Source organism: Sphingomonas fuzhouensis (assembly GCF_034659795.1).
GTDB lineage: Bacteria > Pseudomonadota > Alphaproteobacteria > Sphingomonadales > Sphingomonadaceae > Sphingomonas > Sphingomonas fuzhouensis.
The window spans coordinates 1-57,671 of sequence record NZ_JAXSQY010000012.1 but is presented as its reverse complement, the minus strand read 5'-3'; the positions used below and the strand labels follow the sequence as shown (position 1 = coordinate 57,671).

Here is a 57,671-nt window from a genome sequence, read left to right as displayed (position 1 = left end):
ATGCCCGGCATCGGGATAGATGACGAGGCTGGTCGGCACGTTCTGGCTCTTCAGCGCATTCCACCATTCGACCGACTGGGTGGGCGGCACCTCGATATCGCGTTCGCCGACATAGATGAAGGTGGGGGTATGGGCGGTCTTGACGTGATAGACCGCCGAGACATCCACATAGGGCTTATAGTCGTCGTAGACGGATTTGCCGAAGAACGGGATCATCCAGGTATTGATGCCGTTGGTGCCGTAATAGCTGACCCAATCGGACAGCCCTGCCCCCGCCACGATCGCCTTGAAGCGGTTCGTCTGGGTGTTTGCCCACATCGCCATGAACCCGCCATAGGAACAGCCGGTCATGCCCAGCCGCGCCTCGTCGACCGGGGCCAGCTTTTCGACCGCATCGATACCCGCCAGAATATCGCGCAGGTCGCCGCCACCGAAGTCGCGCTTGTTGGCGGCGGTGAACGCCTCGCCCTGGCCATAGGAGCCGCGCGGGTTGGGCAGGAACCGGTAATAGCCCGCATCCTCGAACGCGCTGGCCAACCCCTTTTCGATAAAGCGCGGCGTGCTGGCCGCAGAGGGGCCGCCATGGACCTGCACGATCATCGGCGCTTTCGCATCGGGCCTGGCGGTCAGCGGCGACAACAGCCACCCCTGCACGGTGAAGCCTTCGTTCGTCCACGTCACGCTGCGCGCCTGGACGGCGGGCTGGGCGGCATCATTGTCATGCGTGATCTGCTGCAACGCCGTCGGGCGCCCAGCATAGACGGCGGGCGCGTGGGTGAAGTCCTCGACGACGCTTGCCGCCATATCGCCCTTCGCGTTCCAGGCGATCCGACCGTCTCCCGCGGACAGCCCCACCGGTCGCGCGAACAGCGGACGCGGGGCGCGGCCGGGCTCGATGGCGACCGCACCCATCTGGTCGCCCTGAAGCGTCGCCGCCCGCAAGCCGCCCTTGGTCCAGGCCAGCGAGGTGAAGGTGATCGGCTGCCCCTTGGTCTGGTCGGTGGGAATGCCTCCGGCCAGCGGCACGGTCCACACATCGCCGCCGATCGACCCGAAATCGCTCATCAATCCGCCGATATAGGCGACGGTCTTTCCATCGGGTGAGACACGCGGCATGTTGAGCTGGGTCGATGGCCTGGCGATGTTGGTCACCGTGCCGGTCGTTGCATCCACCCGGTCGAGCGTCGCCACCCACCAGTTCGCATCGCCATTGCCCAGCGCCGAGGTCACGACCAGCGCCGATCCATCGGGCGTCCAGTCATATTCGTAGATATAGCGTCCCTTGGGCGACAGCGGCGTCGCCTTGGTCGGGGCCCCCTCCCCGACCGGTACGATTGCCAGACGCTGTTCGTCATTCTCTACGCCGATCTCCCCGATCTGCCGCGCGCCCGCCTGGGTCGCACCGGCATCCTTCGTCGCGCCCAGCGTGATGAGCATCGCAACCCGCTTGCCATCGGGCGAAAAACGCGGGGTCTGGGCGAGCCCATCCACAGTCGCGACCGGGCGCACCGTATCGCCGCGCGCGATCATCAGGGTCGCGACACCCTTGTCGCGTGCCAGAAACGCAAGGGCGTCACCCTGTGGCGCGAAGGTCAAGCCCGAATAGCTGCATGTGGCGCAGGGATCGATCCGGCGCACCACCCGCCCGTCGCGGGCGTCGCGGACCACGATACCTGGATGCTTGCCCTCGCCCATTTCGATCGCGGCGACTTCGCCCCCCGACGGCGCCAGCGTCAGTCCGATATAGCGATGCACCGCCGCCTCAGCCGGAAACACGGTGGCCGAAGCAAGCAGAAGGGCGAGAGGAAGACGCATCGGATATCCTTGAGAGGAAATGGCGAGAAGCAGACACCGTGCGGCGCACGGCATCCGGGCGATACGGCGCAAGGCATAATCGACATTAGGACCGGTCGCCAGCGCTTGGATGACGCTGATGCCGTGTCCGGAGCGAGAGCCGACCGGTCCAACGCGTGGCCATGTTGAATCACGCTATTGACAATCACTCTCATTATTATCTTAAGGGCGACAAGTAAGCCAAAGGGGATTTTCGACGTGACGCCCATCTTCACGATACTCGCCGCCGTCACGGCCGCGCCTGACACCGTTCCGCAGTCGACCGCACCGGGCGACATCGTCGTCACGGCGCAGCAAACCAAGGGCGTCGATGAATATACCGTCCCGGCGCAGACCTCGGCCTATCGCCTGCCGATCAGCCTGCGTGATACGCCACAAGCAGTGAGCGTCGTCACACGGCAGCAGATCGACGACTTCCAGCTCAACGACATCAATGCGTTGCTGGCCACCGTACCGGGCTTCAACGTCCAGCCCCAGGAAACCGACCGCTTCTATTATTCGGCGCGCGGCTTCGACGTTCAGAACTTTCAGGTCGACGGCCTCGGCCTGCCGCCCGCCTTTGCGGTGCAGGTCGGATCGATCGACACCGCCATCTACGACCATGTCGAGGTGTTGAAGGGCGCGCCCGGCCTGCTCTCCCCCGTCGGCAATCCGTCTGCCGTGGTCAATTTCGTCCGCAAGCGCCCGACGCGGGACTTCCAGGCGACCGGATCGGCACAATATGGCTCGTTCAACAGCCTTCGCCTTCAGGGCGATGTCTCGACGCCGCTCGACAAGGATGGGCATATCCGGGCGCTCGCCGTCGGTGTGTATTCGGATGCCGACAGCTATCTCGACCGCTATCACCTGCGTCGCTGGACCGGCTATGGTATCGTCGAGGCCGATCTCGGCCCGAATACCGTCGCGAGCATGGGTTATGGTTACCAGAACCATCACAGCTCGGCGGCACAATGGGGCGCGATCCCACTCTATTATACCGACGGCACCCGTATCCCGCTGGCACGGTCATCCAATACCGCGCCCGATTGGGCGGGGTTCAATGTCACCGATCGCCAGATATTCGGCGACATCACGCATCATTTCAATGACAAGTGGCTGATCAAGGCCAGCGCCTTCCGCCGGGCGACGAACGAGCAGGACGACCTGTTCTATGTCTATGGCAATCCCGATCGTTCGACCGGTCTGGGCGTCTTCTCCTATCCGGGATCGTTCAAGGCCTCCAGCCGCGACTTCACCTTCGACGTCCATGCCAGCGGGAGCTTCCAGGCGCTGGGACAGGAGCAAATGATCGTCTTCGGCTTCCTGCGCGGCGCACTCGAATATCGGCAGTTGTCACGCTACGACAATGCCGCGATCGGGGTATCCATCCCGCTGGACCAGTTGTTCAGCGGCAGCTTCCCGCGTCCGAACTTCCCGGCGACCTATAGCGACAATCCGGCCTCGTCCAACCTGACGCATCAGCGGCGGACCTCCGCCTATGCGACGATGCGCCTGCGCCCCGTCGATCCGCTCAAGATCATCCTGGGCGCCAACTATACATGGGCGCGCAGCGAGGGTTATTCCTATGGTTCGCCGAGCAATTACCGCGACAATCGCTTCCTGCCCTTTGTCGGTGCCACGCTCGACCTCACGCGTCATGTCAGCGCCTATGCCAGCTATGCGACGATCTTTAATCCGCAGAATGTGTTTGGCGCCGGTGGCACGCTGCTCGCCCCGATCAAGGGAAACAGCCTCGAAGGCGGATTCAAGGGCGAATGGTATGAGGGACGGTTAAACGCCGCCCTGTCCGTGTTCCGCGTCCGACAGGATAATTTCGCCGAAGCGGCCGGGTTCGATCCGACCATCGGCCAGACCATCTATCGCGGTGTGAATTCGAAGTCCGAGGGCGTCGAACTGGAATTCGGCGGCCAGCTCCTGCCGGGCGTCCAGGCCACCGGCGGCTACACGATCATGCGCATTCGCGGCGATGACGGCCAGCCGACCCGCACCTTCGTCCCGCGTCAGACCGCCAAGCTGAACCTGACCTACACCCCACCGGTCCTGCCCGCCCTGAAGCTGGGCGCGTCGCTTCAGTATCAGACGAAGATCTATGTCGTCGGATCGACCACCTCGACCATCACCGGCCAACCGATCCGCGTCACCCAGGACAAATATGCGACGCTCGACCTGCTCGGCAGTTATAAGATCACGAAGAATCTCCAGTTGGCGGTGAACGTGCGCAACGTGACGAACACGAAGGCGATCAATGCGCTCACCTATGATCAGGGCTATTACAACGCGCCGAGAAGCGTGTTGGGGACCGTCACCATCAGCTACTGATCCTGGCAAAGGGGACTGCCCCTCAACGATCGGGTCGGCACCCGCCGTCCCGATCGTCATTATCACGGGGAATGTGTCAGACTCGGCATGAAGGACGGACAAAGGCCGACCGGCAAGCATGCCACCTAACGCGCCGATTCGATCATCCAAAACGCCGCGAATCTGGGATTTTTGGAAATGGTCGGGGAGACAGGAACCCGGCAGGATCGCACTGATATGGACGGTAAGTATCTAAGATGCTTAGTCGTAACGGTTTTTCCTGACGCAGTGCTGCGGTGCTGCTACGGGCATATGCTACGTAATCGAACCGGAGGGAGCGCCCGATGACCAGCGCTTGCGCACGGCCATGCCCGCTCCCTGCATTACACCAAAGCGACACAGCCATGATAGGAACCGTTAAGGAACACGAGCGGCCGTTCTTCCTCCGATCGGGACATTCGCTCCACGGCACCGATGACCAGATAATGATCTCCGATCTCCTTGATTTCGGTAATTCGGCATTCGACCCAAGCTACGGCCCCGTCGATCAAGGGCATGCCCGACACGCTCGAGCGATGGGCGATGTCGACGAATTTGTCGGCGCTCTTGCCGGCAAAATGCCTGCAGATTTCAACCTGATCGGCGCCCAGGACATTGACGCAGAACCGCCCCGATTCAGCGATCTTAGGCCAACTGCTCGAGCTCTTCCCAGGGAAAAAACCGACGAGCGGCGGATCGAGCGAAATGGAGGTGAAGGAGCCGACCACGAAGCCGAAGCGCTCGTCATTGTTGATCGACGTGATTACCGCGACGCCGGTCGGGTAACAGCCGAGCACCTTGCGGAACGTCGTGGGGTCAATTGCAAACTCATCAAGCACGGTCATGCACTGGGTTCCTGTACTGACGTAGGATTGGGCGCCGGCCGATCCGACCGGGCGAGCGTTTGAAGCGCTGGTGACGGGGTGCGGCCGAGCGCGGCCAGCTTTCCTTCGATGTCGGCCAGGCCGATTTCCCGTCCATGGTACATCGGGCCGCCGGTCCGACGCGGCCAGCCATAGCCGTTGATCCAGACGACATCGATATCGCTTTCCCGTTGCGCGACCCCCTCTGCCAAGAGCTGCGCGCCCTCGTCGATCATCGGGAGCAGCATGCGGTCGAGGATCGCCTCGTCGGTCCAGGCTCGGGGCTGGTGCCCCCGATCACGCGCGAACCCCGCGATGATCTCAAGCGCTTCGGCAGAAGGCCGTGGCCGCCGATCGTCGCCATAATCGTAAAAGCCGGCCCTCGTCTTCTCGCCCCGGCGACCGGCATCGCAAAGCCGCTCACGAATGGTCGAGCCGGTCGAGGTTTCGGCCGACCAGCCGAGATCAAGCCCCGCCAGATCCCCGATACGAAACGGCCCCATCCGAAAGCCGAAGCCTTCGACGATCAGGTCGATCCGCTCGGGCGAGACGCCGTCGAGCAGCAGCCCCTCGGCCTCCTGTCGGCGGACCGCAAGCATCCGGTTGCCGATAAAGCCATAGGCGTTGCCCGCGACCACCGGACGCTTGCCCAGACGCCTGGCGACGGCCAGCCCGGTCGCGATGACATCCATGGCGGTCGCGGGAGTCCGGACGATCTCGATCAGCTTCATGATGTGGGCGGGTGAGAAGAAATGCAGCCCCAGCACGTCCGCAGGTCGATCGGTCACCGCCGCGATCGCCGCGATGTCGAGATAGGAGGTATTGCTGGCAAGGACCGCGCCCGGCCGCAACACGCGATCGAGTTCGCGGAAGATCGCCTGCTTCACGGCCATCGTCTCGAACGCCGCTTCGATGGCGAGGTCGACGTGGCCGAGCGCCGCGATGTCGGTCGAGAAACGCAGCGCAGCGCTCGCCTTGGCCGCCGCGTCCGGGCCGATCCGACCGGAGGCGGCATTGTCGCCGATCGTCCGCTCGATGCCATCCACGGCACGCCCCACGGCGGCGGGATTCCGATCGACGATCGTCACCGAATAGCCCGAGGACAGCAGCGCGATGGCGATCCCGACCCCCATCGTACCGCCCCCGACGACGCCGATCGCACGGACGGGGCGCGGTGCCACATCCTCGATGCCCGGATAGCGTTCGGCCTCGGCTTCAGCCCATCCGATATAGTGTTCTGCGGCGATCGCGTCGGTCATGTCGTCTGCTTCACGGCCCATGTTCTTGCGGTGTCGCCATAATCATACGCGCCAGTCGGCCGGGTCCAGCGCAAAGCGGGTCACAGGACGGACAGCCCGAAATTGGCAGGGCCGTTCACTGTGGGAGCAGGCCTATCCTCAGTGCGTACCCACCACCGACGTTCGACACGCAAGCGAGAGCAATTTCCGATGGCCGAAGCCTTTATCTGTGACGCCGTGCGAACGCCGATCGGACGATATGGCGGGGCATTGTCCGCCGTGCGTGCGGACGACCTCGCCGCCGTCGTTCTCAAGGCGCTGGCCGAGCGCAATCAGGGGCTGGATTGGACGGCGGTGGACGATGTCATCTTCGGATGCGCCAATCAGGCCGGAGAGGATAATCGCAACGTCGCCCGCATGGCTACCTTGCTCGCAGGGCTGGACGAGGGAATAGGCGGGACCACCGTCAACCGGCTGTGCGGATCGGGGCTCGATGCCGTGGCGGTGGCCGCCCGATCGATCCGCGCTGGCGAGGCCGACCTGATCGTCGCCGGCGGCGTCGAGAGCATGAGCCGCGCGCCCTTCGTGATGCCCAAGGCACAGACCGCATTCGCCCGCGCCACCGAGATCCATGACACGACGATCGGGTGGCGGTTCGTCAATCCCAGGATGGCGGCGCTCTACGGCGTGGATTCGATGCCCCAGACGGCGGAGAACGTCGCCGACCAGTTCGGCATAGCGCGCGACGATCAGGACGCATTCGCGCTACGCAGCCAGACCAAGGCCGCCAGCGCGCAAGCCAATGGCCGCTTCGCGCGAGAGATCGTGCCGGTCAGCGTCGCACAGCGGAAAGGTGGAAACAGCCTCGTCGAGATCGACGAGCATCCGCGTGCCACGGACCTGGAGACGCTAGCCAAGCTGAAGCCCGTGGTTCGGCCCGACGGCACCGTCACTGCGGGCAATGCGAGCGGAGTCAATGACGGCGCGGCGGCGCTGATCGTCGCGTCGGAGGCGGCGGTGAAGCGCCATGGGCTCACCCCCCGCGCTCGCATCATCGGGTCGGCCGCCGCTGGCGTCGCGCCCCGGATCATGGGGGTCGGCCCGGTGCCCGCCGTGTCCAGGCTTCTGACGCGCACAGGGATTGCGCTCGAACGGTTCGACGTGATCGAGTTGAACGAGGCCTTCGCCAGCCAGGCGCTCGCCGTCTTGCGCGGGCTGAAGATCGCCGACGACGATACCCGCGTCAATCCGAACGGCGGCGCGATCGCGCTCGGCCACCCATTGGGAATGTCGGGCGCGCGGCTCGCCATGACGGTCACCGAAGAGCTGGTCCTGACGGGCGGGTCCCATGGCCTGGTGACCATGTGCGTGGGCGTTGGTCAGGGCATCGCGATGGCGCTGGCGCGCGTGTGATGGCCCCGCCTCCCCTGTCCCGCCCGGCGGTAACGCGCCATCCGTCCATGACGCCCCTCAAGAGGTAAACCGATGGGAGAACGCCCGCTTCACCTCTCGGTCCTGGATCAGAGCCCCATTGCGCAATCGGGCACGGCGGTTTCGGCCGTGCGGGAGACCATCGAACTGGCCCGGCTGGCGGATCAGCTCGGCTATCGACGGTTCTGGGTTGCAGAGCATCATGCCTCCGAAACCTTTGCCGGCGCCGCACCCGAGGTGCTGATTGCGGCCATCGCGATGGCGACCGCGCGAATCCGCGTCGGCTCGGGTGGCGTGCTCCTGCCGCACTATTCCCCCTATAAGGTCGCCGAAACCTTCGGCGTCATCGCCGCAATCGCGCCCGGCCGGATTGACCTCGGGATCGGCCGTGCCTCGGGATGCGATCCGATCGCGACCCAGGCGCTGCGGCGGCATCGCCATATCGCGTCCGTCAGCAGCGACTTTCCAGGTCAACTCGCCGAGCTGATCGCCTATCATAGGCCGGAGGACGATGCCGCGGGCGGCACCGCACTGTCACGGCTGCGCGCCACGCTGCCGCACGGCGGATCGCCCGCCGATATCCTGCTGCTGGGAAGCTCACCCGAAAGCGCCCGTCTCGCCGCACGGCTCGGGCTGCCCTATGTCATCGCCGATTTCATCAATCCTCAGGCCAGTGGCCTCGCCGACCTGTACCGCGCCAACTTCCAGCCATCACGCACGCTGGGCACCCCGAAGGTCATCGTGGCGACCGCCGCGATCTGCGCGGAGGACCATGATCGTGCCTCGGACTTGCGCTATCCGTTCATCATGGTGATGGCCCTGATGTTCGAGGGCCATATCATCCCCGTGCCCTCGGTCGCGGACGCCAAGCGATGGGCCAGCGCCAACCCCGACATGGCGCAGCCGATCATGCACGTCACCTGGGGCACACCCGATGCCGTTGCGACCGGACTTCGCCGCATCGCCGACCGATATGGCAGCGACGAGATCATGATCTGCAACATCGTGCCCGAGTTCGATGCGCGTCTGGACAGCTATCGCCTGATCGCAGCCGCGCTGAAACCGGAAGAACGCCGCAGCCTTACCGAAGAAGGAGCCGTCGCATGACCGTCATCAAAGCGCAGGACATCGCCTATGTCCGCATCGCCGCGCCCGACGTCGAGGTGCAGGCGGGGTTCCTCCGCGACTTCGGGCTGACGGATCTGGGCACCCATGACGGCGAGCGATTGTTCCGGACCGAGGCGGGTGCCCCCTTCTGCTACGCCGTCACGCAGGGCGAGACGGGCCTTCTGGGCTTCGGCATGTGGTTGCCTAACGAGGCCGCGCTCGAGCGCTTGGCGCAGGCGGAGGGCGTGCCGATCCAAACCCATTCTGGGCCTGGCGGAGGCACATTCATCCGGCTGACCGATCCGAACGGATTCGAGGTCGACGGCTTTGTCGGGCAGCCGCGGAACGCGGTACAGGACGGCGAGGCTCATGCCGCCTGGAACGAGAATGGCCGCGTCGCCCGGATCGATCGCTTCCGGCAAGTCCGCAAGGGACCCAGCCGCGTGCTTCGCCTCGGCCATCTGGCGATCGTGGTGAACGATTTCGCAGAGAGCGACCACTGGTACAAAACGCGGTTCGGAATGCTCACCTCGGACGAATTCCAGATCGAGCCCGGCAAGTCGATCGGCTCCTTCCTCCGTACAGACCGTGGCACGGCGCCTGCCGATCATCACACCCTTGTGATCTTTCAGGCCGGCGGCGCGCCGCGTCTGCGGCACCTCGCCTTCGAGGTCGGCGGCGTGGACGACCTGATGGCCGGTCGCGAACATCTGGTGCAGCGGGGGTACACGCCGCATTGGGGCGTCGGCCGCCATGTACTGGGAAGCCAGATCTTCGACTATTGGTACGATCCGTTCGGCCGCGAACACGAGCATTGGACCGATGGCGACCAGCTCACCGCCGACACGCCCGCCAAGCTGGTGACCATGGAAGAGGTCATGGGCATCCAATGGGGCATGCAGCGCCCCTCCGCCAAATAATCGCACTCCCGACGATAGAGCCGCGCCATGATCTCCCCCGTCGAAGACATTCTCGCCGAAGCCCGCAACGGCCGCATGTTCATCATCGTCGATGATGAGGATCGCGAGAACGAAGGCGACCTGATCATTCCGGCCCAGATGGCGACGCCGGATGCGATCAATTTCATGGCCACTCACGGGCGCGGTCTGATCTGTCTCGCGCTGACGCGGCAGCGGGTCGATGATCTGCGACTGAAACCGCAGACCGAGGCCAATCTCTGTCGCAACGCCACCGCCTTCACCGTGTCGATCGAGGCACGTGAGGGGGTCACGACAGGTATCTCGGCGGCGGACCGATCGCGGACGATCCTGACCGCGATCGACAGCACCCGGCCGGCCACCGACATCGTCAGCCCCGGCCATGTCTTCCCCCTCGCCGCCCGGGACGGCGGCGTGCTCGTCCGCGCAGGGCACACCGAAGCCGCGGTCGACATCAGCCGCATGGCCGGTCTGAATCCATCGGGCGTGATCTGCGAGGTGATGAAGGATGACGGGTCGATGGCGCGCCTGCCGGACCTGATCGAATTCGCCAAACGCCATTCGCTCAAGATAGGCACGATCCGCGACCTGATCGTCTACCGCCTGCGCAACGACCATCTGGTCCAGCAAGTCGATCGCGCCGAATTCGAGTCCGATCATGGCGGCACCTGGGAGTTTCTGAGCTATCTGAACAAGGTGACGGGTGAGTTCAGCTATGTGCTCAAGAAGGGCCGAATCCGTCCGGGTGAGCCGACTCTGGTCAGGGTCCACTCCGCCTCGCTGTTCGCCGACATGCTCGGCCAGACGGGGCCGAGACGCCGCATCCTCCAGCGTACGATGGACCAGATCGGCGCGGCGGGCGCGGGCGTCATCCTGCTCATTCCGCCGCAACTCAATGGCAATATGCAACAGATGCGCGACGGCACGGCGGATGGCATGGACGAGCGCACTTACGGCATCGGCGCGCAGATCCTGGCCGACCTCAATGTCCACGACATGATCCAACTGACCAACAGCCACAGCAAGACGATGATCGGGCTGGAAGCGTTCGGGCTGCATATCGTCGAACAGCGTGAGATCGATATGGGCAGTGACCTCGACTGACGCCGTCGCGCCGTGCACCCGGCGGACAATTTCGACTTACCGATCACCTTCGCGCGCGATCGACCTAGCATGACGGCGCGAAATCCAACGCGGAGCCGCTTCATGTCTGATCACGTGTACAAGATCGTCGAAATCGTCGGCAGTTCGGAGATCGGCGTGGACGATGCCATCCGGACCGCCGTATCGCTCGCGAGCCGTTCGCTGCGCAATCTCGACTGGTTCGAGGTTGTCGAGACACGGGGTCACATCGTCGATGGCCAGGTCGACCACTTTCAGGTCACGCTCAAGGTCGGCTTCAGGCTCGAGACCGAGACGGCGGCGTGACAGCCGCCCATAATCGACACCCGCCTCGACGCATGTCGATGATCGCCATGTTTCGCCACCAGCTTGCCTGCCTGCGCGCGAATGCGCGTGCCCTTTTCGCTGACGGCGACGGATCGACCGGCATGGTCTGTCCGGGTGATCCGAGCGCATGGGGTATCGCGATCGACGCAGCCCGCCGCGCCGAGGCCGACGAAACGGAGCATGCCACCCGATGGTAGACTGGCGAAGCAAGGCCAATGCCCCCGCGCCCGGCACGGTTCTGGGCTCCGTGGCAGAGGTGGGCCGGGGCGGACGCGAATATGTCTTCGGGCGCGGCCTTTCGGCCTTCCGCATGTTCGTCGTGCGGCATGGCGACGCGGTGCGCGGCTATGTGAACATGTGTCCGCATTACTCGCTGCCGCTCAACCACCGCGCCGACCAATTCCTCAGCCGTGACGGCAGCCGGATCATGTGCCGCCAACATCTCGCGCTATTCGCGATTGAGGATGGGCGGTGCCTGGGCGGGGCGTGCGAAGGCGAAGCGCTTCAGCCCGTGCCGTTGAGACTCAACGGCGATCAACTGGTCGTGGAGTGACCATGCCTTATTTTGTCTTCCAAGGCGTCGACGCGCCGGATTCCGCAGCACGCCGCGCCGGACTGCGCGACGCACACCGGGCTTATATCCGCCGCGACGCGATCGATTGCCGGACCGTGCTGGGTGGCCCACTCCTCACCGAGGACGCACAGATGTTCTCCACATTGCTGGTGTTCGAGGCGGAGGACCGGGCGGCGGTTGTCCGGTTCATGCGCGACGACCCCTATATGCGTGGCGGTCTGTTCGCGTCGGTGTCGGTCGACCAGTGGCTGTGGGGCCTTGGTCAACCGACCTGATCGTGCGGATCAACGCTTGTAGAAGGGCGCGATCGGCGCATCGACGTTGATCCACACCGATTTCGGCTGGGTATATTCGCGCATCGCCTCGAACCCCATCTCGCGGCCATAGCCGGACTGGCCGACGCCGCCGAACGGCGAGGCGGGATGGACCCGCTTGTAGGAATTGACCCAGACCATGCCGGCGTGCAGCTTCTTGGCGACGCGGTGGCCGCGGCCGATATTCTGCGTCCACAGCCCCGAGCCGAGGCCATAGGCGGTGCCGTTGGCGATCGCGATCGCCTCCTCCTCGTCGCGGAAGGTGGTGACCGAGACAAACGGTCCGAACACCTCCTCCTGGCTGACGCGATGCGAAGGATCGGCGCGGACGATCGTCGGCTCCACGAAGAAGCCCTTGGCCAGCGCCGGATCGTCGGGCAGCCTGCCCCCGGCCAGCACCTCGCCGCCCTGGTCGCGCGCGACCTGGATATAGGACAGGACGCGCTCGTGATGGATGCGCGAGGTGAGCGGTCCCATCTCCGTCTCGGTATCGAGCGGATCGCCGAGGCGAATCGACTTGGCGAGCTTGACGAAGCCGTCGAGGAACTGCTCGGCGATCGCCTCGTGCAGGATCAGGCGCGACGCGGCGATGCACGCCTGGCCCTGATTGTGGAAGATGCCGAAGGCCGAGCCGCCGATCGCCGCCGGGATCACCGCGTCGTCAAAGACGATGTTCGGCCCCTTGCCGCCCAGTTCGAGTTGGACCTTCTTGAGGTTGCTGGCGGACGAGCGCACGATCGCCCGGCCGACATCGGTCGATCCGGTGAAGCTGACCTTGCCGATGCCGGGATGGTCGGCGATGCGCTGCCCGGCGGTGTGGCCATAGCCCGGCACGATGTTGACCACGCCGTCGGGAATGCCGACATGCTTGACCAGCTCGCCGATCCGCAAGGTGGTGAGCGGCGTGATCTCGGACGGCTTCATCACCACCGTATTGCCCGCCGCCAGCGCCGGACCCAGTTTCCAGCTCACGAACATCAGCGGGAAGTTCCACGGCACGATTTGCCCGACCACGCCGATCGGCTCGCGCTCGACATAGTTGAGGAAGCCGGCATCGACGGGGATCACCGATCCTTCCAGCTTGTCCGCCATGCCGCCGAAATAGCGGAAGCACAACACCGTGCGCGGCACGTCAAGCATCTGGCAGTCGCGGATCGGATGACCGGTATTGGTCGCCTCCAGTCGTGCCAGATAGTCGCTATCCGCCTCGATCGCATCGGCGAGCTTCAGGAGCAAACGGCCGCGCTCATGCGCCGCCAGCGCCGCCCAGCCGGGGGCCGCCGCCTGCGCTGCCTCTACGGCGCGATCGACATCCGCCTCGCCCGCCTCGGCGATGTCGCAGATAATCTCGCCGGTATAGGGATTGACGACCGGAATCGTCTTTCCTTCCACACCGTCGACCCATCGCCCCCCGATCAGCAAGCGAGTCTGCAGGCGCGCGGTGTCGATTGGAGGCAGCTTCATCGTGGGGTAACCTCGAAATTCATGGAAGCAGGCGCGGACCCGGCAGCCCGCGCCCTTCAGGATCAGAAGGTGACGGACACCACAGGCGCTTCACCCCTGGCGATCATCTCGGGGATCTTCGAGGAGGCATTCTCCCATACGAGCAGCATCGCGCGCTTGTCGGCATAGCCCTTGTGGCGGATGTCGGCGGGCATGCACGACACGTCACCCGCCTTGGCGGTCACCTTGGCGCGCGGCTTGCCGCTTTCCTTGTCCTTGATGTCCCAGACGATCTCGTCGGACAGGGTAATGAACCACTCGCACCGGTCGTTGCCATGGTCGACCGGCAGCGTGAACTCCTCCGAGGTCGGGCAAAACAGGCTGTCCCCCACCACCGAACACACGCTGGGGTTCCAGGTCACGTCGGAGCGACCGAGATAATTGAACAGGTTGTAGGCGCTGACCTCGTTCTCGAAGCCGGGCTCGACCTCGACCACCGGCTCGTCCTGCGGTACGTCGGAGAACATGCGGTTGAGCGGGAAGCCGTTCTCGTCAGTGCGGACCGGCGTGTCGCCGGGAAGACCCACCATGCGGCGCGCGGCGACGCGGGTGCGGTTGACCGCCTCGTCGTTATTGCCCTTTTTCGAGCCCCAGGGCACGCCCGTCTCCATCGGCGCTGCGAAGGGATCGTAACCGGCATTGGTCCAGTCGCTGACCATCTGCTTGAACAGCGGCATCAGCGCCTCGCTGGCGAACCGCTCCTCGAAGTCGCGGCCAGCATTGCGATAGGCGTCGTTGAAGCGACCGGCGAATAAGGTCACTTCGCCATAATGGTTGATCGTGCCGACGACGTCGTCGAAATTCACCACACCGTAAAAGAAACCCCAGGCGACGTCGCGCATCAACGCGCGCAGGAACACGTCGATCGGCAGGACGTGGTTGCCGCCGGGCCAGGAGATACGGGCGAAATATTCGTCACGGCGGAAGTTGAAGCTGCCCGCCTGGAAGGTTCGATAGCCGGTGGCGTTCTCGATCGCGCCGATCGAGATCGCGGATTCGTCCAGCGAGTCGGCGGACGCGACGGCGGCGTTCTGCATTGCTTCGGTCATGGCCATGGGATCAACTCCTCGGATCGGGGTATCAGGCTTCGGTCTGGCAGATGGTCGCCCATTTCTGGACGGTCACCAGCCCCTCGATGGTCTGGATCATCAGGCACACGGGCTGGTCGGCGTGGAAGCGATAGGCCGATCCCGCAGGCAGCAGCCCCTGATGGCCCTTGCCCAGGATCAGGCGCCCCATCTTGCGACCGTCGGGCAGGTCGTCGAGCGCGTGCGCGCCCTGCGCCTCTGCGTCGAGCAAAGCCGTTTCCGGTTTCACCAGATGCACCTCGACCTGCCCGTCCATCGACAGGACAAACTCGTCGTGCGCGCAGGTGTACCAGCCGGACGTGCCCTCGGCGCGTGCGACCTCGATGACATATTCGAAGTTCTTGGCGACCGCGACGCGCTCATAGGGGGCGCTGGTCTCGGCGACCTCGAAGATGTTGGAAAAGACGTAGTTCTTCGGGTTGTCGTCGATAATCGTGACGCCGCCCTTGTCATAATCGCTCAAGCTGCCGAAGCGTGTCTGATATTCCATGCTGCGGACCTCTCCTATTCGCCGGTTCGGCGTGATGTCGCACGTGGCGCCGCATTCGGCCGACCTGTGCCGTGACGTTGAGATTGGCTCCGAACCTCGGCGCGATCCTGCAAAAAGCCGCTGTCCGATGTGCAGGAATCGCGCAAAATGCCGGGCGCCTGGCTCATGACCGCGCCGTGCGGCGAAAGACGGCAGGCGTCAGGCCGGTGGCGCGGCGGAACATGCTGGTGAGGTGTTCCTGGTGCGTGAAGCCGCATTCCACCGCGATCTCGGCGATCGGCATCGAGTCCTTCAAAAGCCGCTTCGCCCGCTCGATCCGCAGGCGAATGAGATACTGGTGCGGCGGAACGCCGGTCGTCTGCTTAAAGCGCCGCGCGAAGTGCGACGCACTCATCGCGCAGGACGATGCCATGTCGGCCAGCGACAAGGGCTGGTCGAGCCTAGCTTCCATGAAGTCCACCACCTGCCGCAACTGCCGTTCGCCAAGGCTGCCCGCCGTGCATTCGGGGCCGGTGCATGGCCGCCCGAAACGCCGGAGCAGTCGCGCGGCCAGCGCGGCGGACAGATAATCCGCAAAGGCGCTGGCGCCGCTGTCCCCCTCCAGAAGGGCGCTACGAACCCCCAGAGCAAGCTGCTCGGCGAGGAGATCCGGCTCACCCAGACATGGGGTGATGTTCAGGTCCGTAGACATGCCGAGTTCCGCCGCGACCTCGTTCAACAAGGACCGTCTCAGATAAATATGGAGGCTGTCGAGTTCGCCCTCCAGCCGTACGCCGAAGTCGACGCCGCCGGGCAGAATGAACAGCCCGCCCGCCGGAACCACCCGGCGTTCGCGCTTCGAGCCCAATCGACGCTCGACGCCGACCGGTCCGCCCAGGTGGAGGATGACCAGGCAGTCCTCGACCGCTTCGAACTCCGCTTCATATGGCCGCTCATGCTGAAGCGACGCGTAGAGCGACTGCCATCCGAGCTGGTCGCTCGATACCTGGATCGAGTGTTCCGGACGCAGCAGGATGCCGTGGGTCTCGTGCACTCCGTATCCCGTGGGACAGGTTCCCGCCGACCTGACCGCACCGCCATGTGTCGCGCTATCGGCCAACATGGTCAGCCGCTCACGCCGCGATATGCCAAGGTCACCTCAACGGTCTCCTCTTTGCAGCACGAAGCGATAGTCAAGGCTGCGCCACGCGCCCTGAACCGCGCGACCATCCGGTGCGGGTGCTCGGTGCACACTCAGATCAGCGACGAGCGACGGCTTCACGCCGAATACCGCATCGCTGCCCAGATAGGCGTCGCCCCTGACGAACAGGTGTGTCACCAAAGGGCGATATCCCTCTGCGGCGATCCTGAAATGCACATGCGCGGGACGCCAGGCATGGCGGCCGGTGGCGGCGAGCACCTCTCCCGCCGGACCATCGGACGGAATCTGATATGAGGCCGGGATCACCGACCAGCAGCGAACGCGGCCCTTGTCGTCGGATTGGAAGCGCCCGCGATTGATATGCGCGCCGTCGGGCAGATCGCGCTGCACGTCATATACGCCGTCATCATCGGCCTGCCAGATATCGACCATGGCCCCGGCCAGCGGCGAGCCAGCGGCGTCGGTGACCGCAATGTCGATCCAGAGCGGTTTGCCCTGTGCGCCGCCCGACATATCGGCACCGAGCGGTAGAACCGGTGTGTCCTCGACAAAGAACGGGCCGAGCACGGTGCTTTCAGTCGCGGCCTCGTCTTCGCTGTGGTTGATCGCATCGACCAGCATCGACACGCCGAGCACGTCGGACAAAAGGATCAGTTCCTGGCGTGCGCCATGGGGCGTGTCACCGGTCCGCTTCAGGAAACCGATCGCCGCCGACCATTCCTCCGTCGATGGCCGAACCTCCATCACGAACGCATGGAGGTGCCGCGTCAACGCCGTGACGATCGCCTTCGTCCGCGGGTCGGGCGTGCCGCCGAAGCTGCGTATCACCGCCTCTGTGATCTCGGATGGCGTTACGACGTGCATCGGTCCGGCTCCGTCAGAACTTGATACCGGCCCGAACGCCATAGGTCCGGGGGGCACCGAGATTGCCGAAGAAGTCGGGCAGGACGCCGGGGGCCTTCTGCGCCGCGACCAGATAGGTCTCGTCGGTCAGATTGCGGACATAGGCGCCGATATACCATTTGCCGACGTGTGGCTGGAACGTCAGCAGCGCGTTGCCGGTGAAATAGCTGCCCTGCCGCGTCGCGGAGGTGAACCGGATCTCCAGATTCTGTGCGGACTGGAAATGGCCTTCGCCGCGCGCCACCAGCTCGTAACCGCCGATCGGGAAGACATGCTCATAGTTGCCGTTGAGCGTCCAGCGCGGGGCGGCGACATAGGGATGCCCATTGGGCTCGTTGACTTCGGTGGCCTGTCCCGCCCCGATCACGAAAGGCCCGGTATTGGATTCGAGGTATCCCAGCTCAAGTCCCAGGCTGTCGTTCGGCGTCGGCTTCCACCCCGCCTCGAGGTCCAGGCCGTACATATGGCCGGAGGGGATGTTTTCGATCAGGAGCTTCGTCCCGATCGACGGGATGTTGTAGATCGCCCCTTCCTGGTGATCCTTGTACCACCAGTAGAACAGGTTCGCGTGCAGACGGAACGTCCCGACATGGGCCCGCACGCCGCCCTCCAGCGAGGTCAGCTTCTCCGGCTTATAGACGGTGCTGATATCTGCCGTGGAATAGGTATTGACGCCGCCCGACTTATAGCCCGTCGAGAGGTTGGAATAGAGCATCACCTCGGGGCTCAGATCATATTGGGCACCAATTTTGAAATCGACATGGTTGAACCGCGCCGACTGCGACGAGGTTTGCGTGGTGATGAAGAGATTGTTGGGATCTTGTGCCTGTAACGAGGCCAAGGAGAAGCCCGCCCCCGGCGTACGCGCGATGCCACCGACCTGTTGGATCGGGATGAACGACGACAGGACTGGCGGCGCCAGCGTCGTGTTCAGCACATAGTCGATGTTCGGATCGACCTTCCGGATGTCATGCGAATAGCGCAGGCCGCCGGTGACGCGGAATTGCGGCGTGATCGAATAGGTCACCTGCCCGAACGCAGCCTGCGAATAGGCGGGGGTCTCGGACGAGACGCCGTTCGCGCTGATCGAGGTCGCCGCCGGATCGAAGAAGTTGTTCAGCGGCGACGTCGAGGCGAAGTCGGCGTTCGCGTTATAGAAGAACCCCTGATACGATCGCTGCCCCCACAAGGCATAGAGACCGGCGAGCCATTCGACCTTGTCCGTCTTGTGGCTCAACCTGGCCTCGACGCTGGTTTGGGACATGTCGTTCTGAACGTCGGCCCGATATCCGCTCATATACTGGATTTCGTCGGTCTTGATCTTCCGATAGGACGGCAGGATCGTCAGATCGGCGAAACCAAGATCGGCATTCAGTTCGGCGCGGATACCGTAATAGTTATTGTCGCGCCGGGCATCCGTGCCCTTGGTCGGATAATAGGTCGAGTTGAACGGATTGCCGTCGGGGGTTCCGCGTCCGAGGGGAAGCGCCACGGCACCGCTTCCGATCCCGCCTTCATGGAAATAGTCTCCGGCGAGTAGCAGCGACCATGTCTCGGCGCGGTACAGGAGCTGTCCCCGAACCCCGCCTTCCTTGGCATCCTCATAGGTGTCGGAGATGTAGCCGTCGCGGCGGTTGTAGATGCCCGAAACCCGCGCCGCCAGATTTTCGCCGAGCGGGACGTTGACGTATCCCTCAAGCTGATAATGGCCGTAATTGCCCCCTTCGCCGCTCAGTGAGCCGGACGTTTCGCCGATCCGCGGGCGGGCCGTCACGACGGACACGACGCCGCCGGTCGCGTCGGCGCCGTAGATCGTTCCCTGCGGCCCCTTGAGAACCTCGATCCGATCGACATCGTAGAAGCCGTTGGTGAGGCCGATATTGCCCTGAAGCGGCACACCGTCCTGAACGAAGCCGACCGCCGACCCGCTCAGCGGCGAGAACTGGCTCGAGCCGACGCCGCGAATGTTGAGGTTCACGACCGATCCGAGTTGGGCGGCCTGGAGCCCAGGTATCGCACCAGCGAGCTGTCGGGCGCTCGTAACACCCGCCGATGTCAGGTCATCGCCGCGAATTGCGGTGACGGCCACCGCCGACTTGTCGAGGCTCTGCGCCGTCTTGTAGGCCGTTACGATGATCTCGTTCGCATCCGGGGGCGCGGCACGATCACTGGACATATCTTTGGGAGGATTGGACGTCGACTGGACCGCGGTCGACTGCGCCGATGCAGGTGCGGCCGTCGCCACCACAATGTACGTCAGCGCACTCGCGCACACGAGCAGCTTGGCCACTTTGTTGTCCATCAAATCCTCGCCTATCCTGTGTACTGACGTACTTTTTGGCTGCGGAACGAAATCTGAGACAATCGGGGCTTTGATGGACCTTTAATCGATCTCGAATACTGCCGTCGACTTGACCTCGGAAAAGAGTACACGCTCTCCCCGTTGTATTTGTCTTTCGATTACGCGCCGTGGCATTCCAATTCTTTTGTATGTCGTGAAAGCGGGGACGGGGACTGGCCAGGAGATTATGTCCGCCATGAGTACGCGATGGTTTGCACCCGCTCCTGTCGATCGTCGGTCAGTCCCGCCGCTGCGGCTCGATGACGATTTTCGCTTCCTCGAAGCGGCTGGCCACGGCCAGCGCGTCATAGGCCGCACCCAGGCTGTAACGCCCCTCGATCATCTGGCTGAGATCCAGGCGTCCACCGGTGTGGAGCGCGATCACCGGCTCAAACCCGCCGATATGGCCGATCGAGCCGGTCAGCGTGGCACTCGCCTCCTGATATGGCAGGATGCGAATGGGCATGGGCGCACGCTCGACACCGAGCGAGAGGACACGCGCCCCGCGTCCCAGCGCCTTTTCGACCTCCGGAAAGAAGCTTGCGCCGTCACCGGTCGCTTCGACCGCGAAATCGATGCCGCGACCGTGCGTGAAGTGGCCCAGCGCCTCCCCGGCATCGACTCCGTCGGATTGCAGGTCCCGGCTATCAAGGATCAGATCGGCACCGAGGCGTTCGGCCAGTGCCAGACGCCCGGACGCCCGATCGACCGCGACGATGCCGGCCGCGCCGGCGGCGCGCGCCAGCGCGATCGCCGACAGGCCGATCGGACCGCAGCCGAAAACCGCCACCATCGCCCCCGGCTTGAACCCCCTCGCCTGGCCGAACATCCCGACATAGGCGACCGCCGCAGGCTCGCAGACCACGCCGATATCGAGAGCCGCTTCCTCGCCCACCCGCTCGACGAGCCGTTCAAGCGAGAAGAGATTGCGCGCGGGCGCGACGAGATATTCCGCCATGCCGCCGTCCGTGGTCAGGCCCGCGAAGCTCAGATCCAGACAATTGTTGAAATGGCCTGTCCGACAGTTCCGGCATAGGCCGCAGGGTCTGAGCGCCTGTACCGTGACGAACTCGCCAACCCGTAGATCCCGTACCGCGGGTCCGATCTCGACGACGATCCCGGCGACCTCATGGCCGGGCACGACCGGCAGCCGCATTCGATAGGGCAGGCGGACATAGCCGTCCTCGTCCGTCTCGATCGATTTGCAGTTCGACCTTGCTATCCCCGCGCGCAGGACCATCACCACGACGTCGTCGCGGTCGCGGCATTGCGGAGACGGATGATCGGTCACTCGCCACTCTGGGTTGCGCCACGCCTGCCGGGCATCGTTGGCGCATCGTGCCTCCAGCTCGGTGCTCGACAGATCGGCGCCGGGCCGGGGGGCCCATTCGCCGGTCAATGTCAGGGCCCGCATCGTCATGCGGCGTCGGCCACCCCAAGCGAGATCGCCGCGATGACCGCTGGCGCGTTCGTGCGGTTGTGCCAGGCGTGCCATGTGCCGTTCTGGATGACGACGTCTCCCTGACGAAGCCGTACCGGTTCGCCCGCTTCCAGCTCGAGCCATAGTTCGCCGCTGAGCAGGATGACGTAGTCGACCGATGGCGTCGCGTGAAAGCCGGGTCGCTCCGGATCGAAGGTCTCGGACAAGCCCGGCAAGTGCGCCGCCTGCTCGGCCCCGGCGGCGGCAGGGTCGATCTTCGCCATGTTGGCTTCGGGGGGAAATTGCACGATGAAGAAGGTGCTGCCACCCGGCTCCGGCAGCAGCGTGGACAGGTCCGTCGTCCGGTCACCCGTGGCGTGGCCGCGCGACACACCGGCGGGCGTCGACCAGACCGTCGCGTTCGCAAAGCCGGGGATCGAGGCGAAGGCATGGGATCGAGGCACCGATCCATCGGAGACAATCACGCTCCGGCCGGCATCGTCGGTCCCGGTCACTACTCGACGGATATCCATCTGCTTTCATCCCCGTTGGCTGGCCCATGGGCTGGGTCCGGACGGGCGCGAGGTTTGGCGAATGCGCGCCGCATCGCCACCGCGCAGCGCCAGATGTTCGCTGGGGGAACACGGTGGAATGCTCACATCGTGGACAGCGCGAACACGCCGCACGCATGGCGCGACACGGCTCTCTAGAATGAAAGACCTGTCGGAGAGTGGATATCATGGTGAAGGCGAGCAGCGACCAACCTGTCATTATCGCGGGCGGCGGGCCCGTCGGGGTCGCGCTGGCGATCGATCTGGCACTCAGAAATATCGCATCGGTCATCGTCGAGGAGCGCCGCGACGGCCAGTTCGTGCCCGCCAAGGCCAACATGACGAACATCCGCTCTATGGAGCATTTCCGGCGCTGGGGGATCGCCGACCGCCTTCGCGCAAATGATTGCGTCAGCCCGGAGGTTCATCGCGACGTGACCTTCGTCACGCGGTTGAACGCGCACCTCGTCCACCATTTCCCCAAGACCTATGAGGCGCAGGATGCCCTCGCCTTCGCGGCGGAGACCGGCGAATGGGCGCCGAACCTGTCGATCGAGCGGACGCTGTATCAGCGCGCGGCGGAACTACCCCAGATTGCGCGCCTGTTCGAAAGCCGGCTCGTCGAGGTTGCGCAGGACGCCCATGGCGTGAAGGCCTGGATCGAAACCAATAGCGAACGCCGGCGCATCGACGGCTCCTATCTGGTCCTCGCCACCGGCGCCCGCAGCGCGCTGCGCCGTGACCAGCTCAATATCCGGATGGAGGGCGCGCCCGACCTGGGTCAGGCCTTTTCCTGGCATATCCGCGCGCCCGGCCTGAAGCATCTGTGGAAAGCCGGGCCGATCGCATCGATGGTCTATTTCTACAATGAGGATCGCTCCGACGATCTGCTGATCCCGCAGAATGAGGATGCCACCGAATTCGTCTACTATTCCTGCCCGATGCCCGCCGGTTTCGACGGTGACAAATGGGAGGATGTCCGCGCCCTGCTGTTCGGGGCAGTCGGCGAGGCGTTCGAGGTCGAACCGATCAGCGGTGGCAGCTTCCGCCTCCACTCGCTGATCGCACCGCGTTTCGACTTTGGTCGGGTCCTGCTGGCCGGGGACGCCGCGCATACCGTGTCGCCGCAGGGCGGCTTCGGGATGAATCTGGGCATCGGCGACGCGGCCGATCTGGGATGGAAGCTCCAGGCCGTGATCGAGGGCTGGGGCGGCGACCTCCTGCTTCCCAGCTACACCATCGAACGCCGCGAGGCGGTGTTATTGTGCCAGCGGGGGTCGGAGGAAAACCAGGCCATGCAGGCGCATTCGCTGGTGCTGGAGGGGATCGAACGCCCCGGCCCCGAGGGCGACGCGATCCGGCAGCAGGTGTCGGACCTGATCGTCGACAAGAAAACCCAGCAATTCCGCTCGATGGGCGGCCAGCTCGGCTACAGCTACACCAAGTCGCCGATCATCCTGCGCGACGGTAGCGCGACGGTGGAGCCGCTTTTCCGCACCTTCACCGAGGCCGCAGTGCCCGGCAATCGCGCGCCGCACCGGTTCCTGCGGGACACATCCGCGCTCTACGACCATCTTGGCCAGGGCTTCACGCTACTCGTCCTGGGGGATGTGGATGTCGAAAGCTGGACATCGGCCGCCGCCCGGCGGGGCATTCCGCTGACCATCTTCGCCCCCGAGGACGAGGCGGACCGTGCGATGCTGCTCGACCTTTACAAGACCCCGGCAACGCTCATCCGCTCCGACCATCATATCGCGTGGCATGGCGGGCGGGAGGGTGACGCCGGACGTGTCCTGAAGATCGCCAGCGGCAACGCCCTCGCGGCCTGACGCCAGTTCGGGGGAACCATCCGATGCCGTTCACGGGTCGAGGCGATGATCGCCTCTATTGGCAGCAGTCCGGGCATGACCATCGCCCCGCCCTGCTGCTGATCCATCCCCAGTCGCTCGATCTGACGATCTGGGACCGCCTCGTCCCGTTTCTTATCGATCATTTCCGGGTGATCCGGCCGGATCTGCCGGGCCACGGCGCCTCCCCACCCCCTCCCGGAGGTCTGTCGATCGCGAGAGCCGCCGCCGGAGCATGGTCGGTGCTGGACGAGGCGGGCGTCGAACGGGCGATGCTGTGCGGCGTATCAGGCGGCGGGATGATCGTGGCGGAAATGGCCCGGATACGGCCGACCGCCGTCACCGGTCTGATCCTTGCCGCACAGGATATAGAGCCCGGCGCGCCCTTTCCCCTACCAAAACCGTCGCCATCGTCCGAGGCAGGGAAGTGGCTCGCACCGCTACTGCGCGTGCAGGCCAGAACGGGCGCCCATGGGTTGGCCGAGCAGGACGACAACCGAGCGTTCGACGGGCCGCATCCCGTGTTACTTATCAATCCGGACGATGGCAGGGCGGCACGATATGCCGGGACGAGCATCGCCACCATGCCCGACGCCCATCTCGCCTGCATCCTGCAACCCGGTGCCTTCGCCACTGCGATCGGGCGTTTCCAGGACAGGGTGCAGAACCACGGCGCCGCCCCCGACCCCGCCCGCAATGGCGAGCGCATCCGGCGCGAGGTGCTCGGCGATGCCTGGGTCGATCAGTCGATCGCCGCGCGAACAGCATGGATCGCCGATTATCAGGATTATGCCACCGAGGTCGCGTGGCACCGGATCTGGGGTCGGCTGGGGTTGGATTACCGCACCCGGCGACTTCTCGTCCTCGCCCTCACCGCATCGCTCGGCCGGTGGGAGGAGTTTCGCCTCCACGTCCGGTCAGGGCTGGAGCGCGGGTCGCTGACGCCGCAGGACGTGAAGGACGCCAGCCTCCACGCCGGTCTCTATGCTGGGGTTCCCGTCGCCAATACGGCATTCGCTGAATGCCGGACCATCTTCGATGCCATGGGGATCGATCCCTCCGAGTGCTGAAGTCGGCTTCGCCCGTACACATGACAGACGTACGCGCGACCGGCAAAGACTTGGCGACAGCGGCCACGTAGTTCGCCGACATCATCATGCGAAAGTCGGATCACGCGATGTCGTCGAAAATCTATACCGATCCAAAGGCTGCCCTTGACGGGCTTCTCTTCGATGGCATGACCATCATGTCCGGCGGCTTCGGACTGGTCGGCAACCCCGAGAGCCTCATCCCGGAAATCAAGCAGGCCGGGGTGACCGGGCTGACCATCATCTCAAACAATTGCGGGGCCGATGGTTTCGGACTGTGGGTGCTGCTGGCCAATGGCCAGATCAGGAAGATGATCTCTTCCTATGTCGGGGAGAACAAGCTGTTCGAGCAGCTCTATCTCTCCGGCAAGCTCGAGCTGGAACTGACCCCGCAAGGCACGCTGGCGGAGCGCATTCGTGCCGGTGGCGCGGGCATACCGGCCTTCTACACCCGCACCGGGGTCGGCACGGTGGTCGAGGAAGGCAAGCCCGTCGAGGAGTTCGACGGCGAGCTCTATCTACGCGAGCGCTGGCTGCGCGCCGACCTGTCGATCATCAAGGCGTGGCGGGCCGACAGCGAGGGGAATCTGATGTTCCGCAAGACCGCGCGCAACTTCAACGCGCCGATGGCCACCGCCGGAAAGATCACCGTGGTGGAAGTGGACGAGATCGTCGCGGACGGCGAGCTGGAGGGCGATTCGATCCACCTTCCCGGAATTTATGTCGACCGGATCGTCAAAAGCACCATCGCCGAGCGAAGGGTGGAAAAGCTGACGACCCGCGAGCGTTTGGAGGTTCAGTAACATGGCTTGGTCGCGCGATCAGATGGCCGCACGGGCGGCGCTCGAACTCAAGGATGGCTATTATGTCAATCTCGGCATCGGTATCCCGACGCTCGTGGCGAACCATCTGCCAACGGGTGTGAAGGTCACGCTCCAATCCGAAAACGGGATGCTGGGCATGGGCCCCTTCCCCTATCCCGACGAGGTCGATCCGGAGCTGATCAACGCCGGCAAGCAGACGATCACGCAGCTATCGACCTCCAGCTATTTCGACAGTGCGCAGAGCTTCGCGATGATCCGCGGCGGGCATATCGATGTGGCCGTGCTCGGCGCGATGGAAGTATCGCGCGACGGCGACATCGCCAACTGGATGATCCCCGGCAAGATGGTCAAGGGCATGGGCGGCGCGATGGACCTCGTATCCGGCGTCCGGCGCGTCATCGTCGTCATGGACCACACCAGCAAGGACGGCAGCCCCAAGCTTCTCGACCGTTGCTCGCTGCCGCTGACCGGCGTGCGCTGCGTCGACATGATCGTCACGGACAAGGCCGTCTTCGACGTCGACCGCGTTCGCGGCGGCCTGACGCTGGTCCAGCGGGCCCCCGGCATATCCATCGAGGATCTGCGGATCATAACGGGCACCGACTTCGCTATACCGACAAGCCTTGCGGCCTAGGAGGGGGCGGTGATCCCCACCGGATCGACCAAATCCTCCTCGACCCGAATATCCGCCTTGATCGCCTTCGCCATGCGTTCGAGCATGGGAAGGTAGCGCTGGACGAGCCGTTCTTCGGTATCGCTACCAACCTGCCACATAATGCTCAGACAGCCGATCAGGCCCAGCCCGCGTCCGATCGGCACCGACAGCCCGATCAGCCGCGAATCCTTGTCGCGTTCCTCGGCATAGCCGCGCTCGCGGATCGTCTGGATCGCTTCGGACGGATCGCCCTGATGATCGGCAAGCAGTGTCGCCCGCTCGGCCGGCGCTGCGAAGGCGACATGGGCCCGTCCGGGGGCAACCTCCCAGATCGGCGCCTCGGCCCCTACCCAACCCAGTTCGGTCCAGAAGATGCTGGACCCGCGCGTCGTCTCCCGGATCACGACGCCATCCCTCGAGCATGTCGACAGAAAGACCGGCCAGGGCACGCTGTCCGGAAGGGTCTCGAGCACGCGCCGTGCGGCGGCCGTGAGCGGCTCGACAGAGCCGGAGCGCAGGCTCAGCTTGTCGACCGCCTCCGTCAGCCGGTAGACTTTGTGCGCTGACGGGCTTCGATAGATCAACCCGCCTTCGAGAAGCGTGTCCAGGATGCGATAGACGGTCGGCCGGGGAAGGCCGGTGTCCCGCGAAATTTCACCCGCGGTCGCCGACCCGACGTGATTGAGATGCTGCAGGATGGCGACGCCGCGTTCCAGGGATCGAATACGTTTGTAGCTCATGCATCAACGCACTTTTTGAAAGGGTTAGAAGCCGAAGCGTACATCACGCGGACTGGCCCCGGAACACGCTTACGCAGAATGTCCGAAACTCTATGATTGCACGCTCTAAGCACTGTGCGGCGCGCCTCCCCGAGCGTCGCGTGGCGTAATGCGGCACCATCGGTATCGCGGCAGAGACTTCGGGGCGCGACCAGTCTGAAGAGACTCCAGTGACCAACCTGACACTCAAAAAAGCGCCTGTCGAGATCGGCACCCTGGACACGATCGACACCCCCGAGGACATCGTCGCGCGAGCGGTCGCGATGCGGAGCGAGTTGGCCGCGGAATGCGAGGAGAATAATCGCAACGGCGCGTTCAGCCGCGAACGGTTCGAGGCGTTCAAGCGCGCCGGTTTCTATCGCATCCTGTCGCCCCGCCGCTATGGCGGCCTCGAAATGGGCCTCGACACCTTTCTTCGGGTCGTGGTCGAAATCGGTCGCGCTGATCCGGGCTCGGCCTGGGCGATGGGTCTTTCCGCCGGCCACGCGCTTCATCTTGCCGCCTATTTTCCGGAGCAGGCGCAGGCCGAGGGGTTTGCCGACAACGGCAACTTCATCTGTCCGCAGCGTGCCCTGCCCTCGGGTCGGGCGGAAAAGGTCGATGGCGGCTTCCGGCTCAGCGGCGAATGGTCCTACGCGTCCGGCGTTCCTCATGCCAACTGGTTCATGGGCGCGGCCAATGCCTTTGCCGAGGACGGCACGCCGCTGCCCCCGATCGGTTTCATCATTCCGCGCGAACAAATCGAGGTGCTGAGCGATTGGGGCGGCGATCTGGTCTTCGGCTTGCAGGCGACCGGGTCCAATACGATCCGCATCGACGACAAGATCATCCCCGATCGCTGGACCTCGCTGTTCGACTGGCCGCGTCGCGAGCTTGGCGAAGACGGCACGCCAGGTTTCCAGATCCACGGCAATCCGCTGTATCTGGGTCGGATCATGACCTATTTCGGTTGCGAGCTGTCGGCCCCGATCGTCGGCGCTGCCAAGGGTGCGCTCGACGAATATCGCCGGTTGATCGATACGCAGAAGACCAGCTTCCCGCCGCCCCAACCGCGCAGCGAGTCGCACTTCTTCCAGCAATGGTATGGCGAGGCGATGGGCATGGTCGACGCCGCCGAGACGCTGTTGCTCGGCGCAGCCCAGCGCTACACCGAAGCCTGCGAAGCCTGGGCGCGCGATCGCACCCCCTTCACCTTCGTCGAGGATGCCCGGATGCGCCAGACCGCGCTGCTGGCCGGGCGCATGGCATGTGACGCCGTCCAACTGATGTTCACCTCGTCGGGCACCACCGCGGCGCGGACGAATTCCCGGATACTTCGGTTCTTCCGCGACACCGCCACCTATCGGACCCATGTGACCTCGCAATGGCCAGTCATGTCGCACTCCGCCGGCAAGGCGAGCCTGGGGCTTGGCCTGACCCTCTGAAAAACGAAAAGGGGCGGCGGTTCGTCTGGAACCGCCGCCCCTTTTTTACCCGCCGGGATCGGATCAGGCGGCGTGGCCGATCTGATCGAGCGCGGTCCCGCCATCGGCGACCATGTTCTGCAGCAAGCGGGTTTCGACGGTCCGACATGCGGCCTGCAGCGATGGCAGGAATGTCGCGACGGCTTTGTCGAACGACAGGGCCGACGAAATCCAGCTTACATCCATGCACGCCAGCACACGACCGCCAAGCCGGATCGGCAATGCGATGCTGGACGTCTTCTGATTGACGTCCCGCTGACGCGATCCGAAGCCGTCCTTGCGCGTCTTGTTCACCATGAACTCGATCTGGGCCGGCGTTTCGAAGAAGGATTGGCCGCCCGAGCATCGCGACAGGAAATGCTCCAATATCTGGTCGCGCTCGCTTTCCGGGCAAAAGGCCAGATAGGCGCGGCCAAGCGAGCCGAGCAGCATCGGGTGGCGGCTACCGACCATGCCGCTCTCGATCGAATAGGGGCTGACCGGGTGGGTCGACTCGTGAATGACCATCTCGCCATTTTCATGCACCGCCAGATCGGTCGGCCAGATCAGCTCGGCCTGCAATTCGTACAGCACCGGGGTGGCGACGCACATCACGCGGTTGCGGTCGTTGAGACCGCTGCTGAGCGTCCGCACGGGCCAGGCCAGCGTGTAGCGGTTGGTTTCACGGTTGAAGCGCACCAGGCCGCAGGTCGCGAGCGTTTCAAGCAGGCGATAGGTCGAAGGGCGCGACAGGCCGAGCTGGGCCGCGATGGCGCTGCCGCTGGCATTGCCCACGACATTCAGGTGGGCCAAGAGATCGATGCCGCGAGCGATCGTTCGTACGTTATCCACTGCCTCTCCTTCCAAAGCCAATTCGGGATGCGCTCCCGATACCGCTTCAGACCTCGAAGATACCATAATTTGCAGCGATCCGAAAAGCTTCGCTGACGTACACCAGGCGAACGCCTCGACAACTTCGCCCCGCGTATGCGGCCCGCCACCTAGAGTTCAGTTCGCATGTCTTACGCCGCCACGAACCAATCGGCGGCCGGTTTCTTGGTGAGGGGCGAACCGATGAAGGACTTTATTTACAACAGCTTCCCAGGAAGGGTAATCTTTGGGAGCGGTACCTTGGTACGCGTCAGGGACGAACTCGAACAGCTCGGCGCCACAAAGGCGCTCATTCTCTCGACGCTCGAGCAGACACGGGAAGCGGAACTGCTGCGTGACCGGATCGGCGACAAGGCTGTAGGAATCTTCAACGGGGCGCGGATGCACACGCCGACCGACATCACGGAGGCTGCGATGACGGTCGTCGCGGAAACCGGCGCCGACTCGGTCATCGCACTCGGCGGCGGTTCGACGATCGGCCTCGGCAAGGCGATCGCCTGGCGGACCGACCTGCCGCAGATCGTCATCCCGACGACCTATGCGGGATCGGAGGCGACCCCCATTCTCGGCGAAACGGCCAATGGCGTGAAGACGACCCGCTCCTCGCCAAAGATCCTGCCCGAGGTCATCATCTACGATGTCGACCTGACGAAGACGCTGCCGTTGGGGATGACGGTGACATCGGGGATCAACGCGATCGCGCACGCCGTCGAAGGGCTTTATTCCCAACAGGCCAACCCGGTCATCTCGCTGATCGCGCAGGAGGGCGTACGCGCCCTCATATCCTCTCTGCCGCGGCTGAAATCCGACTCACGGGACACGCGCGCACGGGCCGACGCCCTGTACGGGGCCTGGCTGTGCGGAACGACGCTGGGGGCGGTGGGCATGGCGTTGCATCACAAGCTGTGCCACACATTGGGGGGCACGTTCGACCTGCCGCATGCGCAGACCCACACCGTGATCCTGCCGCACGCGCTCGCCTATAACGCACCCTATGCGAAGAATGCCGTGTCGCGCCTGTCGGTCGCCATGGGCTGCGACGATCCGGCCCTGGCACTGTTCGACCTGGCGAAATCGCTCGACGCCCCGACCGCGTTGCGGGATCTGGGGATGCCGCGCGAAGGGCTCGAGCGGGTGATCGAACTTACCTTCGCGAACCCATACTGGAACCCGGCTCCGCTCGACCGAAATCGTCTTCGGGGCTGTCTCGACCGTGCGTGGGAGGGGCTGCCGCCACGTCCCGACTGAGGCGGCTCGGCGGTTCAATGTCCGGGCGCGCCGATCCCCCAATCCCATTTGTCGAGTTCGTAGCGCTCGAAGACCCCTGCCCGCAGATAGGGGTCCAGATCGATAAAGCGTACCACCGCTTCACGCGTCTCCCCGGACAGGATCAGGAGAGACCCCGTCACCGCATCCTCGTCACCGGACAGCGTCATACCGCCGGCCACGACGCTCACGCCGAACGCGCCGGAGCCCAGATGGTCGCGATGGCGCTGACGCTCGACCGCGCGGAGCCGGTCGGCACCCGCGCGGTCGTAACCGTGAAAGATAAAATAGGGCACCGGCCGTGGGCTAGGACTGTACCGCCACGGACTGTCGAGGCTCGCGACCCGCGATCGTGATGGCGATGGCGATCAAGCCATAGGCGATGATCATCACATAGATTGGCGGCAGATAGGTGCCATGGGTGTCATAGTAACGTCCCGCCAGTACCGGAACCACGCCGCTTCCGATGGTCTGGATCATCAAGGCGGTGGCCGTGAGCATCGGGAAGATCTTGTGATCCCAGTAATGGCTGATCAATGCCATAGAGCCGACCTGACCGGCACCGAAGCCGATCCCGGCCGCCAGGGCGAACAGGATCAACGACGCCGCGCCCGAGACATTGGCGAGGATGTAGAAGCCCAGCCCGAACGATATGAGGGCGCTGGCCATGGCCAGGCGCAAGGTGATGCGCGGGGCGATCAGGCCGAAGCATAGATTGCCGGCCACCATGCCGATCTGCATGATCGACAGCGCGGACGCCGCCTCGGCCAACGCAAAGCCCCGCTTCTGCAGATAGACCTGGCCGTGCGCGGCAAGGAAGATCGAACCTGCGGTGCAGACGATCATCGCAAGGATGATGACCGCGAACAATGGCGAGCGTGCCGCGGTGCCGAAGCTTCGCCCCGGATAGACGACTGCCACCCCCGGCTGCGGCATTTCACCCGGCAACACCGGACCATCCGCCCCCGCCGTGCGAGGCGGATCGCGGACGAACACGATGACGGCACAGAGTGCAAAGAGCCCCGCGCCGCCGAAGACATACCAGCCGAAGCGCCAGTCCCCGGTCTTCTCGATCCCGAAACCGAGCAGCGCGATCAGCCCGAAGGTCAGCACGCCGGTAATGGCATAGAGAAGCGACAATGCGACCGTGCGCCGATGCGGAAACCACGCCGCCACTCCGGTCTGGCACGGGATGACACCGCTGAACGCGCTGGTCACGCCCATCAACACGCCATAGCCGATCATCGCCTGATAGGGCGAGTGGACCAGCGTCGCCAGCAGCGCCGCCCCAATTATCATTGCGACGAAACCGGCCGCCATCGACAATCTCACGCCGAATTTCTCGGTCGCCTTTGCCGCCCCCGGCAGGAGCACTGCCGTGGTGAACATGTTGGTGACGACCAAAAGGCCCAGGGACGTGGCGTCCCAGCCATAGGCCCTGGCCATTGCGGTGTTGACCACGCTGCCGCCGAAGACCGGCAGCGACATCGAAACGCACATCGCGATGCCGTAGACGACCAGTGCGGTCCAGTTGCGATCCTGCAGGCCCGAACCCTGGGCGAACGATGCGGCGCCCGGCTGCTCGACCGTGCGCATCAGCGTGCCGCCAGCGCGGCGGCGATCTTGGCGTGGATGTCCGCCTGCCATTCGCTGCGTGGACGACAGGACGGATCGGCGCGGACCAATGTTTCGGTCTGCGCATAGAGTTCATCGGCCGACTGGTCGAAGTCCATCAGTGTGAAATGGGGTTGCGTGATGTACCAGGGCGTATCGCAATACACCTCCTGCCGGTTGCCTTCCGGATCACGGAAATAGCAGGACCAGGAGTTTCCGTGCGTCACCGGCTCGATATCCTTGAGCCCCAGGTCGCGGGCACGTCGATAGACGGCAAGGAGTTCGTCGAGCGTGTCGGTCTTGTACGATATCTGGTTCAAGAGATGCTTCGACACGAGCCCCGGCTCGCGACCACCGATCAGAACGATCTGATGATGATCGTCCGGACTTCCGGTCATGAAAGCGATCTGAAGATTGTCCTCGACCGAATAGTCGGAAACGACGAACCCGAACATGTTCGTGTAGAACGCGACCATCTTGTCTAGATCATAGACATGGATGCCGAAATGCTTGAACCTGATAGCCACAACAACCTCTCCGTCGTTTGCATCAGTCTATTCGAGTCCCAGGATCTCCCGTCCTGCTTTTATCGTTTTGTCCGGTATGTGCGGACAGGGGGCCGGATCGCCCCCTGCCCGCACGGCGTCAGGGCTTCGGCGGCGGGCCGCCGGGGCCGCCGGGACCGCCCGGCGGGGGCGGGGGCATCGGACCGGTGACGGTGTCTTCGCCGTTTCCACGCGCTTCGTACATCGCGAAAAGCTTCTCCGCGATCTCGTCGGGATCGACTTCCGTCCCGCGCTTGATCAGGCCGGACACAAAGATCGCACCGACATAGACGCCCTTCTGCTTCAGCGCCCCGTGAAGGTTGCTGAGATAGTTGCGCAGGCCCGAGGTCGCGATGCCGATATTGGCGAGCGGCGGGATCGGCTTGATCGCCGAACCACCAGCGATGAACAGCAGACCGCCGTCGCCCCGCTCGATCATCTCGCCCGACACCTCGTTGACGACCTTCACCGCACCGCCGACGATCAGGTTGAACGCCGCCAGCGCATTGGCATAGGTCGTGTCCAGCGCGCCGCGATAATTTTGCGGCCCGAGTGCGGGGCTGTACTCGACGACGTCGATCGAGCCGAACGCGCCACGGATTTCCTTCGCAGCCGACTTGATCTGGTCCGCGTCGGTCACGTCGCCGGTCACCGTCTTGACGGCGGTAACGCCTGCCTCGGCCAGCTGCGCCTTCAGCGTTTCGAGATTTTCCTTCCGGCGCGCGACCAAGCCGACATTATATCCGGCCTTGCCGAAGCGGGTCGCGATAGCGAGCCCCATCGTGCCGCCCGCGCCAAAGATTGCGATTGTCTTCGCCATGATGCTGTGTCCCTGATGTGGTTCGCGGTTCGGATCAGAACAGCGGCTTCGGGAAGGGCGGGTTTTCCGGAACCGGGCTCATCACGTCCCAATGTTCGGCCAGCTTGCCATTCTCGATGCGGAAGATGTCGATAACGACCGCGCCCAGGCTGTTCGGGTCGAACTTGAAGTGATGGTGGACCGCGACGCGGTCACCATCGGCGATGATCTGCTTGATCTCGGTCGAAACGCCGTCGATTCCCCGGCTGAAGGCGGCGCGCATCGCTTCCTTGCCACCCGGCACCATCTGATTGTGCTGGATATAGTCGTCATGCAGAAGCTCCAGGCCAGCATCGACCTGGTGATCGATGAAGACCTTTTGGAAGAAATCGCGGACGAGGGCCTTATTCTTCTCTGCTTGATCGGACACAGTCTTGCTCCTTGTGATTCAGAACGGGTTTGGGGGTTAGGAAACCAAGAGATCCGCATATCGGCGCGGCTGAAGCGTGTAGCCTGCCTGACCATCAAAGGGGTCGCCCAGCACGATCGCCGAGTCCCGATCGCATATCTGCGAAAGCTGCTCGCCAATCTGCTCGGGCGTCCATGTGGTGCTGGTCACGCCTTTGCTCCGCCACAGCCCGACCTCGTAGACATCCCGCCCGTTCGCGCCGAGGCACCGGCCGTTGAACGGCACCGTCTCATGCGAAAGGAAGGCGACGGCGGGCGCGATCTGGTCGGGTGTATGCTCCGCAAGCACCTGGTCGTCGGGCTTGGTCGCGTCATCGCTGAACGTCAGCCAGGCGACGGTCGCCGCGCTCGGCAGGATCGCATTGACCTTGATGCCGAGCGCCTCGCCCTCGATTGCCAGGTTGCGGGTCAGCCCGAAGATGCCCGCCTTGGTCGAACCATAGACGGTCGAATATCTGGCGCCGATGACCGAGCCCGACACCGTGTTGACGATGCGCCCGCCGCCTGCCGCTTTCATGATCGGCCAGACCGCCCGGCACATCCAGATCGCACCCATCAGATGCGAGGCGATCATCTTTTCGACGTCCGCGGCGACCAGCTCGTCAAACAAGGCATATTCGAGGACGCCCGCGTTGTTGACGAGGATATCGACACGACCGAACGCGTCGATCGCCGTCTGTACGATAGCCTTCGCACCCTCTTCGGTCGCGACCGAGTTGACGTCGACGACAGCATCGCCTCCCGCCGCCCGTATCTCCTCCGCCACCGCCTCGGCACGCGGGACGGTCATGCCCCGGCCATCGGGCCCGACGCCAAGGTCATTGACGACGACCTTGGCGCCGCGGCTGGCGAAATAGCGCGCATAGGAGCGACCGAGGCCGGGATTGCTCCCGGCACCCGTCACGATCACCACCTGATCGTCGAAGCGCATGCGGTTATCGGCCATGACGAACGCCGCTCAGACCGTTTCGGCCTTCACCGGATTTCGCAGCGTGCCGATCTCTTCGATCTCGACCTCGATGATGTCGCCGTCCTTCATGAACACGGGCGGCGTGCGCTTGGAACCGACGCCACCGGGCGTGCCAGTGATGATGACGTCGCCCGGCTCCAGCCGGCTGAACATCGAGCAATATTCGATCAGCTTCGGAATCGAGTAGATCATGTCATGGCTGGTGCCACGCTGCATCTCCTCACCGTTGAGGCGGGTTACCAGCGTCAGCCTGGCATTGTCCGCGATCTCACCGCGCGTCGCCATCCAGGGACCGAAGGGCCCGCTGCCGACGAAGTTCTTGCCCGGCGTCCATTGGCCGTCCTTCTTCTGATGCTCGCGCATCGACCCGTCATTATACGGGGCGTAACCCGCGATATGGTCCCACGCATCCGCCTGGGAAATGCGTCGACCGGCCTTGCCAATAATGACGGCGATCTCGCCTTCCCAGTCGACACGCTCCGATTCCGGGGGCGCGAGGAAGGGGGCGAGATGGCCGATCTGGGAATTGGCGAAGCGTGCGAAGACGATCGGCGCCTCGGGCACCACCTTGCTCGTCTCCATCATGTGCGTATCGTAATTGATACCGATGCAGAAGATTTTGTCCGGGTTCGGAATGACGGGCAGATAGGTGATCTCGTCCAACGCGTAATCGGCCGACGCGCCATTGGCGAGCATCTCCAGCTCGGCGACCGCATCGGCGGCCAGGACCGCCTTCAGGTCCTCATACTTGCCGCCAGAAGCCTTCTTCAGATCGACCACGCCGTCGGCAACCACGGCACCGAATGTCGGAACGCCATCAACGCTGAAGCTCAGTAATTTCATCTGCGTCTTCCTTTGTCGGTATGCCTGGGTTTCAGGTCCGAATTCGCGGTTTCCATGCAAAGGGCCACCACCCTCGCCTTCCATTCCATTCATAATGGGGGCGCCCGGCTCCGCGCGTTCGAACTGCGAACTGTCCGCACAGTGACCAAAAGCACGGGCTTGGTGGACGATGCGCAACGGTATTTTTCGGTTACGGACGCGACCGATCGCGGCTCAGGTTCACGCAGCGAACAGACGTCGCGTCATCAAAGATTCGTGCCCGGATCTTCCATATCCTCCTGAGCAATCGCCCCGATGTGGGGGCGTCGAGCTTCGAACTTAGGAGAATAGATCGTGGCAACCGCGGTGCATTCCAGGGGCGGCGACACGAGCGCGCCCTCGCAGCAACAGCCTGTTTTGGATCTGACCCCTGACGAATTCATCGAACGCATCATTGCACTGCGCCCGATGATCCGGGCACAACAGGAGGAAGCCGACAAGGCTGGAGGCTATACGCGCGAGGTCCACGAAGCGCTGCTAGAATTCGGCGGCTACGCGCCGGTCCGGCCCAAGCGTTACGGAGGCTATGAGTTCGACGTTGCGACCTTCCTGCGTACCGCCATCGAAATGACGCGCAGCGATCCCGGTGCGGGCTGGTGTTATACCTTCGCGACCGGGCACGTACCTATCATCGCGGGCCATTATTCCAAGGAAGCGCAGGACGAGATTTTCAGCTACGGCTCGGGCTTGGCGCTCGCGCCGCTTCGCGCTCCGACCGGCGGCACCATTCGCAAGACCGATGGCGGCTACATCGTCGACGGCACCTGGGACTGGGGCTCGGGCATGATGTACGCCACGCACGTCATGCCGACCGCGCGATTGGTGGTGGAGGGCGCCCCTCCAGGACCGCCGACCTTCCTGCTGCCGATCATCCCCATCGGAGACGTTCAGATCCTCTGGGATAGTTGGGGCAATGGCCGTACCCTCGGACTCCAGTCGTCGGGTTCGCAGACCTTCGTGGTCAAGAACATATTCGTGCCCGAGAATATGGTGACCCCGTTCAGCGAGTGCCAGCGCGGTGGTGAGGACCTGACGGGCACGCCGGGCACGCGGCTGCATGGCAACCCGCTCTATCTTGGCCTGACGACCTCCTATTTCAGCTCGACGGCGGCGAGTTGCATGGTCGGATGCGCCTGGGCGGCGCTGGATGAATTCGAAGCGATCCTGAGCACCAAGCGCACACTCAACCCGCCGTTCGACCTGCGCATGAAGTCGGCGGACTATCAACAGCCGCTCGGCGAGGCGCTGATGTACGCCAAGGGTGCCGAGGCCTGCCTGATGGAATATGCCCGCCAGTATCAAAAGGCTCTGGACGCCTGGGCCAATGGCACGCCCTTTACGGCGGAAGAGGACTTCAAGCTGAGCGCGCTGACGTCGCAGGCGGCCAAGCAGGCGGTCAAGGCGGTGGAAATCTGCTTCTACGCAGGCGGGTCGTCCAGCACATTGGCGGGCGGAAAGCTCAACCGCTACTTCCGCGACATGGCGATGTTCCGCACCCACCCGATCGCCCAGTATCACACAGCGGCCATCGGCTTCGCGCAGGCGCATCTGGGGCTGCCGGTTCCCATGCTCGAAGCCGTCGGCGGCAAGCGTTCTGGAGACGCACCGACGCACTGAGCGCTTCGATGGGGAATGACCTGGGGGGTCGGCGGTAGGGGTGCCGCCGCCCCCCTTTTTCTGTCGCTGCGGGTTGCAGACCCGTGGCCCCGGCCGGATCACCAAATAAAAGGGAGCCGCGACGGTGGGACGTCGCGGCTCCTGCCATATCATTAGTAGATGGCCGGCGTCAGAACGCGACCTCATCGCCACCCTTCAGTCCGAGAATGGCGCGCGCCTCGGCGGGCGTCGCGATCTCGAAGCCGAGTTCTTCGAGGATATGGCGCATCTTGCGTACCTGTTCGGCATTGCTGCGGGCTAGTTCGCCACGGCCCAGATACAGACTGTCCTCCAGCCCGACCCGGACATGCCCGCCGAGCAGTGCGCATAGCGTCAGGATCGCCGTCTGATGCCGACCCGCCCCGATCGCGGAGAATTGGTGGTCCTCGCCGAACAGCTCCCGCGCGGTCCGGCGCATATGCATGACGTGCTCGGGCAACGCGGCCAGGCCGCCCAGCACGCCGAAAACCCCCTGGATGAAGAAGGGCGGCTTCAACAGCCCCTGATCGACGAACCATCGCAGCGTGTGGAGATGTCCGATGTCATAGCATTCGAACTCGAAACGGGTGCCATAGCCTTCGCCCACTTCGCGGATGACGCGTTCGATCTGGCAGAAGGTATTGCTCATGATCGAATCGCGCGTGTTTTCCAGGAACGGCTTTTCCCAGTCGAACCGGAAGTCGCGGATTTTGCCCGCCGCCGGGAATAGTCCGAAGTTCATCGAACCCATGTTGAGCGAGCATATCTCCGGTTTCGCCCAGTTCGCCGCCTCCAGACGGTCGTCCATGGTCATGCCGATACTGCCGCCGGTGGTGATGTTGACCACCGCGTCGCAGCGCTGCTTGATGACCGGCAGAAATTGCTTGAACACCTCCGCCTTGGGGGTCGGGACACCTGTCACGGGGTCGCGCGCATGGAGGTGAAGGATCGCCGCGCCCGCCTCGGCCGCCGCGATCGACTCGCTGATGATCTCTTCCGGTGTCAGCGGCAAATACGGCGACATGCTGGGCGTGTGGACCGAGCCGGTGACCGCGCAAGAGATGATGATCTTGTTGTCCTTGGCCATATTCATGCGTCCTATGCAGGCAGAATGCGGGGTGTCGCGGCCGAGAGTGCGCGGCGTCGGGCCCGTCGTCTCAATGGGCGATGCCCTGTGCACCATCGACATAGATGGTCTCGCCCGTCAGGAAGCGGCGATCCATGGCGAACAGCGCGTCGACCAGACTGGCGATATCCTCCTCGCTACCCGGCGCACCGCGCGGGATTCGCTTGTCGAGATAGGCGCGCAGCGGCCCCTCGGTCATCGCGTCACGGTTGAGGTCGGTGACGATATAGCCAGGCGCGACGTTGATCACGCCGATCCCCTTTGCCGCCCATTCAACCGCAAGCACGCGCGTGATCGCACCGACCGCCGCCTTGGACGCGCAATAGGCCAGGTTCTGCTTGACGCCGAGCTTGTCGAAAAAGGACCCGATATTGACGATCAGTCCACCCGCCCCGGTCAGATACGGATAAGCCGACTGGCATCCGACCAGCACCGAGGTCGCGTTGGCCGCGATCATCGTATTCCAGTCCGCAAGTGTCAGGTCTTCCGATCGCGCATTGGTATGCAGTCCGGCATTATTGACCAGCCCGATCAGACGCCGCCCCTCGCATGCCTCTACAAATGCGCGGCGAACGCCCTCGACATCGGTCACGTCCGCCTTGAGCGGGAGCCAGCGCCGCCGGATTTCGGGCGTTGCGGTCGGGCGATCCGGAAGGCCTCCGGATCGGGAGAGGCAGGCCACCATATGCCCCTGCCCCGCCAGCCGCTCGGCGATCGCGGCACCGATACCACGGCTGGCGCCAGTGACGATCACGACACTGTCCATCACGCGTTGTCCGCGCCGGCGGCGCGCGCCTGCCTTTGCCGGGCGACGATCGCCTGACGCGCGGGCGCATATTGCGGCGTGCCATAGGCCTCGAACAGCGCAACACAGACCTGATGATGCTCGTCCAGCCCACCGGCCTCGACTGGTTCGACCATGCCGCGACGATAGCCGAGGCCGGATTTCAGGCATGCCTCGATATCGTCGCGGGTCGCGAGGCGGCTGTCGATCGCGGCAAAGGCCAGGTTGAATTGCGGTCGGATCAATCGGTCGACGATCCGGCCGATCCGGTCGGCGCAGACGCTGACCTCGAAACCCGCCGCCTCCAGCGCGCCCGCCGCCGCGTCGAGCGCGTCGGGGTCGTGGCCCTCGCCATGAACGATCTCGATCAGGTTGGTCGGCGCGCTGGTGCCCAGTCGGAAGCGTGCAAAACCGAAGAGATTGCGCGCCGTTTCGCACGCCCGTGTCGCCAGACACTGGGTATGGAGTTCGACCAGCACCGCGCGATGGTGCGCAGCGTCGGACGGCGCTGGCTCTGCGCTCCCCGCGATCATCAGGATCTCGCCCGCATCCTGCGACCCGGTGACGATGGGCTCATCCGATGCGAAGGACCGGCTCTGCCCCACAAGCCGGACGGTGATTGACGTGGTCATGCCATGTTCCTCCGCTATCACGCCCCAAAGAGCTGATCGGCCTGATATGAAAAAAAGCCGCGCCCCGACTTGCGGCCGAGCTGACCGGCGGCCACCATCCGTCGCAGGAGCGGCGGCGCGGCGGCGCGGGGATCGTTGGTCACCTTGTGCAGCGCCTCGCTCAGCCGGACCTGTGTGTCGAGGCCGATCATGTCGAGCAGTTCGCACGGCCCCATCGCGAAACCCATTCCCGCCTTCATCGCCCGGTCGATGTCTTCAGGCGCGGCCACACCGGACTCGATCAGCCGGATCACGTCATTGTGATAGGGAATGCAGAAATGGTTGAGGATGAAACCAGGCCGGTCGGCGGTTTCGACGGCCCTCTGACCGGTCGCGGCGACGAATTCGAGGGTGCGCGTCCAGGTCGCGTCCGAGGTCTGCAGTGCGCGCGAACATTCCACCAGCTTCATCACCTGCGCGGGCAAACAGTAATGTGCGCCCGCGACCCGGTCCGGCCGCGATGACGCGGCCGCAAGCTCGGTGATCGACAGCGTCGAGGTATTGCTGAGGAAGATCGCCTCAGGCCCGCAGATCGTGTCGAGATCGCGCCAGAGCTGCTGTTTGACGGCCAGATCCTCATACACGGCCTCGACGACCACGTCGGCGTCCGACAGATCGCTCAGCGAGGTGGTGAAGCGCAGCGCCGCGTTGGCGCGGGCGGCGGTGGCTTCGTCCAGTCGACCCTTTCGGACGGAACCTGCCAGGAAATCGCGTACCTGGGCGGCGGCACGGTCAAGCGCGGTTTCGTCGAGATCGAACAGGGTTATGTCGAACCCCGCCCGCGCGATGGTGATCGCGATGCCCGTGCCCATGGTGCCGGCACCGGCGACTGCGCAGTGGCTGAATGGCAAATACCCTCTCCTACGATCCGATCGCAGTCGATCGATGCCGACCGGTCGTGGAAATATCGCGCGCCATGGTCAACGCGACCCTCGGGGCTGTCCGCCCTGTGGTCGGGCGCAGATGGCCTCGTGCATGTCGGCTCGTACACTGGGCAGGCAGAACCCCCAGGCGAATTGATGCGCCCTGTCGCTCGCCATATCCCGCCGTCCCCTGGACTTATGGGAATATCGATGACCCTGCCCGTCGACATGCTGCCCGTCATAGCGCCTGACAGCGACACGCCCGGCCTTCTGGCGGGCATCACCATACTCGACCTGACCACGTCGATCGCCGGGCCCTATGCCACGATGCTGCTGGCCGATCTGGGGGCCGAGGTCATCAAGGTCGAGCGTCCGAATTCGGGTGACGATACCCGATCCTGGGGACCGCCGTTCCTGGGCGGCACCTCGCTCTGGTATCTCAGCGTCAACAGGAACAAGCGATCGGTCGCGCTCGACTATTCCACCGACGAGGGACGTGCGATCCTTTACCGGCTCGTCGAGAGCTGCGACGCCGTGATCGTCAACATGGTCCCGCGGGTCCAGAAAAAGCTGAAGGTCGATCACCGGTCCCTCGCCGCGGTCCGGCCGGACATCGTCTTCTGCTCGATCACCGGATTTGGGCTGGACGGCGCGCGGGCCGACAAGACCAGCTACGACCTGATCGCCGAAGGCTATAGCGGCATCATGGACATCACCGGCGAGGCGGAGTCGCCGCCCCAGAAGGTCGGCGCGCCCGCCGCCGACATGCTGTCGGGCATGGACGCCGCAATGGCCGTCATCGCCGCGCTTTTCGAGCGACAGCGCAGTGGCAAGGGGCATTCGATCGATATCGCCATGATCGAAAGCATGACGCGCTTCCTCTCTCCCCGGATCATGACCTATCTGGGCAGCGGCGAGGTGCCGCGCCGGACCGGCGCCAAGGACAGCGTCATCGCCATCTACCAGTCCTTCGACACGGCCGACGAGCCGCTGACCCTGGGCTTGGGCAATGACGGGATCTGGCAACGTTTCTGGGACACGGTCGGCGAGCCCGACTATGCCCGGCAGGAACGCTTCTCGACCAACGCCAAGCGCCATGCCGTGCGGCCGGAGATCGTGGCGCGCATCCAGGCGATCCTGAACACGCGCGGACGCGACGCCTGGCTCGACGCTTTCGAACGAAACGGCATCCCGTCGGGGCCGATCAACCGGATCGATCAGGTCGCGCACGACCCGGAACTGGCGCGGCGCGGCCTGTTCTATGCGATGACGGTGGGCGACGAGGCGATACCGCAGGTCGGCCTGGGGATAGCGATCGACGGAGCGCCGATACAGGCCCGCCGCCCGCCCCCGTCGCTCGGCGCGGATACCGAAGCCATCCTGACCCAGCGGGCCGGTTGCTCGCCGGACGACATCGCGACGCTTCGCACGGAGTCAGTCATCCAATGAGCGGTATTCTCGACCGTATCCCATCATCGGTTCGCTTCAGCGACGAAGAACAGATCCTGCTGGACTCGGTCCGCAGCATCGCCGCGGACGTCATCGCGCCCAATGCGGCGCGCTATGATCGGGAGGCGACCTTCCCCGTCGACAGCATGGCGGCGATCGATGCGCTGGGCCTGAACGCGATGTTCGTGCCCGAGGCTTATGGCGGCGTGGCGCTCAGCTACGCCGCCTATCTCGCCTGCGTGCAGATCATCAGCGCGGCCTGCGCCTCGACCGGCATCACCTGGGCGACCAACTTCCACGCGATGAAGCCGCTGATCGAGTTCGGCACCGAGGAACAGAAGCTGCGGCTCCTGCCGCGCATTGCCGAAGGAGGGCTCGCCGCGCTGGCGATCACCGAGCCCGATGCGGGGTCGGATGCCACCGGCATGCGGACCCAGTTCGTCGAGGACGGCGACGACATCATCGTCACCGGCGGCAAGACCTTCATCTCCAATGGCGACCGCGCGGACCTGTATCTCCTGTTCGGCAAATGGTCGGACATCGCCGATCCCCGCAAGGCGATTTCCGTTCTGGTGCTGGAGAAGGGAACGCCCGGACTGGAGGTCCTCGGCGTCGAGCACAAGATGGGGCACCGCGCGTCCTCGACCGCGACGCTGGCGTTCAACGGCTGCCGGGTGCCACGCGCCAATCTGCTCGGCGAGCCCGGTGCCGGACTCCCCATCCTGTTCGCATCGCTCAACAAGTCGCGACCCAGCGTCGCGGCGCAGGCCCTGGGCATCGCGCGTGCGGCCTTTGATCGCACCGTCGCCTATGTGAACCAGCGCAAGCAGTCGCAGCGGCGGATCATCGACAATCAGGGCGTCCAGTTCATGATCGCCGACATGGCGACCGACATCGCGATGGTCGAAAGCTTTCTCTGGCGCCTGGCGGGGATGGTCGACGCAGGCGAAAGCGATATCGCGATCGAGGCATCGATGCTCAAGATGCGCGCGACCGACGTCGCCATGCAGGTGACCGAAACCGCCGTCCAGCTTCACGGCGGCTATGGCTATTGCCAGGAATATGAAGTGGAACGCCTCATGCGCGACGCCAAGATCACCCAGATCTGGGAGGGGGCCAACCAGATTCACCGCCAGCTCGTCGGCCGCGCCTTCGCCGAAAAGCGGAACTGAGCGGATGTTTCGGACCGAAGAGAAGGGCGCGCGGCTGATCCTCACGCTGGATCGTCCCCCGGTCAACGCGATCAACGATGAATGGCTCGCCACCTTTCACCAGTTTCTCGATGGAATAGAGGTCCGCGACGATATCAGCGTCCTTCATCTCCGCTCCGCGCACAAGATTTTCTGTGCGGGCATGGATGTCGCGCACATCGCCGGTCTGATGGCGCGCGCGGACGGTGCCGATGCGATGGTCCGCGATGTCCGGGAGTTCCAGCGCGCCTTCGCCCGACTGGAACGCCTGCCGCAGGTCGTGCTGGCCGAGATCGGCGGCGCGGCTCTTGGCGGGGGATTGGAACTGGCGCTCGCCTGCGATCTCCGGATCGCGGCGGATGAGGCCAAGCTCGGCCTGCCCGAGGCGAAGCTGGGCCTTATCCCCGGCGCAGGGGGGACGCAGCGGCTGACCTGGCTGTGCGGTCGCGGGACCGCGTCGCGACTGATCCTGTCGGGCGAAATTATCGATGGCCAGGCCGCGCTGGCGCTCGGGCTGGTGCAATGGTCGGTCGCCCGCGCCGAACTGGCGACGACGGCAGCGGCGATCGGCGACCGGATCGCCGCGCTTTCGACCGGTTCGGTTCGTCAGGCGAAGCAGTTGATCGCCGCCGCCGGCGACAGCGGCCGCGACGGCTTTGCCGAGGAGCTGGAGGCCGACCGTCTGCTCTTCGCCCTACCCGACACGCAGACCCGCATCGCGGCCTTTCTGAACGGCCAGCGGTGACGTCACATCAGGAGCGCTATCGTGAGCTACACTGAGATTCTCTATTCGGAAGACGGCCCGATCGGGACGCTGACCCTCAACCGTCCGCATGACGGCAACATGTTCACCGAGACCATGTGCCACGAGATTCGCGACTGCATCAACGCGATCCGGCGCGAGACGCGGACCCGCGTGTTGGTCATCACCGGTGCGGGCGACAAGTTCTTCTGTATCGGCGGTCGGAAGGACGGCATGGAGGATAGCAACCTGTACGCCGGGGTGCTGCCGACACTGGAGATGTACGAGAGCATCGACCGGCTGCAAAAGCCCGTCATCGCGATGGTCAACGGTTTCGCGGTGGGGGGCGGAAACGTCCTACAGGTGGTGTGCGACATGACCATCGCCAAGAAAAGCGCGGTGTTCCGCCAGGTCGGCCCGATGATGGGCAGCTTCGATGCCGGCTATGGCACCTGGTATCTTGAGGATCTGGTCGGCAAGAAAAAGGCCAAGGAAATCTGGATGCGCAATCCGAAGATATCGGCGGACGAGGCGCTGTCGCTCGGAATGATTAACAAGGTCGTCGCGGACGAGGATCTGGAACGCGAAACCCGCGCCTTTGCATTGGAGGTCGCCAATCGCGGTCCGGTCGCGCTGGCGGCGATCAAGGGCGCATTCAACGCCCGCCATGGCGGCGTCGCCGGACTATCGCGGACGACGCATGATATCCTGCTGCCGCTCTACATGAAGACGGCCGAGTCGAAGGAAATGAGCCAGTCTTTCGCGGAACGGCGCGATCCGGACTATGACTTGTTCGGTCACTGACACGAGTACCCTGTTCGTCGGCAGGGATCGCGATATCCCTGCGCGCGTGTCGGCCTCGAACGCCGATACACTTTGATACCAGCGGATACCCAGTCTGGCTGTTTCAACAGGTGATCGACCCTTAATCGCTTCAGTCCTCCCAAGAGGATTGGATACATGTTCTTCCCGCCACGTCATCCCCGATATTCGGAAGCGGCCGCGCTTCGGCACGATGTCGCACCACCGGCCGCGGGGGCGACGTGGGACAGACTGCATCAGCTCGCGGGGGCGTTCCGATGATCGCCCGTCACCGCGCACTCCCCCTGGCGCTGGTCCTTGCGGCGTGCGGTTCCGGCAACCAGCCTTCGCGCAGCACCGCGCCGGTGGAGGTGGGGACGGTGACCATCGTCACCCAGCCGGTGACCGTCACCACCACACTGACCGGACGGGTCGCGGCGGCCGTCACCGCCGAGGTGCGGCCCCAGGTCGACGGGATCATCCGGGCGCGGCTGTTCACCGAGGGCACGGTCGTCCGCGCCGGCCAGCCGCTCTACCAGATCGACCCGCGCCTCTATCGCGCCACCCGTGACCAGGCGGCGGCGCAGCTCGCCAATGCGCAGGCGGCGGCGGTGACGGCGCAGGCCAAGGCCAATCGCTATGGCCGTCTTCAAAACGCCGATGCGGTCGCACGCCAGGACGTCGACGACGCGGTCGCCTCGGCACGGCAGGCACAGGCCAATGTCCGTCAATATCGCGCGACGCTGAACAGCGCCGACGTCAATCTGGGCTTCACCCGCGTGGTCGCTCCGATCTCGGGCCGCATCGGACGGTCGGCCTATACCCAAGGCGCGCTCGTCACCGCAGCGCAGACCACCGCGCTCGCGACCATTTCGCAGCTCGACCCGATCTATGTCGATATCCAGCAATCGGCCGTCGCCGTGCTCGATCTGCGCGAGAAGCTCGCCCGGAACGGCAGCCGCCCCTCCCGCATCGCGGTCCGGCTGCAGTTGGAGAACAACCACGCCTTCTCCCAGATCGGCACCCTGGAATTCGGAGAGGCCTCGGTCGACACCACCACGGGCACGATCACGCTGCGCGCGCGCTTCCCCAATCCGCAGGGGCTCCTGCTGCCCGGCATGTTCGTTCGCGTGACGGTGCCGCAGACGCAGATAGCCGAAGGCATTCTCGCACCCCAACAGGGCATTACGCGCGATGCCAAAGGCAACGCCAGCGCCTTCGTCATCGGTGCGGACGGAAAGGTGGCCCAGCGCTCGCTGACGACCGGTGAGGCGATCGGCGACAAGTGGCTCGTCACCAGCGGCCTCAAGGCGGGGGACCGGCTGATCGTCCAGGGATCGGACAAGGTGAAGGCCGGCGACACCGTCAAGGCGGTCACCGTGCGGCTTGGACAGTAACGCCATGGGCATCAGTCGCTTCTTTGTCGATCGCCCGATCTTTGCCTGGGTCATCGCGATCGTCGTCATGCTCGGCGGGATCGGCGCGATCACCACCCTGCCGATCGCCCAATATCCCGACGTCGCGCCCCCGACGGTACAGATCAGCGCCACCTATAGCGGTGCGTCGGCGGAAACGCTGGAGACCAGCGTCACCCAGGTGATCGAACAGCAACTCACCGGCATCGACGGGATGCAGTATTTTTCGTCCTCGTCCGACTCGTCGGGGTCGGCGACGATCACCGTCACCTTCAAGAAGGGCACGGACGCCGATACCGCCCAGGTTCAGGTCCAGAACAAGGTCTCGCAGGCCGAGGCGCGACTCCCTTCGGCGGTCCGGCAGCAAGGCGTGACCGTCACCAAGTCGAACAGCGACTTCCTGATGATCGTCGCGGTCTATGACAAGACGGACAAAGCCTCCGAAGCGGATGTCGCCGATTATCTGGTCAGCCATTTCCAGGACGATCTCGCCCGCGTAGACGGCGTCGGGTCGAGCACGGTCTTCGGTTCGGAATATGCCATGCGCATCTGGCTGGACCCCGCCAAGCTCGCCGCGGTCCAGTTGATGCCGTCCGACGTTCAGACGGCGATCGAGGCGCAGAATGTCGACGTCTCCGCAGGCCAGGTGGGCGCACTGCCCGCAGTCAAGGGCCAGCAGCTCAACGCGACCGTCCGCGCCAAGTCGCGCCTCCAGACGCCAGAGCAGTTCCGTGACATCGTGCTGAAGACCGCCACCTCGGGATCGATCGTGCGGCTCAGCGACGTGGCCCGTGTCGAGTTGGGCCAGGAAAGCTATTCCTCGTCGGCGCGACTGAACGGGCATCCCGGTTCGGGCATCGCCATCCAGCTCGCATCGGGCGCGGATGCACTTAAGACAGCTTCGGCGGTCAAGGCACGGGTCCAGGAACTGGCCGTCGGTATGCCCGCCGGCTACACCATCGCCTATCCACGCGACACGACCGACTTCGTCAAATTGTCGATCCATGAGGTGATCGAAACCTTGCTGATCGCGGTCGCCCTGGTCGTGGCGGTGATGTTCGTGTTCCTGCAAAGCTGGCGGGCAACGCTCGTTCCCGCTGTCGCAGTGCCGGTCGTGCTGCTCGGGACCTTCGGCATCCTGTCGCTGTTCGGCTATTCGATCAACACGTTGACGCTGTTCGGCATGGTGCTGGCGATCGGCCTGCTGGTCGACGACGCGATCGTCGTCGTCGAGAATGTCGAGCGCGTGATGGACGAGGACGGGCTCTCCCCGCGTGAGGCGACGATCAAGTCGATGGAGGAGATCGGCTCCGCTCTGGTCGGCGTCGCGCTGGTCCTGTCGGCCGTGTTCCTGCCGATGGCCTTTTTCGGGGGATCGACCGGGGTCATCTATCGCCAGTTCTCGGTGACCATCGTCTCGGCGATGATCCTGTCGGTGCTGGTCGCGTTGATCCTTAGCCCAGCCCTGACCGCGACGTTGCTTAAGCCGTCACACGGCGACGCCCTGCAGCGGCCCGGCCTGTTCGGGCGTTTCAATCGGTGGTTCGACCGCTGCACCCATCGCTATGTCGACGGGACCCGCCGCGTGATCGACCGCCGCGTCGTCCATTTCGGTATCTTCGCTATCATCGTGGTCATCATGACCGTCCTGTTCCTGCGGCTGCCGACCAGCTTCCTGCCGACCGAGGATCAGGGCCAGGTGATGGTGATGTTCAACCTCCCCGCCGGCGCGACCGCCGAACGAACCGAGGCGGTGCGTGACGCGGTGCAGGACTATATCAGCAAGAACGAATCCAAGACGGTCAAGGACTCCTTTTCCATCACCGGCTTCGGCTTCAGCGGCTCGGGTCAGAACACCGGCATGGCGTTCATGAGCCTTGCCCCCTTCGACCAGCGCAAGGGCAAGGACGCCAGCGCCTCGGCGATCAATCTTCGCGCGATGAAGGCGCTGTCGACCATTCGCGACGCGACGATCATCCCGATGACCCCGCCCGCCATTTCGGGACTGGGCCAGTCGAACGGCTTCACCTTCGAACTGCTCAATTCCAGCAACATGGCACGGGAAAAGTTCCTCGCCCTACGCGACAAGCTGATCGCCGCCGCCGCCAAGGATTCCAAGCTCAAGCAGGTCCGTGCCGCGACCCTGCCCGACACGCCGCAGCTCCGTATTGCGCTGGACGATGCCAAGCTTGCCGTACTCGGCCTGACCGAATCCGACGTCACCAACGCGCTGTCCGGCGCGTGGGGCGGGACCTATATCAACGACTTCGTCGATCGCGGACGGGTGAAGCGCGTCTATCTCCAGGCCGATGCGCCGTTTCGGATGCTGCCATCCGATCTCGACGGCTGGTTCGTCCGAACCTCGTCGGGAACGATGGTGCCCTTCTCGGTGATCGCGACCACGTCATGGGAAAAGGGGCCGAACAGCGTCTCGCGCTTTAATGGCCGCTCCTCCTACGAGATCCAGGGCGAGGCCGCCGACGGCACCAGCTCCGGCGAGGCGATGAAGGCCATTGTCCAGCTTCAGCAGAAGCTGGCACCCGGCACGTCCTATGCCTGGTCGGGCCTGTCCTATCAGGAGAACCAGTCGAGCGGACAGGCACCGATGCTCTATGGCCTGTCGATCCTCGTCGTCTTCCTGTGCCTGGCGGCCCTGTACGAAAGCTGGTCGGTGCCGATCGCGGTACTCCTGGTGTTGCCACTCGGCGTCATCGGCGCGGTGCTGGCGGTGACGTTCCGTGGGCTCGACAACGACATCTACTTCCAGGTCGGCCTTATCACCACGATCGGCCTTACCGCCAAGAATGCCATCCTGATCGTAGAGTTCGCGGAAATGGCGCGGCGGCGGGGCGAGGATGTCGTCACGGCCGCGCTCGACGCGGCACGGACCCGACTGCGGCCCATCCTGATGACCAGCCTCGCCTTCATCCTGGGCGTGTTGCCGCTGGCGGTCGCGACGGGCGCGGGGGCGAACAGCCGCATCGCGATCGGCACCGCGGTCGTCGGCGGTATGCTGACCGCAACGGTCATCGCGATCTTCTACGTGCCACTCTTCTTCGTGGCGGTCGCCCGCCTGTTCCACCGCACGCCCAAGGAGACGGAGGCATGACCCGCCGCCCCCATGCCGCCCTGCAGATAGTCCTCCTACTCACCGGGACCGCAAGTCTGGCCGCCTGCGGCACGACCGCAAAGCCCGTTCGCCCGATTGCCGACTTCGTGCCGCAACAATGGCCGGCGGGCGCCGCTTATCCGGCCGCAAGCGGCACCGACATGGTGGGCATGACCTGGCAGGCCCTGGCGACCGATGCCAAGATGCGCCATGTGATCGGCGAGGCCCTGATCCACAATCAAGACCTGGCGGCGGCGGTCGCCAACGTCGCATCGGCGCGCGCGCAATATCGTACGCAGCGCAGCTACCAATTTCCGACCCTGGCGGCGACCGGCAGCGCGAGCGATCAGGGCAATGTGCTCGACGGTAATTCGAATACCACCGGGTCCGGCAGCTCCTATGCCGCGCAGGCCGGGGTCAGCAGCTTCGAGCTCGACCTGTTCGGACGGCTGCACAATCTGTCGCGCGCCGCATTCGCACAATATCTCGCCACCGACAGCGGCGCCCGGTCGACCCGGTTGAGCATCGTGGCGGAGACCGCCAGGGCCTATGTCGCGCTCGCCGCCGACCGCGATCGCCTTACCGTCGCAGAGGAGCAGGTGACCAGCAGCCGCCGGACGGTGACGCTGAACCAGGACCTGCACGACCAGGGGCTGGTGAGCGGTTCCGACGTCGCGGATTCGCAGACGGTCTTGGCCCAGGCCCAGTCGGACGTTGCCAGCTACACCACCCAAGTCGCGCAGGACCGCAATGCGCTGGAACTGCTGACCGGCCATCGGCTCGACGACACCACCCTGCCCACCTCGCTCAAGGAAATCGACGATGGTCTGGCGGTCCCGGCGGCGGGCCTGTCCTCTGCTGTGCTCCTGTCTCGACCGGACGTGGTGGAGGCGGAGCGGCAGCTGGAGGCGACGGGCTATAACGTCGCGGCGGCGCGGGCGGCATTCTTCCCGAAGATCTCGCTCACGGGGGCGCTGGGACTGGCCTCGACCGCGCTGTCCGCGCTGTTCTCCGGCGCGTCGAGCATCTGGTCCGCCAGCGCGAACGCCAGCCTTCCCATCCTGGGCGGCACCAACCGTGGCAATCTCGACTATGCCATCGCCCAGCGCGACTATTATCTCGCCACCTATCGCAAGGCCGCCCAGACCGCTTACCGGGAAGTCAGCGATGCTCTTGCCCGGCGGGGCACGATCGGACGCCAGCGCGATGCGCAGCAGCTCCTCGTCGCCTCATCGCTGCGAAGCTACCGCATTGCCGATGCGCGCTATCGCGAAGGTGTCGACAGCTTCCTGACGACGCTCGTCTCGCAGCGGACCCTATATTCGGCGCGTCAGACGCAATTGACGACGATCCTTGCGGATCTCAACAATCGCATTACCCTCTATCAGGTGATCGGCGCCGATCCGAGCCTCGCGGCCCCAGCCGCCGTGACGCAGCGATGACTGCGCCTTTCCGCTCGCGGGGGATCTGAGGTCCACATGCGCCAATCCCCTCATCGCTTGCTCATCGCCGACGACGATCCCGATATCCGGGAGATGGTGAGCGCGCAGCTTGCGAATGCCGGGTTCGATGTCGTGACGGCCGGTGACATAGCGGGCATCCAGGCCGCCCTGGCCAGCGAGGCCATCGACCTGATCGTCCTCGATCTCGGTCTGCCAGACGGTGACGGCCTGCATATGTGCCGCGACCTGCGCGCGGCGGGCAACGGCGTCCCGATCATCATGGTGACCGCGCGCGACGGCGCGATCGACCGGATACTGGGGCTGGAACTCGGCGCCGACGATTATCTGACCAAGCCGTTCGAGCCGCGCGAGCTCATCGCCCGGGTCCGCAACCTGCTTCGCCGCGCGCCTGCCCCCGCACCGCCCCCCGTCGTGGCGCGCTTCGGGGGCTGGCAGCTCGATCTGGTTCGCCGCCGCCTGCGCGCGCCCGATGGCAGCGTCGTGATGCTCTCGACCAGCGAGTTCGATATTCTCTGTCGTCTGGTCCAAAGTCCCAGCCAGCCCCTCCCCCGCGAGGCATTGCTGCCCGAACGCGCCGCGACAGCCGCGTTCGATCGTTCGATCGACAACCAGATCAGCCGTCTGCGCAGCAAATTGGCACCGTACGGCGACGACCTGATCCTGACCGCACGTGGACAGGGCTATCTGCTCGGAGCCGCCGTACGGTTCGAGTGATGCGCTTCGCCCGCCTCTTCCGCTCGCTGAGCGGGCGTATCGCGCTGCTGCTGTCGCTCGGAACCGTCCTGGCCGTCGTCTTCGCCCTGCTCGTCGCCGGACAGATCCGCCGTTCGGACTATCGCCGGCTCCAGTCCGAACGCGTGCTCGCCAGCGCGGCCGACATCGTCGAGCGCTTTCGTCAAGACCCGCGTGGCACGCTTAGGGTCATGACGAACCAGGGCATCATCGGCGCGGTCATCGTCGCCCCCTACGCCGCCCTTCCTCCGGCGGACCAACGGCTCACCGCGCGGCTGGCGCAGCGGATCGGCCCAGGCACGCCTGTCCGCCTGTCTCCGGCGAGCGACGCCCTGTGTCATACCACCGATCCCTTCTGGCACCGGTCGAGGGCCGCCGGGTTCGGCGCGTTTCCCGCGTCGGATTGCTGGCTGCTGACGATCGCGCCGGCATCCGGGCGCGTCACGGTCGGACTCGACCTGCCCTATCTCCTGCCACCGCCCACCCTGTTGTCCGACCTGCCGTTCCTTGCCCTGATCGCCCTCGCCTGCATCCTGCCGTCGGCCATCGCCGCACGGTTCGCGACCCGGCCGCTGCGTCGGTTGACCAGCGCCTCGCGGGCGTTTGCCGGATCGATCGATGCCGACCCGGTGCCCGAGACAGGCCCGGTCGATGTGCGCGAGGCGCTGGCGACCTTCAACGTCATGCAAGAGCGGGTGCGCGCCGGTCTGCGCGAGCGCACCCATCTGCTCGCCGCGATCAGCCACGATCTGCAAACACCGCTGACCCGTCTGCGGCTGCGGCTGGAACAGGTGCAGGACGAGGCGCTCCGCGCCCGACTGATCGGCGATCTGTCCGCCACGTTACGCATGGTGCGCCGGGGGCTGGATTTGGCGCGCAGTGCCGAGAGCGGCGAAGAATGGAGCATCGTCGATCTGGGATCGCTGCTGTCCAGCCTGGCGGACGACGCGGTGGATATGGGGCATTCGGTCACCTATCGCGGCGAACCGACCCTCCGCCTCCGCGTGAAGCCCGACGCCCTGACCCGCTGCCTTACCAACCTGGTCGACAATGCGGTGCGATATGCCGACGGCGCGGAACTGTCCTGGACGCAGCATGACCCGTATATCGTGATCTCGGTATGTGATCGTGGCCCCGGAATGCCCGACGCCATGCTGTCGCGCGCCTTCGAGCCCTTTTTCCGGGGTGACGTGGGGGTGAAGGGTGGCAGCGGCATCGGACTGGCGATCGCCAGGGCGCAAGCCGCGACCATGGATGGCGAGGTGGTCCTGGAGCGCCGCGCGGGCGGCGGTTTGTGCGCTTGTGTGCGTCTGCCCATCGCCAGCATCCGAGGCTAGGTCGGCATTTCATCTGTAGTTCAAGGATTATGCCGGTATTTTTCGGCAACGCCGCCTTTGACGAGCGGACATACAGGAGAAAAACATTGCGGGAGACTGGAGGCCGGCAGTTTTCCACCGCCCAGGATACTGTGATATCTTTAACACGCCGAAAGGCAATTTGGGCATATTGCGGCCCTGCAATGCGCGCGATACGCCGCGATGCAATGGCTTGCACATGCTTCAAACCCCTATCGAAATTGATGATTTGACGGATCGCGGCGGCCGATTGCTGATCGTCGACGACGATCCCGACATCCGGGAACTGACTCGCGAGTTCCTGCGTGCGCACGGCTATGACGTCGATGCGGTGGAGGATGGGGCGACGATGCGAAGCGCCCTGGAGCAGCAACAATATTCCCTTGTCGTGCTGGACGTGATGATGCCCGGCGAGGACGGCCTGTCGATCCTCCGGTCGCTCGATCGCACGACCGCACCCGCCGTCATCGTCATGTCGGTGATCGGGGAAGAGGTCGATCGGATCGTCGGCCTCGAAATGGGCGCCGACGACTATATCGCCAAGCCCGCCTCGCCCCGCGAACTGCTGGCGCGAATCCGCTCCGTGCTACGTCGACAGGGGGAGCGCCCGGTCGGTGCGGTTACGGTACAGAGCCGAACCTTCCAACGCTTCGCCGGATGGCGGCTCGATCCCGTCGGCCGGCAACTGTTCAACCCCGAGGACGTGCTCATCAACCTGTCCGATGGCGAGTTCCGGCTGCTGATGACGTTCGTCGATCACCCCCGCCGTGTCCTCACCCGCGATTTTTTGCTCGACCACTCGCGCGGTGCCAATGCCGAGCATTTCGACCGGGTCATCGACGTGCAGGTCAGCCGATTGCGGCGCAAGCTGATGCGAGACGGAAGCCCGGGGGGCCGCAGTGACGAGCTGATCCGCACCATCCGCAACGAAGGCTATATGTTCGCAGCCGATGTCGAGCACCGCTGAACGTCGCCAGGGCGGGCGAACGATCGCATGGCCGATCTTTGCCCTGGTCATCGTGTCGGTCGTCGTCGCGGCGACGACGATCTTCGTGGTGACGTTCAACGGTCCACCGGCGCGGCGTTTCGGGGAGCCCCTATCGATCGTGGCGCAGGCGCTTCGCACCGGACAGGCACCTCCGGTCACCGGTTCGCCGATCAGGGTCTCGACCGTGCAGGATTCGCCCGCACCCAATCGCAACCTCCGCGCCGACGAGCAGGGGCGCCGATCCGTGGCGGCGACGCTCGGCGTCCGTCCGGAGGATGTCGTTGCCTATACGCGACGGCCGATGGCCACCGACATGGGCGTGCTGGGCCCCGAGTTCATCGTAGGATGGAAAACCCCCGTCGGATGGCGGGTGGTCGAGACGCCGCGTCCGTTCCTGGCACCATGGCATTTCACCACATTGTTCGCGATGCTGATCTCGGTGGTTGCCCTTGCGGTGCCCGCCTGGGTCATCGCGCAGATCATCTCGCGACCGGTACGCGCGGTCGCGCGGGCCGCCGAGCGCGCGCGGGCCGGCGCCGAACTGCCCGCCCTGCCGCGCGGCGGGACGCGCGAGGTGCGCGCGCTATCGACGGCGGTCGCGGCGATGCATGAACGACTGGCGAAACATGCCGAGGGCCGCACCACCATGCTTGCCGCGATCGCGCATGACCTCGGCACGCCGCTGTCGCGCCTTGCCTTCCGCGTCGAGCAATTGCCCGAGCTGGCGCGCGAGCGCGCCGCCGCCGACATTGCCGAGATGCGCGGCCTGATCGCCGCCGCGCTGTCGTTCGCGCGCGACGAGGCGGTGGGCGCGCGGGAACGGCTGGACCTGGGCAGCCTGATCGAAAGCCTTGCCGACGATGTCGCCGACGCCGGAAAGTCCGTGACGACGGAACCCGGCCCCCGGGTGATCGTCAAGGGGGACTCGGTGGCGCTGCGGCGGCTGTTCGCCAATCTGGTCGAAAACGCGATACGCTATGGCGAGTGCGCGGCGATCGCGTGGCAGGTGGAGGGCGACACCGTCTCGGTCACGATCGACGATTGCGGGCCGGGTATCGACCCGGCGACGGTGGAATATCTCTTCGAACCCTTTGCACGGGGCGACCCGTCGCGCAACCGGGCGACCGGTGGAACGGGCCTGGGACTTGCCATTGTCCGGTCGGTCGCGGCGCGGCATGACGGCGAGGCGGTTTTGGAGAACGGCCCCACGGGTGGGCGTGCGCGCGTGACGCTCCCACTCGCCGTTTGAGGCCTGTCAGGCCGGGCGGCCAGAGTCAGAATTGCGTTCCGACGTTGAAGGTAATCAGCTTCGTATCGTCGCCGGGCTGCTTCAGCAGTGCCTTGGCCAGATCGAGCCGCAGCGGGCCAAAGGGCGAGTTCCAGTTGACGCCGATGCCGAGCGACAGGCGGGGACTGGCCGAATTGCCCTGATAGGTCTCGGCATAGGTCCCCAGCGAGTAGGTATAGGGCGTACCGGTATTGGTCGTCGTCGAGGAGCCTTCGCTGTTGAGGTACAACAGATTTCCGGCGCTGTCGCGATACTGGCGCGTGGCGCCGGTGCAAGCCGTGCCCGCTGCGTTGGCCGTGGCGCAACTGTCGATCAGCGTCGGTTTCGTTCCACCGAACACCGCGCCGACATCCAGATAGATGGAGGGACGCAACCCCATCTCCCGCGCCCCCGACCCAAGCGGAAGTTCCAGCTCGAGGCGGCCGTGATAATAAGCGGTGCCGCCCAACGCGGTCTGGGTATTGCTGGTCGATGTGGTCGACAATGTCGCGGGTATGGTGCTGGTGTCATAATAGGTGCGCGATACCCGCGGACCGACGCCGCGAATGTCAAAGCCGCGCATCTGCGGATCGCCCAGATAGAAGCGATCGGTCAGGCGGACATCCTGTCCGATCCCGTGGATATATCCGCCATCCGCCGCCGCACTGAAGACGAACCCGCTGCCCAGATTGGCGTAGCGCGACAGATTGACGGTAGTCCGCAGATAGCGCGTGTCGCCGCCCAACCCGGCAAAATCCTGGCTGAAGGTGAAACGCGATCCGCTCGTCGGGCGAAGCCGGCTGTTGAGGCTGTCGAACATCAGCGAATATCCCACCGATGACGTCCAGCGATTGCCGACCGCGTCGCAGAGATAATAGCCAGCCAGCGCCGGATCGCAGCGCCCGTCGGTATAGTAACTGTCCTTGCTGATCGACACCTGATCGTAGCTTAGGCCGTAACGACCGGACATGGACCAATATTCGGTAAGCGGTACGCCCGCCCGGATCTGGAAACCGGTCGTGACCTGATCATAGACCGACGTCGATGAGGAGGTCGTCGTGTTGTAATTGTTATAGTCGCGGCGGAATACATCGACGCCCAGCGCAATGTTCTTGTCGAAGAGATAAGGCTCGGTGAAGCCCAGTTCGACCGATTTGGCATAATAGCTGGTGCTGACCGAGGCGCGGAGCTCCTGGCCCTTGCCCCTGAAATTATGCTGGGTGAGGCTAGCGCTGACGATCATCTTTTCAAGACTGGAATAGCCCGCCGACAGGGAAAGCTCGCCCGTCGAACGCTCCTCGACATTGGTTTCCAGCACGATGCGATCGGGTGCCGAGCCGGGGTTCTGCTTGATCTCCAGCTTTTCCTGGAAATAGCCGAGCGAGTTGATGCGATCCTGGCTGCGGCGCACCTGGAAGCTGTTGAAGGCGTCGCCCTCGGCCACGCGGATTTCGCGGCGGACGACCTTGTCCTGCGTCTGCGTGTTGCCGTTGATGTCGATCCGCTCGACATAGGTGCGCTTGGCTTCGGCGATGTTGAACGTGATCGACATGGTCAGCGCGTCCTTGTCGCGCTGGAAGTCGGGGTTCACATCGGTAAAGGCATAGCCGAACAGACCCGCCGTCTGGCTGAGGCTGTCGATCGAATCCTCGATCAGCTTGGCGTTGTACCAGTCGCCCTTTTTCATGGGCAGCGAGGCGGCCAGCTTGGCATTGTCGAAGTCGCGAATCTGGCTGTCGACCTTGACGTCGCCGAACTTATAACGCGGACCTTCCTCCACCACATAGGTGATGATGAAGTCCTTCTTGTCCGGGGTCAGCTCGGCCACCGCGCTGGTCACACGGAAATCGGCATAGCCGTTGGTCAGATAGAAGAGGCGCAGCTTCTGCTGGTCGGCGGCCAGGCGATCCTGGTCATAGCTGGTCGCCGAGGACAGGAAACGGAACCAGCGCGACTGCTTGGTGTACATCGCACCGCGCAGCTGATCGTCGGAGAATTTCTCGTTGCCGATGATGTTGATCTGGCGGACCTTGGACTTCGGCCCCTCGCTGATCTCGAACACCACGTCGACGCGGTTCTGGTCGAGATTGACCATCTTGGGCTCGACCACCGCGCCGAACCGGCCCTGGCGGCGATACAGCTCGATGATGCGGGCCACGTCCTGGCGAACCGCGGTCCGGGTGAAGATCTGCCGCGGCGCGAGCTTGATCTCCTTCTTGATCTTGTCTTCCTTCAGGCGCTTGTTGCCCTCCAGGATGACCCGGTTGATGATCGGGTTCTCACGCACGCGCAGCACGATGTCGCCCGTCTCCACGCCGGAGATCGAGAAATCCGCGAACAGCTCGGACGCCTGAAGGTCCTTCAGCGCCTGGTCGAGCGTTTCGGGCGTATAGGGCATGCCGACCCGAAGCTTGGTGTAGGACAACACCGTCTCGGGCTCGATACGCTGCGCACCCTCGACGCGCAGCG

Annotated in this window: 52 protein-coding genes (1 of these 52 running past the window's edge); 27 read left to right on the top strand and 25 right to left on the bottom strand. The window is 64.6% G+C overall.

Features of this window, described 5'->3' with window-relative positions; genetic code table 11:
* A protein-coding gene (locus U1H82_RS17965) for a S9 family peptidase (protein WP_322966364.1) crosses the window boundary here: on the bottom strand, positions 1–1,815 show its 5' portion. It extends 84 nt beyond the left edge of the window; 1,815 of the gene's 1,899 nt are visible here — the first part of the coding sequence; the start codon lies at positions 1,813–1,815; the stop codon falls past the left edge of the window.
* Positions 1,816–2,052: 237 nt separating this feature from the next.
* Between U1H82_RS17965 and U1H82_RS17960 the strand changes: the two genes are divergently transcribed.
* Complete coding sequence (locus tag U1H82_RS17960; protein ID WP_322966363.1) at positions 2,053–4,173, top strand: TonB-dependent siderophore receptor; 2,121 nt, start codon at positions 2,053–2,055, stop codon at positions 4,171–4,173.
* A gap of 362 nt (positions 4,174–4,535) precedes the next feature.
* On the opposite strand, the gene U1H82_RS17955 is transcribed toward U1H82_RS17960, so the two are convergent.
* Together U1H82_RS17955 and U1H82_RS17950 are read right to left on the bottom strand one after the other, a co-directional pair.
* The gene (locus tag U1H82_RS17955) at positions 4,536–5,036 is read right to left on the bottom strand and encodes a flavin reductase family protein (protein WP_322966361.1); all 501 of its coding nucleotides are present in this window, start codon (positions 5,034–5,036) and stop codon (positions 4,536–4,538) included.
* The gene (locus tag U1H82_RS17950; RefSeq protein ID WP_322966360.1) at positions 5,033–6,313 is read right to left on the bottom strand and encodes a 3-hydroxyacyl-CoA dehydrogenase; all 1,281 of its coding nucleotides are present in this window, start codon (positions 6,311–6,313) and stop codon (positions 5,033–5,035) included. Before U1H82_RS17950 ends, U1H82_RS17955 begins: the two co-directional genes overlap by 4 nt.
* A gap of 189 nt (positions 6,314–6,502) precedes the next feature.
* Between U1H82_RS17950 and pcaF the strand changes: the two genes are divergently transcribed.
* From pcaF to U1H82_RS17910, 8 genes are all read left to right on the top strand, one after another.
* Positions 6,503–7,705 carry a 3-oxoadipyl-CoA thiolase gene (gene pcaF, locus U1H82_RS17945; protein WP_322966359.1) on the top strand — a complete coding sequence of 401 codons (1,203 nt, stop codon included), beginning with the start codon at positions 6,503–6,505 and terminating at the stop codon, positions 7,703–7,705.
* A 72-nt stretch (positions 7,706–7,777) separates the two neighbouring features.
* The gene (locus U1H82_RS17940; protein WP_322966358.1) at positions 7,778–8,830 is read left to right on the top strand and encodes an LLM class flavin-dependent oxidoreductase; all 1,053 of its coding nucleotides are present in this window, start codon (positions 7,778–7,780) and stop codon (positions 8,828–8,830) included.
* The gene (locus U1H82_RS17935) at positions 8,827–9,750 is read left to right on the top strand and encodes a VOC family protein (RefSeq protein ID WP_322966357.1); all 924 of its coding nucleotides are present in this window, start codon (positions 8,827–8,829) and stop codon (positions 9,748–9,750) included. Before U1H82_RS17940 ends, U1H82_RS17935 begins: the two co-directional genes overlap by 4 nt.
* Before the next feature lie 27 nt (positions 9,751–9,777).
* The gene (gene ribB, locus U1H82_RS17930) at positions 9,778–10,872 is read left to right on the top strand and encodes a 3,4-dihydroxy-2-butanone-4-phosphate synthase (protein WP_322966356.1); all 1,095 of its coding nucleotides are present in this window, start codon (positions 9,778–9,780) and stop codon (positions 10,870–10,872) included.
* A gap of 102 nt (positions 10,873–10,974) precedes the next feature.
* Positions 10,975–11,196: a dodecin gene (locus U1H82_RS17925; protein ID WP_322966355.1), complete on the top strand. Its 222-nt coding sequence runs from the start codon at positions 10,975–10,977 to the stop codon at positions 11,194–11,196.
* A gap of 32 nt (positions 11,197–11,228) precedes the next feature.
* A complete protein-coding gene (locus tag U1H82_RS17920; protein ID WP_322966354.1) occupies positions 11,229–11,414 on the top strand; it encodes a hypothetical protein in 186 nt (61 codons plus the stop codon).
* Positions 11,408–11,770 (top strand): Rieske (2Fe-2S) protein, encoded by a 363-nt coding sequence (locus U1H82_RS17915; protein WP_322966353.1) that lies wholly within the window; start codon positions 11,408–11,410, stop codon positions 11,768–11,770. Before U1H82_RS17920 ends, U1H82_RS17915 begins: the two co-directional genes overlap by 7 nt.
* 2 nt (positions 11,771–11,772) lie before the next feature.
* The gene (locus U1H82_RS17910; RefSeq protein WP_322966352.1) at positions 11,773–12,066 is read left to right on the top strand and encodes a YciI family protein; all 294 of its coding nucleotides are present in this window, start codon (positions 11,773–11,775) and stop codon (positions 12,064–12,066) included.
* Between the two features lie 9 nt (positions 12,067–12,075).
* On the opposite strand, the gene U1H82_RS17905 is transcribed toward U1H82_RS17910, so the two are convergent.
* The 8 genes from U1H82_RS17905 to U1H82_RS17870 all read right to left on the bottom strand — a co-directional run bounded on the left by U1H82_RS17905 (position 12,076) and on the right by U1H82_RS17870 (position 21,506).
* Entirely contained in the window at positions 12,076–13,569 is a 1,494-nt protein-coding gene (locus U1H82_RS17905) for an aldehyde dehydrogenase family protein (RefSeq protein ID WP_322966351.1), read from the bottom strand.
* A 62-nt stretch (positions 13,570–13,631) separates the two neighbouring features.
* Complete coding sequence (locus tag U1H82_RS17900; RefSeq protein ID WP_322966350.1) at positions 13,632–14,663, bottom strand: hydroxyquinol 1,2-dioxygenase; 1,032 nt, start codon at positions 14,661–14,663, stop codon at positions 13,632–13,634.
* Positions 14,664–14,688: 25 nt separating this feature from the next.
* Positions 14,689–15,186, bottom strand: a complete 498-nt coding sequence (locus U1H82_RS17895; protein ID WP_322966349.1) for a cupin domain-containing protein — start codon at positions 15,184–15,186, stop codon at positions 14,689–14,691.
* Between the two features lie 163 nt (positions 15,187–15,349).
* Positions 15,350–16,219 (bottom strand): helix-turn-helix domain-containing protein, encoded by an 870-nt coding sequence (locus U1H82_RS17890; RefSeq protein ID WP_322966347.1) that lies wholly within the window; start codon positions 16,217–16,219, stop codon positions 15,350–15,352.
* A gap of 105 nt (positions 16,220–16,324) precedes the next feature.
* Positions 16,325–17,191: a dioxygenase family protein gene (locus U1H82_RS17885; RefSeq protein WP_322966345.1), complete on the bottom strand. Its 867-nt coding sequence runs from the start codon at positions 17,189–17,191 to the stop codon at positions 16,325–16,327.
* A gap of 13 nt (positions 17,192–17,204) precedes the next feature.
* Positions 17,205–19,532, bottom strand: coding sequence for a TonB-dependent receptor (locus U1H82_RS17880; protein ID WP_322966344.1), 2,328 nt, complete (start codon positions 19,530–19,532; stop codon positions 17,205–17,207).
* Between the two features lie 277 nt (positions 19,533–19,809).
* Positions 19,810–20,991 carry an alcohol dehydrogenase catalytic domain-containing protein gene (locus U1H82_RS17875; RefSeq protein ID WP_322966343.1) on the bottom strand — a complete coding sequence of 394 codons (1,182 nt, stop codon included), beginning with the start codon at positions 20,989–20,991 and terminating at the stop codon, positions 19,810–19,812.
* Positions 20,988–21,506 carry a cupin domain-containing protein gene (locus U1H82_RS17870; RefSeq protein ID WP_322966342.1) on the bottom strand — a complete coding sequence of 173 codons (519 nt, stop codon included), beginning with the start codon at positions 21,504–21,506 and terminating at the stop codon, positions 20,988–20,990. The genes U1H82_RS17875 and U1H82_RS17870 overlap by 4 nt, the downstream gene beginning before the upstream one ends.
* A gap of 224 nt (positions 21,507–21,730) precedes the next feature.
* Between U1H82_RS17870 and U1H82_RS17865 the strand changes: the two genes are divergently transcribed.
* The 4 genes from U1H82_RS17865 (at position 21,731) to U1H82_RS17850 (ending at position 25,935) form a co-directional block, all read left to right on the top strand.
* The gene (locus U1H82_RS17865) at positions 21,731–23,371 is read left to right on the top strand and encodes an FAD-dependent monooxygenase (protein WP_322966367.1); all 1,641 of its coding nucleotides are present in this window, start codon (positions 21,731–21,733) and stop codon (positions 23,369–23,371) included.
* A 23-nt stretch (positions 23,372–23,394) separates the two neighbouring features.
* Entirely contained in the window at positions 23,395–24,459 is a 1,065-nt protein-coding gene (locus tag U1H82_RS17860) for an alpha/beta fold hydrolase (RefSeq protein WP_322966341.1), read from the top strand.
* 107 nt (positions 24,460–24,566) lie between these two features.
* A complete protein-coding gene (locus tag U1H82_RS17855; protein WP_322966340.1) occupies positions 24,567–25,280 on the top strand; it encodes a CoA transferase subunit A in 714 nt (237 codons plus the stop codon).
* 1 nt (position 25,281) lies between these two features.
* Positions 25,282–25,935 carry a CoA transferase subunit B gene (locus tag U1H82_RS17850; RefSeq protein WP_322966339.1) on the top strand — a complete coding sequence of 218 codons (654 nt, stop codon included), beginning with the start codon at positions 25,282–25,284 and terminating at the stop codon, positions 25,933–25,935.
* On the opposite strand, the gene U1H82_RS17845 is transcribed toward U1H82_RS17850, so the two are convergent.
* Positions 25,932–26,696, bottom strand: coding sequence for a helix-turn-helix domain-containing protein (locus U1H82_RS17845; protein WP_322966338.1), 765 nt, complete (start codon positions 26,694–26,696; stop codon positions 25,932–25,934). The two genes, U1H82_RS17850 and U1H82_RS17845, sit on opposite strands and share 4 nt — an antisense overlap.
* A gap of 209 nt (positions 26,697–26,905) precedes the next feature.
* Between U1H82_RS17845 and U1H82_RS17840 the strand changes: the two genes are divergently transcribed.
* Positions 26,906–28,159 (top strand): acyl-CoA dehydrogenase family protein, encoded by a 1,254-nt coding sequence (locus U1H82_RS17840; RefSeq protein WP_322966337.1) that lies wholly within the window; start codon positions 26,906–26,908, stop codon positions 28,157–28,159.
* A gap of 63 nt (positions 28,160–28,222) precedes the next feature.
* On the opposite strand, the gene U1H82_RS17835 is transcribed toward U1H82_RS17840, so the two are convergent.
* Complete coding sequence (locus tag U1H82_RS17835; RefSeq protein WP_322966336.1) at positions 28,223–29,029, bottom strand: IclR family transcriptional regulator domain-containing protein; 807 nt, start codon at positions 29,027–29,029, stop codon at positions 28,223–28,225.
* Positions 29,030–29,194: 165 nt separating this feature from the next.
* On the opposite strand from U1H82_RS17835, the gene U1H82_RS17830 reads away from it, so the two are divergent.
* On the top strand, positions 29,195–30,316 hold the full coding sequence (locus tag U1H82_RS17830; RefSeq protein WP_322966334.1) for a maleylacetate reductase: 1,122 nt from the start codon (positions 29,195–29,197) through the stop codon (positions 30,314–30,316).
* A gap of 14 nt (positions 30,317–30,330) precedes the next feature.
* Here the strand turns inward: U1H82_RS17830 and U1H82_RS17825 are convergent, their stop codons facing one another.
* From U1H82_RS17825 to U1H82_RS17795, 7 genes are all read right to left on the bottom strand, one after another.
* A complete protein-coding gene (locus U1H82_RS17825; RefSeq protein WP_322966333.1) occupies positions 30,331–30,630 on the bottom strand; it encodes a YciI family protein in 300 nt (99 codons plus the stop codon).
* 10 nt (positions 30,631–30,640) lie between these two features.
* Positions 30,641–31,930 carry an MFS transporter gene (locus U1H82_RS17820; protein ID WP_322966332.1) on the bottom strand — a complete coding sequence of 430 codons (1,290 nt, stop codon included), beginning with the start codon at positions 31,928–31,930 and terminating at the stop codon, positions 30,641–30,643.
* Positions 31,930–32,475 (bottom strand): VOC family protein, encoded by a 546-nt coding sequence (locus U1H82_RS17815; protein WP_322966331.1) that lies wholly within the window; start codon positions 32,473–32,475, stop codon positions 31,930–31,932. The genes U1H82_RS17820 and U1H82_RS17815 overlap by 1 nt, the downstream gene beginning before the upstream one ends.
* Positions 32,476–32,593: 118 nt before the next feature.
* Positions 32,594–33,313, bottom strand: coding sequence for an SDR family NAD(P)-dependent oxidoreductase (locus U1H82_RS17810; protein ID WP_322966330.1), 720 nt, complete (start codon positions 33,311–33,313; stop codon positions 32,594–32,596).
* A gap of 34 nt (positions 33,314–33,347) precedes the next feature.
* On the bottom strand, positions 33,348–33,722 hold the full coding sequence (locus U1H82_RS17805) for a nuclear transport factor 2 family protein (protein WP_322966329.1): 375 nt from the start codon (positions 33,720–33,722) through the stop codon (positions 33,348–33,350).
* A 36-nt stretch (positions 33,723–33,758) separates the two neighbouring features.
* Positions 33,759–34,706 (bottom strand): SDR family NAD(P)-dependent oxidoreductase, encoded by a 948-nt coding sequence (locus U1H82_RS17800; protein ID WP_322966328.1) that lies wholly within the window; start codon positions 34,704–34,706, stop codon positions 33,759–33,761.
* A 12-nt stretch (positions 34,707–34,718) separates the two neighbouring features.
* On the bottom strand, positions 34,719–35,750 hold the full coding sequence (locus U1H82_RS17795; RefSeq protein ID WP_322966327.1) for a fumarylacetoacetate hydrolase family protein: 1,032 nt from the start codon (positions 35,748–35,750) through the stop codon (positions 34,719–34,721).
* A 156-nt stretch (positions 35,751–35,906) separates the two neighbouring features.
* Here U1H82_RS17795 and U1H82_RS17790 point away from each other — a divergent pair, with 156 nt between their 5' ends.
* Positions 35,907–37,229 (top strand): acyl-CoA dehydrogenase family protein, encoded by a 1,323-nt coding sequence (locus tag U1H82_RS17790; protein WP_322966326.1) that lies wholly within the window; start codon positions 35,907–35,909, stop codon positions 37,227–37,229.
* A 169-nt stretch (positions 37,230–37,398) separates the two neighbouring features.
* On the opposite strand, the gene kce is transcribed toward U1H82_RS17790, so the two are convergent.
* The 4 genes from kce to U1H82_RS17770 form a co-directional block, all read right to left on the bottom strand.
* A complete protein-coding gene (gene kce, locus U1H82_RS17785) occupies positions 37,399–38,334 on the bottom strand; it encodes a 3,5-dioxohexanoate:acetyl-CoA acetone transferase (RefSeq protein WP_322966325.1) in 936 nt (311 codons plus the stop codon).
* A gap of 70 nt (positions 38,335–38,404) precedes the next feature.
* A complete protein-coding gene (locus U1H82_RS17780; protein ID WP_322966324.1) occupies positions 38,405–39,127 on the bottom strand; it encodes an SDR family NAD(P)-dependent oxidoreductase in 723 nt (240 codons plus the stop codon).
* Positions 39,128–39,138: 11 nt separating this feature from the next.
* Positions 39,139–39,789, bottom strand: coding sequence for a 3-hydroxyacyl-CoA dehydrogenase family protein (locus U1H82_RS17775; protein WP_322966323.1), 651 nt, complete (start codon positions 39,787–39,789; stop codon positions 39,139–39,141).
* Positions 39,790–39,806: 17 nt separating this feature from the next.
* On the bottom strand, positions 39,807–40,679 hold the full coding sequence (locus U1H82_RS17770; RefSeq protein WP_322966322.1) for a 3-hydroxyacyl-CoA dehydrogenase family protein: 873 nt from the start codon (positions 40,677–40,679) through the stop codon (positions 39,807–39,809).
* A gap of 222 nt (positions 40,680–40,901) precedes the next feature.
* Between U1H82_RS17770 and U1H82_RS17765 the strand changes: the two genes are divergently transcribed.
* The 11 genes from U1H82_RS17765 to U1H82_RS17715 all read left to right on the top strand — a co-directional run bounded on the left by U1H82_RS17765 (position 40,902) and on the right by U1H82_RS17715 (position 55,184).
* The gene (locus U1H82_RS17765; RefSeq protein WP_322966321.1) at positions 40,902–42,140 is read left to right on the top strand and encodes a CaiB/BaiF CoA transferase family protein; all 1,239 of its coding nucleotides are present in this window, start codon (positions 40,902–40,904) and stop codon (positions 42,138–42,140) included.
* Entirely contained in the window at positions 42,137–43,312 is a 1,176-nt protein-coding gene (locus U1H82_RS17760; RefSeq protein WP_322966319.1) for an acyl-CoA dehydrogenase family protein, read from the top strand. Before U1H82_RS17765 ends, U1H82_RS17760 begins: the two co-directional genes overlap by 4 nt.
* A 4-nt stretch (positions 43,313–43,316) precedes the next feature.
* Positions 43,317–44,075 (top strand): enoyl-CoA hydratase/isomerase family protein, encoded by a 759-nt coding sequence (locus tag U1H82_RS17755; protein ID WP_322966318.1) that lies wholly within the window; start codon positions 43,317–43,319, stop codon positions 44,073–44,075.
* A 21-nt stretch (positions 44,076–44,096) separates the two neighbouring features.
* Positions 44,097–44,876, top strand: a complete 780-nt coding sequence (locus tag U1H82_RS17750) for an enoyl-CoA hydratase-related protein (protein ID WP_322966317.1) — start codon at positions 44,097–44,099, stop codon at positions 44,874–44,876.
* A 275-nt stretch (positions 44,877–45,151) separates the two neighbouring features.
* Complete coding sequence (locus U1H82_RS17745; protein ID WP_322966316.1) at positions 45,152–46,270, top strand: efflux RND transporter periplasmic adaptor subunit; 1,119 nt, start codon at positions 45,152–45,154, stop codon at positions 46,268–46,270.
* Positions 46,271–46,274: 4 nt separating this feature from the next.
* Positions 46,275–49,397, top strand: coding sequence for an efflux RND transporter permease subunit (locus U1H82_RS17740; protein ID WP_322966314.1), 3,123 nt, complete (start codon positions 46,275–46,277; stop codon positions 49,395–49,397).
* Positions 49,394–50,839, top strand: coding sequence for an efflux transporter outer membrane subunit (locus U1H82_RS17735; RefSeq protein ID WP_322966313.1), 1,446 nt, complete (start codon positions 49,394–49,396; stop codon positions 50,837–50,839). The genes U1H82_RS17740 and U1H82_RS17735 overlap by 4 nt, the downstream gene beginning before the upstream one ends.
* 36 nt (positions 50,840–50,875) lie before the next feature.
* Positions 50,876–51,574: a response regulator transcription factor gene (locus tag U1H82_RS17730; protein WP_322966311.1), complete on the top strand. Its 699-nt coding sequence runs from the start codon at positions 50,876–50,878 to the stop codon at positions 51,572–51,574.
* On the top strand, positions 51,574–52,929 hold the full coding sequence (locus U1H82_RS17725) for a sensor histidine kinase (RefSeq protein WP_322966309.1): 1,356 nt from the start codon (positions 51,574–51,576) through the stop codon (positions 52,927–52,929). Before U1H82_RS17730 ends, U1H82_RS17725 begins: the two co-directional genes overlap by 1 nt.
* 217 nt (positions 52,930–53,146) lie before the next feature.
* Complete coding sequence (locus tag U1H82_RS17720) at positions 53,147–53,914, top strand: response regulator (protein WP_322966307.1); 768 nt, start codon at positions 53,147–53,149, stop codon at positions 53,912–53,914.
* A complete protein-coding gene (locus tag U1H82_RS17715) occupies positions 53,898–55,184 on the top strand; it encodes an ATP-binding protein (protein ID WP_322966306.1) in 1,287 nt (428 codons plus the stop codon). The genes U1H82_RS17720 and U1H82_RS17715 overlap by 17 nt, the downstream gene beginning before the upstream one ends.
* A gap of 25 nt (positions 55,185–55,209) precedes the next feature.
* Here the strand turns inward: U1H82_RS17715 and bamA are convergent.
* On the bottom strand, positions 55,210–57,671 hold a 2,462-nt coding region (bamA, locus tag U1H82_RS17710), incomplete at its 5' end, for an outer membrane protein assembly factor BamA (protein ID WP_511073016.1).

What these genes read in the sequence shown, in the direction of transcription:
- U1H82_RS17845 (WP_322966338.1), bottom strand. Translation starts at nt 26,696, where the DNA reads ATGAGCTACAAACGTATTCGATCCCTGGAACGCGGCGTCGCCATCCTG.
- U1H82_RS17865 (WP_322966367.1), top strand. Translation starts at nt 21,731, where the DNA reads ATGGTGAAGGCGAGCAGCGACCAACCTGTCATTATCGCGGGCGGCGGG.
- U1H82_RS17850 (WP_322966339.1), top strand. Translation starts at nt 25,282, where the DNA reads ATGGCTTGGTCGCGCGATCAGATGGCCGCACGGGCGGCGCTCGAACTC.
- U1H82_RS17855 (WP_322966340.1), top strand. Translation starts at nt 24,567, where the DNA reads ATGTCGTCGAAAATCTATACCGATCCAAAGGCTGCCCTTGACGGGCTT.
- U1H82_RS17925 (WP_322966355.1), top strand. Translation starts at nt 10,975, where the DNA reads ATGTCTGATCACGTGTACAAGATCGTCGAAATCGTCGGCAGTTCGGAG.
- U1H82_RS17735 (WP_322966313.1), top strand. Translation starts at nt 49,394, where the DNA reads ATGACCCGCCGCCCCCATGCCGCCCTGCAGATAGTCCTCCTACTCACC.
- U1H82_RS17905 (WP_322966351.1), bottom strand. Translation starts at nt 13,569, where the DNA reads ATGAAGCTGCCTCCAATCGACACCGCGCGCCTGCAGACTCGCTTGCTG.
- U1H82_RS17940 (WP_322966358.1), top strand. Translation starts at nt 7,778, where the DNA reads ATGGGAGAACGCCCGCTTCACCTCTCGGTCCTGGATCAGAGCCCCATT.
- ribB (WP_322966356.1), top strand. Translation starts at nt 9,778, where the DNA reads ATGATCTCCCCCGTCGAAGACATTCTCGCCGAAGCCCGCAACGGCCGC.
- U1H82_RS17885 (WP_322966345.1), bottom strand. Translation starts at nt 17,191, where the DNA reads ATGCACGTCGTAACGCCATCCGAGATCACAGAGGCGGTGATACGCAGC.
- U1H82_RS17720 (WP_322966307.1), top strand. Translation starts at nt 53,147, where the DNA reads ATGCTTCAAACCCCTATCGAAATTGATGATTTGACGGATCGCGGCGGC.
- U1H82_RS17875 (WP_322966343.1), bottom strand. Translation starts at nt 20,991, where the DNA reads ATGACGATGCGGGCCCTGACATTGACCGGCGAATGGGCCCCCCGGCCC.
- U1H82_RS17920 (WP_322966354.1), top strand. Translation starts at nt 11,229, where the DNA reads ATGTCGATGATCGCCATGTTTCGCCACCAGCTTGCCTGCCTGCGCGCG.
- U1H82_RS17755 (WP_322966318.1), top strand. Translation starts at nt 43,317, where the DNA reads ATGTTTCGGACCGAAGAGAAGGGCGCGCGGCTGATCCTCACGCTGGAT.
- U1H82_RS17745 (WP_322966316.1), top strand. Translation starts at nt 45,152, where the DNA reads ATGATCGCCCGTCACCGCGCACTCCCCCTGGCGCTGGTCCTTGCGGCG.
- U1H82_RS17730 (WP_322966311.1), top strand. Translation starts at nt 50,876, where the DNA reads ATGCGCCAATCCCCTCATCGCTTGCTCATCGCCGACGACGATCCCGAT.
- U1H82_RS17935 (WP_322966357.1), top strand. Translation starts at nt 8,827, where the DNA reads ATGACCGTCATCAAAGCGCAGGACATCGCCTATGTCCGCATCGCCGCG.
- U1H82_RS17950 (WP_322966360.1), bottom strand. Translation starts at nt 6,313, where the DNA reads ATGACCGACGCGATCGCCGCAGAACACTATATCGGATGGGCTGAAGCC.
- U1H82_RS17810 (WP_322966330.1), bottom strand. Translation starts at nt 33,313, where the DNA reads ATGGCGAAGACAATCGCAATCTTTGGCGCGGGCGGCACGATGGGGCTC.
- U1H82_RS17895 (WP_322966349.1), bottom strand. Translation starts at nt 15,186, where the DNA reads ATGGAATATCAGACACGCTTCGGCAGCTTGAGCGATTATGACAAGGGC.
- U1H82_RS17900 (WP_322966350.1), bottom strand. Translation starts at nt 14,663, where the DNA reads ATGGCCATGACCGAAGCAATGCAGAACGCCGCCGTCGCGTCCGCCGAC.
- U1H82_RS17775 (WP_322966323.1), bottom strand. Translation starts at nt 39,789, where the DNA reads ATGACCACGTCAATCACCGTCCGGCTTGTGGGGCAGAGCCGGTCCTTC.
- U1H82_RS17880 (WP_322966344.1), bottom strand. Translation starts at nt 19,532, where the DNA reads ATGGACAACAAAGTGGCCAAGCTGCTCGTGTGCGCGAGTGCGCTGACG.
- U1H82_RS17830 (WP_322966334.1), top strand. Translation starts at nt 29,195, where the DNA reads ATGTCTTACGCCGCCACGAACCAATCGGCGGCCGGTTTCTTGGTGAGG.
- U1H82_RS17760 (WP_322966319.1), top strand. Translation starts at nt 42,137, where the DNA reads ATGAGCGGTATTCTCGACCGTATCCCATCATCGGTTCGCTTCAGCGAC.
- U1H82_RS17725 (WP_322966309.1), top strand. Translation starts at nt 51,574, where the DNA reads ATGCGCTTCGCCCGCCTCTTCCGCTCGCTGAGCGGGCGTATCGCGCTG.
- U1H82_RS17715 (WP_322966306.1), top strand. Translation starts at nt 53,898, where the DNA reads ATGTCGAGCACCGCTGAACGTCGCCAGGGCGGGCGAACGATCGCATGG.
- kce (WP_322966325.1), bottom strand. Translation starts at nt 38,334, where the DNA reads ATGGCCAAGGACAACAAGATCATCATCTCTTGCGCGGTCACCGGCTCG.
- U1H82_RS17820 (WP_322966332.1), bottom strand. Translation starts at nt 31,930, where the DNA reads ATGCGCACGGTCGAGCAGCCGGGCGCCGCATCGTTCGCCCAGGGTTCG.
- U1H82_RS17955 (WP_322966361.1), bottom strand. Translation starts at nt 5,036, where the DNA reads ATGACCGTGCTTGATGAGTTTGCAATTGACCCCACGACGTTCCGCAAG.
- U1H82_RS17765 (WP_322966321.1), top strand. Translation starts at nt 40,902, where the DNA reads ATGACCCTGCCCGTCGACATGCTGCCCGTCATAGCGCCTGACAGCGAC.
- U1H82_RS17740 (WP_322966314.1), top strand. Translation starts at nt 46,275, where the DNA reads ATGGGCATCAGTCGCTTCTTTGTCGATCGCCCGATCTTTGCCTGGGTC.
- U1H82_RS17800 (WP_322966328.1), bottom strand. Translation starts at nt 34,706, where the DNA reads ATGGCCGATAACCGCATGCGCTTCGACGATCAGGTGGTGATCGTGACG.
- U1H82_RS17860 (WP_322966341.1), top strand. Translation starts at nt 23,395, where the DNA reads ATGCCGTTCACGGGTCGAGGCGATGATCGCCTCTATTGGCAGCAGTCC.
- U1H82_RS17915 (WP_322966353.1), top strand. Translation starts at nt 11,408, where the DNA reads ATGGTAGACTGGCGAAGCAAGGCCAATGCCCCCGCGCCCGGCACGGTT.
- pcaF (WP_322966359.1), top strand. Translation starts at nt 6,503, where the DNA reads ATGGCCGAAGCCTTTATCTGTGACGCCGTGCGAACGCCGATCGGACGA.
- U1H82_RS17910 (WP_322966352.1), top strand. Translation starts at nt 11,773, where the DNA reads ATGCCTTATTTTGTCTTCCAAGGCGTCGACGCGCCGGATTCCGCAGCA.